Annotated in this window: 50 protein-coding genes and 8 tRNA genes (1 of these 58 cut by a window edge); 30 read left to right on the top strand and 28 right to left on the bottom strand. The window is 61.8% G+C overall.

Annotated elements, in window-relative coordinates:
• Positions 1-1049: the 5' portion of a bifunctional UDP-N-acetylglucosamine diphosphorylase/glucosamine-1-phosphate N-acetyltransferase GlmU gene (gene glmU, locus IB279_RS08640; RefSeq protein WP_192339146.1), read on the bottom strand. It extends 322 nt beyond the left edge of the window; 1049 of the gene's 1371 nt are visible here — the first part of the coding sequence; the start codon lies at positions 1047-1049; its stop codon lies off the left edge, out of view.
• Between the two features lie 243 nt (positions 1050-1292).
• On the opposite strand from glmU, the gene IB279_RS08635 reads away from it, so the two are divergent.
• The gene (locus IB279_RS08635) at positions 1293-3053 is read left to right on the top strand and encodes a hypothetical protein (RefSeq protein ID WP_192339145.1); all 1761 of its coding nucleotides are present in this window, start codon (positions 1293-1295) and stop codon (positions 3051-3053) included.
• 12 nt (positions 3054-3065) lie between these two features.
• Here IB279_RS08635 and IB279_RS08630 read toward each other — a convergent pair whose 3' ends face one another.
• On the bottom strand, positions 3066-4712 hold the full coding sequence (locus IB279_RS08630) for a Na/Pi cotransporter family protein (protein WP_034791009.1): 1647 nt from the start codon (positions 4710-4712) through the stop codon (positions 3066-3068).
• Positions 4713-5062: 350 nt separating this feature from the next.
• Between IB279_RS08630 and IB279_RS08625 the strand changes: the two genes are divergently transcribed.
• From IB279_RS08625 to glp, 5 genes are read left to right on the top strand one after another with little or no spacing between them, the layout of a single operon-like run.
• On the top strand, positions 5063-6952 hold the full coding sequence (locus tag IB279_RS08625; RefSeq protein WP_192339144.1) for a SurA N-terminal domain-containing protein: 1890 nt from the start codon (positions 5063-5065) through the stop codon (positions 6950-6952).
• A gap of 17 nt (positions 6953-6969) precedes the next feature.
• Complete coding sequence (gene trpD, locus IB279_RS08620) at positions 6970-7983, top strand: anthranilate phosphoribosyltransferase (RefSeq protein WP_060517064.1); 1014 nt, start codon at positions 6970-6972, stop codon at positions 7981-7983.
• 14 nt (positions 7984-7997) lie between these two features.
• The gene (gene trpC, locus IB279_RS08615; RefSeq protein WP_192339143.1) at positions 7998-8813 is read left to right on the top strand and encodes an indole-3-glycerol phosphate synthase TrpC; all 816 of its coding nucleotides are present in this window, start codon (positions 7998-8000) and stop codon (positions 8811-8813) included.
• On the top strand, positions 8813-9301 hold the full coding sequence (gene moaC / locus IB279_RS08610) for a cyclic pyranopterin monophosphate synthase MoaC (RefSeq protein WP_113188661.1): 489 nt from the start codon (positions 8813-8815) through the stop codon (positions 9299-9301). Before trpC ends, moaC begins: the two co-directional genes overlap by 1 nt.
• Before the next feature lie 4 nt (positions 9302-9305).
• Complete coding sequence (glp, locus tag IB279_RS08605; RefSeq protein WP_113188660.1) at positions 9306-10517, top strand: gephyrin-like molybdotransferase Glp; 1212 nt, start codon at positions 9306-9308, stop codon at positions 10515-10517.
• A 274-nt stretch (positions 10518-10791) separates the two neighbouring features.
• Here glp and IB279_RS08600 read toward each other — a convergent pair whose 3' ends face one another.
• The 8 genes from IB279_RS08600 to pcsA form a co-directional block, all read right to left on the bottom strand.
• A complete protein-coding gene (locus IB279_RS08600; RefSeq protein WP_034790998.1) occupies positions 10792-12084 on the bottom strand; it encodes a hemolysin family protein in 1293 nt (430 codons plus the stop codon).
• Between the two features lie 166 nt (positions 12085-12250).
• The gene (locus IB279_RS08595; RefSeq protein ID WP_051659212.1) at positions 12251-13030 is read right to left on the bottom strand and encodes a FadR/GntR family transcriptional regulator; all 780 of its coding nucleotides are present in this window, start codon (positions 13028-13030) and stop codon (positions 12251-12253) included.
• A gap of 219 nt (positions 13031-13249) precedes the next feature.
• Complete coding sequence (locus IB279_RS08590; RefSeq protein ID WP_034791380.1) at positions 13250-14320, bottom strand: BMP family ABC transporter substrate-binding protein; 1071 nt, start codon at positions 14318-14320, stop codon at positions 13250-13252.
• A gap of 49 nt (positions 14321-14369) precedes the next feature.
• On the bottom strand, positions 14370-15290 hold the full coding sequence (locus IB279_RS08585) for an ABC transporter permease (protein ID WP_043620304.1): 921 nt from the start codon (positions 15288-15290) through the stop codon (positions 14370-14372).
• Complete coding sequence (locus IB279_RS08580; RefSeq protein WP_060517054.1) at positions 15290-16384, bottom strand: ABC transporter permease; 1095 nt, start codon at positions 16382-16384, stop codon at positions 15290-15292. Before IB279_RS08580 ends, IB279_RS08585 begins: the two co-directional genes overlap by 1 nt.
• A complete protein-coding gene (locus IB279_RS08575) occupies positions 16374-17948 on the bottom strand; it encodes an ABC transporter ATP-binding protein (protein WP_113188659.1) in 1575 nt (524 codons plus the stop codon). Before IB279_RS08575 ends, IB279_RS08580 begins: the two co-directional genes overlap by 11 nt.
• A gap of 48 nt (positions 17949-17996) precedes the next feature.
• On the bottom strand, positions 17997-18968 hold the full coding sequence (locus tag IB279_RS08570) for a quinone oxidoreductase (RefSeq protein WP_060517050.1): 972 nt from the start codon (positions 18966-18968) through the stop codon (positions 17997-17999).
• A gap of 9 nt (positions 18969-18977) precedes the next feature.
• Positions 18978-19703: a phosphatidylcholine synthase gene (pcsA, locus tag IB279_RS08565; protein ID WP_034790952.1), complete on the bottom strand. Its 726-nt coding sequence runs from the start codon at positions 19701-19703 to the stop codon at positions 18978-18980.
• 273 nt (positions 19704-19976) lie between these two features.
• Here pcsA and IB279_RS08560 point away from each other — a divergent pair, with 273 nt between their 5' ends.
• On the top strand, positions 19977-21188 hold the full coding sequence (locus IB279_RS08560; RefSeq protein ID WP_113188658.1) for a UbiH/UbiF family hydroxylase: 1212 nt from the start codon (positions 19977-19979) through the stop codon (positions 21186-21188).
• Here IB279_RS08560 and IB279_RS08555 read toward each other — a convergent pair.
• Positions 21156-22118, bottom strand: a complete 963-nt coding sequence (locus IB279_RS08555; RefSeq protein WP_113188736.1) for an AEC family transporter — start codon at positions 22116-22118, stop codon at positions 21156-21158. The genes IB279_RS08560 and IB279_RS08555 overlap by 33 nt on opposite strands.
• A gap of 116 nt (positions 22119-22234) precedes the next feature.
• The gene (locus IB279_RS08550; protein ID WP_060582205.1) at positions 22235-22981 is read right to left on the bottom strand and encodes a cytochrome c biogenesis CcdA family protein; all 747 of its coding nucleotides are present in this window, start codon (positions 22979-22981) and stop codon (positions 22235-22237) included.
• Between the two features lie 191 nt (positions 22982-23172).
• On the opposite strand from IB279_RS08550, the gene IB279_RS08545 reads away from it, so the two are divergent.
• The 3 genes from IB279_RS08545 (at position 23173) to IB279_RS08535 (ending at position 24145) form a co-directional block, all read left to right on the top strand.
• Positions 23173-23248: transfer RNA gene (locus tag IB279_RS08545), tRNA-Lys, on the top strand.
• A gap of 223 nt (positions 23249-23471) precedes the next feature.
• Complete coding sequence (locus IB279_RS08540) at positions 23472-23726, top strand: YMGG-like glycine zipper-containing protein (protein WP_034790944.1); 255 nt, start codon at positions 23472-23474, stop codon at positions 23724-23726.
• Positions 23727-23881: 155 nt separating this feature from the next.
• Positions 23882-24145 carry a hypothetical protein gene (locus IB279_RS08535; RefSeq protein ID WP_043623603.1) on the top strand — a complete coding sequence of 88 codons (264 nt, stop codon included), beginning with the start codon at positions 23882-23884 and terminating at the stop codon, positions 24143-24145.
• A 217-nt stretch (positions 24146-24362) separates the two neighbouring features.
• On the opposite strand, the gene IB279_RS08530 is transcribed toward IB279_RS08535, so the two are convergent.
• Positions 24363-25343, bottom strand: a complete 981-nt coding sequence (locus IB279_RS08530; protein ID WP_113188657.1) for a GlxA family transcriptional regulator — start codon at positions 25341-25343, stop codon at positions 24363-24365.
• Between IB279_RS08530 and IB279_RS08525 the strand changes: the two genes are divergently transcribed.
• From IB279_RS08525 to IB279_RS08510, 4 genes are all read left to right on the top strand, one after another.
• Positions 25273-25539 carry a hypothetical protein gene (locus IB279_RS08525; RefSeq protein ID WP_192339170.1) on the top strand — a complete coding sequence of 89 codons (267 nt, stop codon included), beginning with the start codon at positions 25273-25275 and terminating at the stop codon, positions 25537-25539. The genes IB279_RS08530 and IB279_RS08525 overlap by 71 nt on opposite strands.
• A gap of 192 nt (positions 25540-25731) precedes the next feature.
• Positions 25732-26436 (top strand): hypothetical protein, encoded by a 705-nt coding sequence (locus IB279_RS08520; RefSeq protein ID WP_064816993.1) that lies wholly within the window; start codon positions 25732-25734, stop codon positions 26434-26436.
• A 64-nt stretch (positions 26437-26500) separates the two neighbouring features.
• On the top strand, positions 26501-27250 hold the full coding sequence (locus IB279_RS08515; protein WP_034790938.1) for an FkbM family methyltransferase: 750 nt from the start codon (positions 26501-26503) through the stop codon (positions 27248-27250).
• A 75-nt stretch (positions 27251-27325) separates the two neighbouring features.
• On the top strand, positions 27326-28186 hold the full coding sequence (locus IB279_RS08510) for a glycosyltransferase family 2 protein (RefSeq protein ID WP_113188656.1): 861 nt from the start codon (positions 27326-27328) through the stop codon (positions 28184-28186).
• Between the two features lie 223 nt (positions 28187-28409).
• Here IB279_RS08510 and IB279_RS08505 read toward each other — a convergent pair.
• A tRNA-Arg gene (locus IB279_RS08505) sits at positions 28410-28486 on the bottom strand.
• Between the two features lie 37 nt (positions 28487-28523).
• Positions 28524-28829 carry an ETC complex I subunit gene (locus tag IB279_RS08500; protein WP_034791376.1) on the bottom strand — a complete coding sequence of 102 codons (306 nt, stop codon included), beginning with the start codon at positions 28827-28829 and terminating at the stop codon, positions 28524-28526.
• 225 nt (positions 28830-29054) lie between these two features.
• Between IB279_RS08500 and IB279_RS08495 the strand changes: the two genes are divergently transcribed.
• From IB279_RS08495 to IB279_RS08485, 3 genes are all read left to right on the top strand, one after another.
• Positions 29055-29131 (top strand) — tRNA-Pro (locus IB279_RS08495).
• A gap of 236 nt (positions 29132-29367) precedes the next feature.
• Positions 29368-30549 carry a GGDEF domain-containing protein gene (locus tag IB279_RS08490; RefSeq protein WP_113188655.1) on the top strand — a complete coding sequence of 394 codons (1182 nt, stop codon included), beginning with the start codon at positions 29368-29370 and terminating at the stop codon, positions 30547-30549.
• 500 nt (positions 30550-31049) lie between these two features.
• Positions 31050-31679, top strand: a complete 630-nt coding sequence (locus IB279_RS08485) for a DUF1062 domain-containing protein (protein WP_113188654.1) — start codon at positions 31050-31052, stop codon at positions 31677-31679.
• A 65-nt stretch (positions 31680-31744) separates the two neighbouring features.
• Here the strand turns inward: IB279_RS08485 and IB279_RS08480 are convergent, their stop codons facing one another.
• From IB279_RS08480 to IB279_RS08470, 3 genes are all read right to left on the bottom strand, one after another.
• Entirely contained in the window at positions 31745-32398 is a 654-nt protein-coding gene (locus IB279_RS08480; protein ID WP_112984192.1) for an outer membrane protein, read from the bottom strand.
• A gap of 163 nt (positions 32399-32561) precedes the next feature.
• Positions 32562-33047, bottom strand: coding sequence for a DUF192 domain-containing protein (locus IB279_RS08475; RefSeq protein WP_034790906.1), 486 nt, complete (start codon positions 33045-33047; stop codon positions 32562-32564).
• Positions 33047-33625: a cold-shock protein gene (locus IB279_RS08470; protein ID WP_034790903.1), complete on the bottom strand. Its 579-nt coding sequence runs from the start codon at positions 33623-33625 to the stop codon at positions 33047-33049. Before IB279_RS08470 ends, IB279_RS08475 begins: the two co-directional genes overlap by 1 nt.
• A gap of 196 nt (positions 33626-33821) precedes the next feature.
• Between IB279_RS08470 and IB279_RS08465 the strand changes: the two genes are divergently transcribed.
• The 7 genes from IB279_RS08465 (at position 33822) to IB279_RS08435 (ending at position 37980) form a co-directional block, all read left to right on the top strand.
• Complete coding sequence (locus IB279_RS08465) at positions 33822-34262, top strand: VOC family protein (RefSeq protein ID WP_034790901.1); 441 nt, start codon at positions 33822-33824, stop codon at positions 34260-34262.
• 398 nt (positions 34263-34660) lie between these two features.
• A complete protein-coding gene (locus IB279_RS08460; protein WP_192339142.1) occupies positions 34661-36004 on the top strand; it encodes a YcbK family protein in 1344 nt (447 codons plus the stop codon).
• Between the two features lie 136 nt (positions 36005-36140).
• Positions 36141-36215, top strand: a tRNA-Glu gene (locus tag IB279_RS08455).
• A 200-nt stretch (positions 36216-36415) separates the two neighbouring features.
• A tRNA-Glu gene (locus tag IB279_RS08450) sits at positions 36416-36490 on the top strand.
• Between the two features lie 199 nt (positions 36491-36689).
• Positions 36690-36764: transfer RNA gene (locus IB279_RS08445), tRNA-Glu, on the top strand.
• A 179-nt stretch (positions 36765-36943) separates the two neighbouring features.
• A tRNA-Glu gene (locus IB279_RS08440) sits at positions 36944-37018 on the top strand.
• A 314-nt stretch (positions 37019-37332) separates the two neighbouring features.
• Positions 37333-37980 (top strand): hypothetical protein, encoded by a 648-nt coding sequence (locus IB279_RS08435; protein ID WP_162741101.1) that lies wholly within the window; start codon positions 37333-37335, stop codon positions 37978-37980.
• 43 nt (positions 37981-38023) lie between these two features.
• On the opposite strand, the gene recJ is transcribed toward IB279_RS08435, so the two are convergent.
• The 4 genes from recJ to IB279_RS08415 all read right to left on the bottom strand — a co-directional run bounded on the left by recJ (position 38024) and on the right by IB279_RS08415 (position 43123).
• Positions 38024-39826, bottom strand: coding sequence for a single-stranded-DNA-specific exonuclease RecJ (gene recJ, locus IB279_RS08430; RefSeq protein WP_060583201.1), 1803 nt, complete (start codon positions 39824-39826; stop codon positions 38024-38026).
• Between the two features lie 233 nt (positions 39827-40059).
• Positions 40060-41382 carry a homoserine dehydrogenase gene (locus IB279_RS08425; protein WP_034796566.1) on the bottom strand — a complete coding sequence of 441 codons (1323 nt, stop codon included), beginning with the start codon at positions 41380-41382 and terminating at the stop codon, positions 40060-40062.
• 88 nt (positions 41383-41470) lie between these two features.
• Positions 41471-42688: an LL-diaminopimelate aminotransferase gene (locus IB279_RS08420; protein ID WP_034796568.1), complete on the bottom strand. Its 1218-nt coding sequence runs from the start codon at positions 42686-42688 to the stop codon at positions 41471-41473.
• 126 nt (positions 42689-42814) lie between these two features.
• Positions 42815-43123: a hypothetical protein gene (locus IB279_RS08415; protein ID WP_060583200.1), complete on the bottom strand. Its 309-nt coding sequence runs from the start codon at positions 43121-43123 to the stop codon at positions 42815-42817.
• A 109-nt stretch (positions 43124-43232) separates the two neighbouring features.
• Between IB279_RS08415 and phaC the strand changes: the two genes are divergently transcribed.
• From phaC to radC, 4 genes are read left to right on the top strand one after another with little or no spacing between them, the layout of a single operon-like run.
• Positions 43233-45071, top strand: a complete 1839-nt coding sequence (gene phaC, locus IB279_RS08410) for a poly(3-hydroxyalkanoate) polymerase subunit PhaC (protein ID WP_060517017.1) — start codon at positions 43233-43235, stop codon at positions 45069-45071.
• Between the two features lie 19 nt (positions 45072-45090).
• Positions 45091-45810 carry a DNA/RNA nuclease SfsA gene (gene sfsA / locus IB279_RS08405; protein WP_113186989.1) on the top strand — a complete coding sequence of 240 codons (720 nt, stop codon included), beginning with the start codon at positions 45091-45093 and terminating at the stop codon, positions 45808-45810.
• A gap of 30 nt (positions 45811-45840) precedes the next feature.
• The gene (gene map / locus IB279_RS08400) at positions 45841-46680 is read left to right on the top strand and encodes a type I methionyl aminopeptidase (RefSeq protein ID WP_113186988.1); all 840 of its coding nucleotides are present in this window, start codon (positions 45841-45843) and stop codon (positions 46678-46680) included.
• A complete protein-coding gene (gene radC / locus IB279_RS08395; protein ID WP_113186987.1) occupies positions 46677-47465 on the top strand; it encodes a DNA repair protein RadC in 789 nt (262 codons plus the stop codon). The genes map and radC overlap by 4 nt, the downstream gene beginning before the upstream one ends.
• An 84-nt stretch (positions 47466-47549) precedes the next feature.
• On the opposite strand, the gene IB279_RS08390 is transcribed toward radC, so the two are convergent.
• Positions 47550-48728, bottom strand: a complete 1179-nt coding sequence (locus tag IB279_RS08390; protein WP_192339141.1) for a putative zinc-binding metallopeptidase — start codon at positions 48726-48728, stop codon at positions 47550-47552.
• 51 nt (positions 48729-48779) lie between these two features.
• On the bottom strand, positions 48780-49769 hold the full coding sequence (locus tag IB279_RS08385) for a magnesium and cobalt transport protein CorA (RefSeq protein WP_244546742.1): 990 nt from the start codon (positions 49767-49769) through the stop codon (positions 48780-48782).
• A 257-nt stretch (positions 49770-50026) separates the two neighbouring features.
• Here IB279_RS08385 and sthA point away from each other — a divergent pair, with 257 nt between their 5' ends.
• Positions 50027-51442, top strand: a complete 1416-nt coding sequence (gene sthA, locus IB279_RS08380; RefSeq protein ID WP_034796590.1) for a Si-specific NAD(P)(+) transhydrogenase — start codon at positions 50027-50029, stop codon at positions 51440-51442.
• A 190-nt stretch (positions 51443-51632) separates the two neighbouring features.
• On the top strand, positions 51633-52436 hold the full coding sequence (locus IB279_RS08375) for an endonuclease/exonuclease/phosphatase family protein (RefSeq protein ID WP_060607525.1): 804 nt from the start codon (positions 51633-51635) through the stop codon (positions 52434-52436).
• 177 nt (positions 52437-52613) lie between these two features.
• Here the strand turns inward: IB279_RS08375 and tig are convergent, their stop codons facing one another.
• From tig to IB279_RS08355, 4 genes are all read right to left on the bottom strand, one after another.
• Positions 52614-54092: a trigger factor gene (gene tig, locus IB279_RS08370; protein WP_034796594.1), complete on the bottom strand. Its 1479-nt coding sequence runs from the start codon at positions 54090-54092 to the stop codon at positions 52614-52616.
• Positions 54093-54271: 179 nt separating this feature from the next.
• Positions 54272-54356 (bottom strand) — tRNA-Leu (locus IB279_RS08365).
• A gap of 183 nt (positions 54357-54539) precedes the next feature.
• Positions 54540-55121, bottom strand: coding sequence for a GDYXXLXY domain-containing protein (locus IB279_RS08360; RefSeq protein ID WP_192339140.1), 582 nt, complete (start codon positions 55119-55121; stop codon positions 54540-54542).
• Positions 55118-56227, bottom strand: coding sequence for a DUF2157 domain-containing protein (locus IB279_RS08355; RefSeq protein WP_113186984.1), 1110 nt, complete (start codon positions 56225-56227; stop codon positions 55118-55120). The genes IB279_RS08360 and IB279_RS08355 overlap by 4 nt, the downstream gene beginning before the upstream one ends.
• Positions 56228-56731: the final 504 nt, after the last annotated feature.

The raw sequence follows: 56731 nt of genomic DNA, 5'->3' as shown, positions 1-56731 counted from the left end.
GTCAGGTGATTGACCTTGGCGCCGGCGCCAATCTCAGCCTTCTTGACTTCGCAGAAATTGCCGACCTTGGAGTTTTCGCCGAGATCGGCACCCGGGCGCAGGCGTGCGTACGGACCGACCGTCGCGCCGGCGCGCACCGTCGCACCCTCGACATGCGAGAAGGCATGAATGATCGCGCCGCTTTCGACGCGCACGCCCGGGCCGAAGACGACATTCGGCTCGACCAGGACATCCTGCTCCAGCGCGGTATCCCAGGCGAGAAACACGGTTTCCGGCGCGATCATCGATACGCCCGACAGCATCAGCTCGTGGCGGCGGCGCTGCTGCCAAAGCCGCTCGATGAAGGCGAGCTCGGCGCGCGTGTTGCAGCCAGTCAGTTCTTCTTCGGGGGCCTCGACGGCAATCGCCTGCCCACCGATCTCGCGCACGATCTCCACGAGGTCCGTCAGGTAGTACTCGCCCTTGACGTTGGCGTTGCCGATGCGACCGAGAAGATCGAGCGCCTTGCGACCGTCGATCGCCATCAGGCCGCCGTTGCAATAGGTGATGCGGCGCTCTTCTTCCGTTGCGTCCTTGTGCTCGCGAATGGCGACCAGCGCGCCGTCCTTGACGATCAGGCGGCCGTAGCCCGACGGGTCTGCCGCCTCGAAGCCGATCACCACCACATCGTTGCCGGCCGCAAGTCCCTCGCGAGCGGCCCGAAGTGGTTCAGGCTGGATCAGCGGCGTATCGCCAAAAACGACGAGAATGTCGTCGAAACCCTTTGCGATGGCATCGCGGGCCGCAAGCACCGCGTGACCGGTGCCGAGCCGTTCCTTCTGCAAATAGGAGGAAACCGACACGCCGCCGATGTCGGCGGCGGCCGAGACTGCGTCGGCGTCGCGGCCGACGACGAGAGCGATATCGGAGATGGAAGCATTTGCGAGCGCCTCGACGACGTGGGCGATCATCGGCCGGCCGGCCACCGGATGCAGCACCTTCGACATGGACGATTTCATCCGCGTGCTTTCACCCGCAGCCAAAACGAGGGCCAGGCACGTCCGTTCCATATATCTCTCCTTGGTCTCTTCCAGGCTCACGCCCTCTGCACAATTCCTTAGATTGGAATCGGCTCAAGTACAAAATCGCCGTTCGATTCGGCGCGGTGCTAGCAGCAACATATTGCGAGAAGCATAATTCTCACAATCACGTCGCATTAACCGGCTTAAAACCGGATGATGGCATAAGAAGGCGCGGAGCCTGTGTCAGCAAAGCCGTGCGGGTGCATCGCTCCTTCGGGGGATCAAGCCGCAATGCACAGCCGCACTGACATCGACACACCGGCAAAGTCTACCGGCGCGGTCATTCCTCTCGCGCGATCTCCGCTTCTGTTACTTGCCCTTGTGCTCGGTGTGCTCGCGGTTCTGCTCAGCTTCACGATCCCGCAGCCGATCGGTCCGATGTTCTGGGACCACTATCTCTATCTCGATGCCGCCAATCGTATCCGCGACGGCCAGATCCCGTCGGTCGATTTCTTCACCCCCGTCGGCGCCCTCGGCTACTATCTCTTCGCCGCCCTGCAGGGCATCTTTCCGAATGGCCAGCCGCTGCTCTTGGCGAGCTGGTGCCTGCTTCTCGTCAGTGGGCCGCTGATCGCGCTGGTGGTCACCGATGTCCAGAAGCGTTCGACGGCAGTCGCCTATGCGATCCTGCTGCCGTTCCTGGTGTTTTCGGTGCTGCCGTTCAACACCGGCGACTTCTACCCCTACCCCGGCTCCGACGGTTTCGGCATCTACAACCGCCAGGTCTGCCAGCTTCTCTATGTACTCGCAGCCGCACTTGTCCACGTGCGCGATCGTCGGCTGCTCGTCGCGACGGTCGCCGGCGCCATGGCGGCACTGTTCTTCGTCAAGATCACCGGCGCGGTTGCCGGCACGCTCATGTGCCTCATGGCCTTTGCTGCGGGGCGCCTGCCGTTCCGCTCGGCTATCGTGGCGGGGCTCGTGGTCATCGCCATCCTTGCGAGCGTCGAACTCGCCCTCGGCGGCGTCTCTGCCTATCTTGCCGATATCCTGGCGCTGCTTTCCGTCAATGACGGCAGCTTGCTGCCGCGGCTGCTGCAGGCCGCCTCCCTCAATGCCGGTCTGCTGATCCCGGCGGGATTGCTGTGCCTGGTGCTCCTCGGCACGCAGCTTGCGCCCTTCGCCCAGTCGCTGCGCCAGCTTGGAAAAGGCCCGTCAATGGCGGCTCTCTGCCGAAGTTTCGACCAGCCGTTTTTCTGGCTGGCGGCCTTCGTTGTTGCTGGCATCGTCTTTGAAAGCCAGAATACCGGCAGTCAGGCGTTCATCTTCCTGCTGCCGCTGCTCCTCAAGCTCGCGATCGATGAAGTCGCAGCCGCCAAAACACGGCCTGTCGCAGTTGCCGTCGCTGTTCTCGCCCTCGCGGCAGCCCTGCCGCCGGCCACGGCCGTCGTGCAAAAAAGCGCCCGCGCGTGGATCGGGGCTGTCAACAACGTGCCGCTGGAAAGCCGCAACCTCAAAACGATGGGCGCCGTCAATGTACGGCCCATCCTGGCACTGCGCGCCGAGCGTCTGCGCATCCTCTACGCGACCGAGCGTCCCGCATTCGACGCCTTCGCCATGGCCGGCGAGTTGCCGTCGTTCCTGCTCTACAGCGACTTCGATTTTCAGACGGGATGGCTGATGAATGTCGACAAAGCGATCGACGCGTTGAGGGCCTACGAGGCTTCGAACGGCGTACGCTTCCGGACGATCTTCAACGTCGACTTCACCAATCCCTTTCCGTGGCTGATGGACCGCAGTGCCCCGCTGCATGTCGCGATCGGCGCAGATCCCTTCCGCGCCATTCCGCCGCCGGATGAAAATGTTCGCGCCGCCCTCGAAGCGGTCGACGTCGCGCTGGTGCCGACCTGCCCGGTGACCAACGTCAACCAGACGCTGCTGTCGCTTTATCTGCCGAGCCTTGAAACGGCTCACAGCCGGATCACGCTGACAAGCTGCTACGACGCCTTTATCCGAAACAGCCTGAAGCCCGCTGTCAACACCGGCGGCTGATCGACGCGACGGCTAGGCGCCCGGCCGCAAGCGGCTCTCGCTCAACAGGCCATTTTCCTCAAGGATGGGATAGGCGACGGAAGCGATATGCGCGTTGACGCGCTTCAGATCCCGGAGCATGTCGAGATGCAGCGAGCTCGTCTGCAGGCTCTGGACCAGCCCGTCGCGCAACCGCTCGATATGGCGCTCCGCCGAGCGTTTCTCCATGTGACGGACGTTGACCTTCACCTCGATGAGCTGCTTGGCGAGATCGGCATTGCGGGTGACGAAGATAGTCTGGGCGACTCGCAGATTGTCGATCGTCAGGTTGAAGAGGCTCTTGAGCTCCTGATAGCCCTCCTCCGAGAACTTCAGGCCGTTGCTGACCTTCTTGGTGATCTGCTCGCACAGCCCCTTCTCGATGATGTCGCCCATATGCTCGAGATTGATGGCATAGTCGATGATGACGATCGAGCGGCGGCCGTCTTCGGCGCTCAGGCCATCGCGGCCCAAGCGCGACAGGAAGATCTTGACCTCCTGCTGCAGCTGATCGACCTGTTTTTCGAACTTGCCGATATCGCGAATATCCGAGAGGTCGTTGTTGTTGAAGGCGTTCGCGGCACGCATCAGCATCGCCTCGACCAGATCGCCGACGCGCAAGACCTCGCGGGTGGCTCCCGAAAGCGCCATGACCGGCGTATTCAGCGTTGTCTCATCGAGATAACGCGGGCCAGTCTCCTCGGCCTCTCCATCCGGAATGAACCGGGCCATCAGCTGCGACAGCAAACCGGCAAAGGGCCAGGCAAGAATGGCGACCGCGAGGTTGAAGGCCAGATGAATGTCGACCGGCAGGTTCTGGCGCGGCAGCGGCAGGCTCTGTAGAAACTCCACGCTCATGCCTGTCAGCGGAAGCGCGATCAGGCAGCCAATGGCGCGAACGACAAGGTTGCCGATGGTGACGCGGCGCGCCGACGGAGCGGAACCGAGCGTCGCCATGACAGGCGGAACGGCGCCACCGAGATTGGCGCCAAGCACGAGTGCCACCGTCAACCCGACGCTGAGGATGCCCGTCGTCGAGAGTGACAGCACCAGCATCACCACAGCCAGACTGGACGACGACGCAAAGGCAAGTCCCGCGGCAATGAGAAGCGCTACGGGCCAGGCGCTGTCGAGCATCGAGAGGAAGGCCCCAAGGGCCGGACTGTCACGCATCGGCTCCGTCGCCGCGCCCAAAAGATGCAGCGACAGGAGCATGAGGCCGATGCCAACGAAGGCAGCACCCAGACCCTGGCGCGCGTTCGACCGGCTGGCGCGGTGCAAGACCACGCCGATGAGAATGACGAGCGGCGACAGCCATTCTATTCCGGTCGCCACGATCCAGGCCGTCATCGCCGTGCCGAGATTGGCGCCAAGCAGCACGATCTGCGCCATGCGCGAGCGGATGAGCCCCTTTTCCACGAAGGATGCGGTCATCAATGCGGTGGCCGTGGAACTTTGCAGCGCAAGCGTCGCGACAAGTCCGGTCACGAAGGAGCGGAGAGAGCCGTCGGTTCCCTGGGCGAGGCCGGCGCGCAGCCGAGCCCCGAAGGCACGGGTCACCCCGTCCTTGACGAGGGACAGGCCGAAGAGAAGCAGTGCCACTGCTCCAAACAGGTTTACCATCACGATTGTCGACTGCATGGAATCTTTCCCGCGGAAGCTCCAAAGAATCGCTCCGCCCCTGCAACAGAACCACAGAACCGCGGCATGTTCGAGCCAATGTGACAGATAATTTTCGGTTGCCGGCTAACGAATCCGACATCGAGTTGGTCACCCGCGCCGGTCCGATCGACGGACGCCGCCCGCCTCATCGAGGCAGCTCGCGCAGCTGTCGCGGCAGCCATTGAAAACCAGACGGTTGCTCCGGGCGGCCGATCCCGTTGCATGGGCGCAATTTGCGGCAAACAACCCTTCATTTCCTGTTTCGTTTGTTTTAAGGAACGAATTCGTTTGGCCGATGGCCACCGCATTGCAACGAGGTTTCTGCCCCCATGCTCGAATTTCTGAGAAGCGCCGCCCAGACCTGGGTCGTCAAAGGCCTGCTAATCGTTCTCGTTCTGTCGTTCATGGTGTGGGGCGGCTCATCGTTGACGATGACGAACCAGTCGGATGCGGTGGTGGTCGTCGGTGACGTCAAGGTCAAGCCACCGGAATTCCGGCTCGCCTACGAGACCATGCTGGCACAGGCTTCCCGCCAGCTCGGCACGCGGCTGACGCCGCAGCAGGCGCGCGCCTTCGGCATCGAGCAGCGGGTCTACTCGCAGATCGTCGCCGGCGCGGCTCTCGACCAGCTCGCCAACGACATGAATCTCGGCCTGTCGCAGGATCGGCTCGCAAAACTGATCGCCGACGATCCGGCATTCCACAGCGTCAACGGCCAGTTCGACCGACTGACGTTCTCGAGCGTGCTGCGCAATGCGGGCCTGCGCGAACAGGATTACATCAACAGCCAGAGTCAGACGGCGATCCGCTCGCAGATCGTCGACGCGCTGTCTGATGGCTATGTCGCTCCGAAGGTTCTCACCGACGCAATCGGCGCCTACCGGCACGAGAAGCGCACGATCGATTACCTGCTGCTCTCGAACGCCAATATCGATCCGGTCAAGGTGCCGGGCGACGACGTGCTTTCTCCCTGGTACGACAGCCGCAAGGCAAACTACCGTGCGCCGGAATATCGCAAGGTCACCTACGTGAAGCTCGAGCCGACTGACGTTGCCGACCCGACCGTTGTCACCGACGACGAGATCCGCGCCGAATACGAGCGCCGCAAGGAAAGCTTCCGCAGCGCTGCCGCGCGGACAATCGAACAGCTCTCCTTCACGTCACGTGAAGCGGCTGACGCTGCGTCGGCAAAGCTTGCTGCTGGCACCAGCTTCGACGATCTCGTAAAGTCCGAAGGCAAGTCTTCTGCCGACGTACTTCTCGGCGAGTTCACGAGGGATCGCGTTCCCGACGCCAAGATCGGCGAAGCAGCTTTCGCACTTCAGGCCGACGGCGTGACGCCGGTTGTCGACGGTGCCTTCGGGCCGGTCATCCTGCGCGTGACGAACATCCGCCCGGAAACCGTCCGCAGCCTCGACGAAGTGAAGGAAGAACTGCGCAAGGACATCGCCCTTTCCACAGCGGGCGAAGAAGTCATGCGCCTGCATGACAAGATCGAAGACGAGCGCGCTTCCGGCGCGCCGATCAAGGAAGTCGCCGACCAGCTCAAGCTGAAGCTCGTAACCGTCGATGCGGTGGACGCGACCGGCAAGGACAAGAACGGCGATGACGTCGCCGGCCTGCCGGAACAGGCAGCCCTTCTCCAGGAAGTCTTCAAGGCCGACGTCGGTGCTGAAACCCTGCCGGTGAATGTCGGCCGCGAAGGCTATGTCTGGTTCGACCTCGATGAAGTCATCCCGGCGCGCGATCGCACGCTGGACGAAGCCCGCGACGAAATCGGCGCCGACTGGATGGCCGAGCAGCAGCGCGCAGCACTTGCCACGAAGGCCGGCGAACTGAAGCAGCGCGTCGAGCAGGGCGCAAAGCTTGCCGACGTTGCGACCGAACTCGGCCTCGTCGTCGAAACCAAGGCGGGCCTGACGCGCGCGACCGCAGATCCCGCCCTTAGCCCGGCAGCCGTCGCCGCCGCCTTCTCCGGCGCGAACGGCCACGTCACCAACGCTCCCGGAATCGGCGGCGAAGGGCAGATCCTCCTGCAGGTCACCTCGGTTGACACCGCCGGCCCGGCAGACGTGCTGCAGGACGACAGCCGCCAGATCGAGGCCCTCGCCCGTGTCAGCGGCGAGGACATCCTGGACCAGATGGTCGCCACGCTGCAGGCCGCCTACGGCGTTTCGATCAACCAGACGCTCGCTGAAACCGCCATTGCGCAACGATAGGCCCAAGGAAACCATCGATGAGTGATCTGAAGCCATTCGTCGCCAAGGTCGCCGCCCGCGAGGCGCTGAACCGCGAAGACGCACGTGCCGCCTTCGAAATCATCATGTCGGGTGCCGCAACGCCGTCGCAGATCGGCGGCTTCCTGATGGCATTGCGGGTGCGCGGCGAAACCGTCGATGAAATCGTCGGCGCGGTGGGCGCGATGCGTGCCCGCATGCTGCCGGTCGATGCGCCAGCGGATGCGGTCGATATCGTTGGAACCGGTGGCGACGGCGCCGGCACCTACAACATCTCGACTCTTGCCTCGCTGATCGTCGCCGGCGCGGGCGTGCCTGTTGCCAAGCACGGCAACCGCGCGCTGAGCTCGAAGTCAGGCACGGCCGACGCGCTCTCCTGCCTCGGCGTCAAGCTCGACATCGGTCCGGACGCCATATCGAAATGCATCCGCGAGGCCGGTGTCGGCTTCATGTTCGCCCAGCAGCACCATTCGGCCATGCGCCATGTCGGCCCGACGCGGGTGGAGCTCGGAACGCGCACGATCTTCAACCTGCTCGGCCCGCTTTCCAACCCGGCAGGCGTCAAGCGCCAGCTCGTCGGCGTCTACGCGCCGCAATGGGTGCAGCCGCTGGCCGAAGTGCTGCGTGATCTCGGCTCGGACAATGTCTGGGTCGTTCACGGCGATGGCCTCGACGAGATCACGACGACCGGCACGACCGAGGTCGCAGCACTCAAGGACGGTAAGATTTCCACCTTCACCCTGACGCCCGCCGATTTCGGCCTTCAGACGGTGACGATCGATGCGCTCAAGGGCGGCGACGGCGCGTACAATGCGGTCGCGCTCCAGGCAGTGCTCGATGGTGCCGAGAACCCCTACCGGGACATTTCCCTTGCCAATGCGGCCGCATCGCTGATGATAGCCGGACGGGCAAAGGACCTCACCGAAGGCATGGCGCTTGGGCGCCAGTCGCTTTCAAGCGGCGGCGCCAAGACCGCGCTGCAGCGCCTGATCAGCGTATCGAACGCGGCCTGAGGAAGGATCAGCACATGACGGATATCCTGCGCAAGATCGAAGCCTACAAGCGCGACGAGATCGCGGCTGCCAAGTCGAACGTTTCGCTCGACGAACTCAAGGCGCGTATCGCTGATCAGGCCACCCCGCGCGGCTTTCATGCGGCGCTCGCCGCACGCAAGGCCGCCGGCACGTTCGGACTGATCGCCGAAATCAAGAAGGCAAGCCCGTCGAAGGGACTGATCCGCCCGGATTTCGATCCGCCGGCGCTCGCCAAGGCCTATGAAGCCGGTGGAGCGGCCTGTCTGTCGGTGCTGACGGACGCCCCGAGCTTTCAGGGTGCGCCTGCCTTTCTCGAAGCGGCGCGTGCGGCCTGCGCCCTGCCGGCGCTGCGCAAGGACTTCATGTTCGACACCTACCAGGTGTTCGAGGCGCGCGCCTGGGGCGCCGACAGCATCCTTCTCATCATGGCTTCGCTCAGCGACGACGACGCCCGCCGCCTCGAAGACGCATCCCTCGAGCTTGGCATGGACGTGCTGATCGAGGTGCACGACGCCGAAGAGATGGAACGGGCACTGAAGCTCACCTCGCCGCTCGTCGGCATCAACAACCGCAACCTCAGGACCTTCGAGGTTGATCTCGCGGTTTCCGAGCAGCTTGCGGGAATGGTGCCTGCCGACCGTCTGCTCGTCGGCGAAAGCGGCATCTTCACGCATGCGGATTGCCAGCGGCTGGAAAAGAGCGGCATCACCACCTTCCTCGTCGGCGAGAGCCTGATGCGCAAGAGCGACGTCGAATCGGCAACGCGCACGCTCCTGACCGGCGCTACGACCACGCTGGCGGCCGAGTGATGAGCAAGCCGACGCTCACGCATATCGGTGGCAGCGGCGAAGCGAACATGGTGGATGTCGGCGACAAGGCCGAGACGGTACGCATCGCCGTCGCCGAAGGCCATGTGCGCATGAAGGCTGAAACGCTGACACTCATTCTCGAAGGCGACGCCAAGAAGGGCGATGTCATCGGTACGGCGCGGCTTGCCGGCATCATGGCCGCCAAGCAGACGGCCAACCTCATTCCACTCTGCCACCCGTTGATGCTGACCAAGGTAACCGTCGATATCACGCCGGAGCCGACGCTTCCTGGCCTCCGGGTCGAGGCGCTTGCCAAGCTGACGGGACGCACCGGCGTCGAGATGGAGGCGCTGACGGCCGTGAGCGTCGCCTGCCTTACAATCTACGACATGGCGAAGGCGGCCGATCGCGAGATGGAAATCGGCGGCATCCAGCTGGTCAGCAAGTCCGGCGGGCGATCCGGCGACTATCGACGCGAAGGGAACTGAGGCCATGGCGTTGCTGTCCGTCGAAGACGCGCTCGAGCGGATCCTACACGGCGCCACGCCACCGCAATTGACTGAGCTCGTCGGTCTCCATGACGGGCTCGCCCGTGTGCTGTCTCAGGATATCCCGGCGCGCGTCACCCATCCGGCCTTCGACAATTCGGCGATGGATGGCTACGCCGTGCGCCACCGGGACATTGAGACCGTCGGCGCCGAGCTGACCGTGGTCGGCCAATCGGCTGCGGGCCACGGCTTCAAGGGGGAGATGAAAGCGGGCGAAGCCGTGCGCATCTTCACCGGTGCGCCGGTGCCATTGGGCGCCGATACGGTGATCATCCAGGAGGATACCGAGCGGTTGCCGGGCAACCGGATCCGCACCAAATTCGTGCCCGGCAAGGGGCGGCATATTCGAATGGCCGGCCAGGATTTTATCGCCGGCGAAGCGGCACTTTCGGCGGGCGACGTGCTCGACGCCGGACGTTTGACGCTCGCTGCGGGGATGAACCATGCGAGCCTGCCGGTCTTCAAGCGTCCGCGGATCGCAATCCTCGCCACGGGCGACGAGCTGGTGGCTCCGGGCAACAAGCCGGGCGACGATCAGATCATCGCCTCGAACAGCTTCGGCGTCGCGGCGATCGCGCGCGACAACGGCGCCGAGGTCATCGATCTCGGCATCGTCTACGACGATCGGGACGCCATCAGTGCCGAGGTCAGGCGGGCGCAGGACGCCGATGTCGACGTGATCGTCACGCTCGGCGGCGCTTCGGTCGGTGACCATGACCTGGTGCAGTCGACGCTCATTGCCTGCGGCATGACGCTCGACTTCTGGCGCATCGCCATGCGGCCGGGAAAGCCGCTCATGGTGGGCCAGCTCGGAACGGCGACGGTGCTGGGCCTGCCGGGCAATCCGGTCTCCAGCCTCGTCTGCGCCCTGCTCTTCCTCGAGCCGCTGACCCGTAAGCTCGCCCGCTTGCCATTGCGCGACCGCATAACGACCGCGCGGCTTGCAAGCCCGCTTCCGGGCAACGACGTCAGGCAGGACTATGTGCGTGCGCGCCTTACGAGGGACAGCGACGGCACGTTGGTCGCCCATCCCTTCTCGCGGCAGGACTCGTCGATGATGAAGGTTTTCGCGCAATCGGATTGCCTGATCGTGCGCCCGCCGCACGCCTCCGAAGCGCCTGCGGGCACAACCTGCGACATTCTCAGGCTTCGCTGAGCAAACCAAGCGCGAGCCACCTCTGGGAGCGCAAAAACAAAAGACCGGGCAGAACCCGACCTTTTTCCCGTTCGTGGCGGGTCCTCTCGATCATCCGTAGTCGGGCGACCTCAGCGATGATCACGTGGCCTCGTCATAGAGTGCCACCAATTCGGCGCCGTGACACGGACCCTCACGTTTTGTGACGAAGCACTTTGTGACGATGTAAGCGGCCGCATGGGGCAGTCACCGCTCTTGCCGCATCAGGCCGGGGGTGCCCCCGGCCGCGCATGGATCAGTTGCCCGTCTCGTCGGAACGGCTGACCAGGATCTTGTCGATGCGGCGCGCATCCATGTCGACCACTTCGAAGCGGTAGCCATGGGCAATCGCGACATCGCCCTCCTCCGGCGTCTTGCGCAACTGCTGCACCAGGAAGCCGGCGATGGTCTCGAAGTTGCCGTCGGCGTCGATTCCCTCGATGCCGATCGTCAGGTGGATTTCGTCGATCGGCGTGCGGCCGTCGACAAGGTAGCTTCCGTCTTCGCGCTGGCGGATCAACGCATGCTCGATGTCGTCGTAGTTCGACGGCAGCACGCCGACGATCGCCTCGAGAATGTCGGCGATGGTGATAATGCCCTCAGTGCTTCCATATTCGTCGACGATCATCGCCATGTTGATGCTTGACGACTTGAAGGCTTCCAGTGCCTTTAGGCACGACGCCGTCTCCGGCAAGGTGTGGATTTCCTTGATGTATCTACGCACATCGAACGGACCTGAGGTCGGCGCGTTCAGGATTTCCTTGGCGAGAACCGCGCCGAGAACATCGCCGCTCGGGCCATCAACCACCGGATAACGGGAATGGCCGAACTGATCGATCTTACGACCGACCGTTTCCAGGCTGTCGTTGACGTCGATGAAGCTCACCTCGGTCCGGTGGGTCATGATCGACTTCACGTTGCGGTCGCCGAGGCGGATGATTCGCCTGAGCATCTCGTGCTCGGACTTTTCGATGGCGCCGCTTTCGACGCCTTCGGCCATGATCGCGTGGACTTCCTCTTCCGTCACATGATCAGGATCGTCAGGACGGATGCCGAGGAGACGCATGGCAAGCGACGCTGCGGTCTCGAAGAGATAGACGACCGGCGCGGTGATCCGCGACAAGAAGTGCATCGGGCGCGCGACGAACATGGCCAGCGCCTCGGAATTTTTCAGCGCCAGCTGCTTCGGAATGAGCTCGCCGATAACCACGGACAGGAAGGTGATGAGGGTAACGACGAGTACGAGGGCAACCGTGTTGCCGTAAGGATTGATCCAAGCGACCTCATCGAGCAGCGGCGCAAATTTCGCCGCGATTGTCGCGCCACCATACGCGCCGGCTAAGGTGCCGACGAGCGTGATGCCGACCTGTACGGTGGAAAGAAACTTGCCGGGATCTTCAGCGAGCCTCAGCGCCACTTCGGCGCGGGCATTTCCCTGTTTTGCCATCTGGCGAAGCATTGGCTTGCTTGCCGAGACGATTGCCATTTCCGAGAGAGCAAAAAATGCATTGATCAAAAGCAGGACGAAAATGACAAAAAACTCGGACATGGTCTCCAGATCACCGTTGACGAAAGCCGCTCCACAAGGAGCGAGCCCTCACCAAATAAGGCCAGCGCGCGATCCGAGCAAGCACAAGCAATGAAATCGCTGCAATCTTCTGAACATTGGAAGGGCCGAGCGCTGTTTTGTTGAACAATCTCGACCGGTGGCAGCCTCAACTGCGACTTTGCAGCGCGCTGCGAACGCGCTCGCGCCCGATCTTGATCACGTTTTCCATGGCAAGCCGTGCGCCGACCTCGTCACGCCTGCCGATCTCCTCAACGATACGGATGTGGTTGCGGGCAACCTCGTCTATGCCGCCCTTTTCGGCGACCGGAGAGCTCAGCTTGAAGACACCGACCAACGCCGCTTCGATCAGCCCACCGACCGTGCGCATGAATGGGTTGCCGGAGGCCTCGGCGACAGCCAGGTGAAACTTCAGGTCGGCGCTTGCGAGGCTCTCGGCGCTATGGCCCTCCTCGCCCATCGCAACCGCGAGCCGCATCATGCGGCTGATTTCGGCCTCCGACGCGTTTCGCGCCGCAAGTGCTGCCGCATGCGGCTCGAAGGCCAGGCGCACTTCGCTGAGGTGATAGAGGAAGTCCTCGTCGACACCGCATTCGAAGTGCCAGGTCAGGATGTCGTTGTCGAACAGGTTCCAGTCGTTGCGCGGCGTCACGCGGGTGCCGATGCGGGCACGCGGCACGACCAGCCCCTTGGCGGCCAGCGTCTTCATGGCTTCGCGCAGAACAGTTCGGGATACCTTGAAGCGTGCCGCAAGTTCCGGATCACCCGGAAGAATGGAGCCGACCGGAAATTCGCCGGATATGATTGCCTTGCCGAGTTGATCGACAACATGTGCGTGGCTCGTGCGCTTGCGCGAGCCGGACACGACGGTTTCCAGCAAACTCCTGTTCAATCCATCTCCTCCAGGCACTCCCCTGCCTGATTTCATACGGCGCGACGCGCCACAAGGCCTTCGTGCGGAGCACGGGCGGGGCCCCTAAACCTGCGCAAATGAATGTAGTTTGAACAGTCGATTCCGGAAAGCCCCAGGGTGGCCGCAAAACCGTAAACCGCGCACCGCCGAACGATGAAACAACCCTTACGCGTTTTCCAAACGACAAACCCCGCCGAAATGGCGGGGTTTGCATTCTGTTTCGTAGGCTCTTGCTTACTTCGGCAGCTGATCGTCGACGCCTTCGACGTAGAAGTTCATGCCAAGCAGCGTGCCGTCGTCAGACGTCGCCCCTGCAGCAAGCCACTCGCTGCCGTCCTGCTTCTTCAGCGGGCCGGTGAAGGGCTTCAGTTCGCCCGACTTGATCTTGGCTTCGGCGTCCTCAGCGAGCTTCTTCACGTCGTCAGGCATGTTGGTGTAGGGCGCCATCGTCAAGATGCCGTCCTTCAGGCCGTCCCAGCTCGACGTCGTTTCCCACTTGCCATCGAGGAAGGCCTGCGTGCGCTTGATGTAGTAGGCGCCCCAGGTATCGACGATCGCCGTCAGCTGCGTTTCCGGGCCGGCCTTGATCATGTCGGAGGCCTGGCCGAAGGCCTTGATGCCGCGCTCGGCGGCAACCTGCATCGGTGCCGTCGTGTCGGTGTGCTGCGTCAGGATATCGACGCCCTGGTCGACCAATGCCTTGGCAGCATCGGCTTCCTTGCCGGGGTCGAACCAGGTGTTTGCCCATACGACCTTGATCTTGAAGTCCGGGTTGACCGAGCGCGCGCCGATGATGAAGGAGTTGATGCCCATCACAACTTCCGGGATCGGGAAGGAGGCGATGTAGCCGGCGACGCCCTTTTGCGACATCTTGGCGGCGATCACGCCCTGGATGTAGCGGCCTTCATAGAAGCGGCTGTTGTAGGTCGCGACGTTCGGCGCGGTCTTGTAGCCGGTCGCATGCTCGAACTTCACGTCCGGGAACTTCTGCGCGATCTTGATCGTCGCGTCCATGAAGCCGAAGGATGTCGTGAAGATCAGGCCGCAGCCCGAGCGTGCGAGACGCTCGATCGCGCGCTCGGCATCCGGGCCTTCCGGCACGCTTTCGAGATACTGCGTCTCGATCTTGTCGCCGAGCGCCTTTTCCAGCTCCTGGCGGCCGATGTCGTGCGCCTGGGTCCAGCCGCCGTCGGTCTTGGCACCGACGTAGACGAAGCAGACCTTGGCCTTCTCCTGGGCGCTTGCACCGGTGGCAAAGCCGATCGCTGCCGCGGAGCTTGCGAGAACGAGCAGTAGTTTTTTCATTTTCTTGACCTCTGTCGGTTTGAGAAACGTCAGTATGAAATGCTTGCAATCATCGGTCCGGCACAAACGGTTTGCCGAGCGATGCCGGCGTATTGATCAGGGTCATGCGCCGGTTATGCGAAATGAGAATGAGGACGACGATCGTCGCGACATAGGGGAGCGACGAAAGGAGCTGCGAGGGAATGCCGAGACCGAAGGCCTGCGCATGCAACTGGCTGATCGATACGGCACCGAAGAGATAGCCACCGGCCACCAGCCGCCAGGGGCGCCAGGACGAAAAGACCACCAGCGCCAGTGCGATCCAGCCGCGACCGGCCGACATGTTTTCCACCCATTGCGGCGTGTAGACCAGCGACAGCTGCGCGCCGGCAAGCCCGGCACAGGCGCCGCCGAACATGACGGCCAGATAGCGGGTGCGAATGACGTTGACGCCAAGCGCGTGCGCGGAGGCGTGGCTATCGCCGACGGCGCGAAGCTTGAGGCCAGCACGGCTCTTGAACAGGAACCAATGCACGCCCGCGACGATCGCGATCGAAAGATAGAAAATGATATCCTGCCGAAAGAGCAGCGGCCCGATATAGGGGATATCCGCGAGAAGCGGTATCGCGATCGGCTGCAGCTTGACGCCCTGCATGCCGAGGAAACTCTCGCCCATCATGCCGGAGACGCCGATCCCGAGCAGGGTCAAGGCCAGGCCCGTCGCCACCTGGTTTGCCACCAGGCTCAGCGTGAGGAAGGCAAAGAGCTGCGAGAACAGTGCGCCGCAGGCGATGCCGGCAAGCATGCCCAGATAGGGCGAACCGGTAATCTGGGTAATCGCGAAGGCGGAGACCGCCCCCATGATCATCATGCCCTCGACGCCGAGGTTCAGCACGCCGGACCGTTCGGTCACGAGTTCGCCGATCGCGGCCAACACCAGGGGTGTTGCGGCAGTGATGACGCTCAGAAGGATCGCTTCGACGATACCCATCAGCGGCTCCCCTCGCTATTGGTCGCGGTCAATCGGTCGAAGACCAGCTTGATGCGATAGTGGATGAGCGTGTCACAGGAGAGCACGAAGAAGAGCAGGAGACCCTGGAAGACGCGCGTCACCTTCTCGGAAACGCCGATCGACAGCTGCGCCGCCTCACCGCCGAGATAGGTGAGCGCCAGCACCAGGCCGGCGGCGACGATGCCAAGCGGATTGAGGCGGCCAAGGAACGCAACGATAATGGCGGTGAAGCCGTAGCCGGGCGAGATGACCGGGCGCAGCTGCTGGATCGCGCCACTGACTTCGGAGATGCCGGCCAGACCGGCAAAGGCGCCCGAAAGCAGCATCGAGAACCAGATCATCTTGCGCGAGGAGAAACCGGCAAAGCGCCCTGCCCGCTCCGATTGGCCAAGCACGGAAATCTCGAAGCCCTTCAGCGTGTAACGCATCATGAACCAGACGAGGATCGCCGCTATGATGGCGAAGGCGAAGCCCCAGTGGGTGCGCCCGGAAGCAAGCATTTCCGGCAGGATCGCATCGACGGCGAAGGTGCGCGTCTCCGGAAAATTCATGCCGCCCGGATTGCGCCAGGGTCCACGCACCAGCCAGTCGAGGAAGAGCTGGGCGACATAGACCAGCATCAGGCTCGTCAGGATCTCGTTGGTGTTCATATGCGCCTTTAGGAAGGCGGGGATGGCGGCAAACAGCGCACCACCGAGCATGCCCATCAGCATCATTAGCGGCAGCACCAGCGGCGACTGCCAGTCATAAAAGACCACCGGCAGGATCGAGCCGGCAATCGCGCCCATGATGAACTGGCCCTCGGCGCCGATGTTCCAGTTGTTGGAGCGGAAACAGACCGAAAGCCCGACGGCAATCAGGATCAGGGGCGCTGCCTTGATTGCCAGCTCGTGCAGCGACCAGACCTCACTCAAGGGCTCGACGAAAAAGCTGTAGAGCGCCATGACCGGATTCTTGCCGAGAAGCGCGAACATGATACCGCCGAAGACGATCGTCAGCAGGAAGGCGATGAACGGCGACAGGATCGAAAACAGCGTCGAGACCTTGGCGCGCTTTTCCAGTTCAATGCGCATGTGCGGCCTCCGTGCCTTCCGTCTTGCCGTACATGCCGCCCATCAGCAGGCCAATCTTTTCGCGCGAAAGCTCTTTTGCCGGATAGGGATCGGATAGCTTTCCGTCGCTGATGACGGCGATCTCCGTCGCCACTTCGAAGATTTCGTCAAGGTCCTGGCTGATGACGAGCACGGCAGAGCCGGCCTTGGCGAGATCGACGAGCGCCTGGCGGATGCGGCTCGAAGCACCCGCATCGACGCCCCAGGTGGGCTGATTGACGACGAGCACGCTCGGCTGACGGTCGAGCTCACGCCCGACGATGAACTTCTGCAGGTTGCCGCCGGAAAGCGAGCCGGCCGGTGGATCCTCACCACTCTTGCGCACGTCCATCGCCTCGGAGATGCGCTTCGTGGCGCTCGTCACCGCATCGCGACGGATGATCTTGAGGAAGCCGCCGCCGAGAAACGCCTTGGCGTCCGAACGGCTGCGGGCAAGCACGAGATTGTCCGAAAGCGGCAACGCCGATACCGCGGCATGGCCGTGGCGTTCCTCGGGAACGAAGCCCGCGCCCATCAGGCGGCGCGCATTGATGTTGCGGTTGCCGACCGGCTTCTGGCGGATCTGCACCGCATTATCGTCGGCAACCGGGTACTCGCCCGAGAGCGCATCGAACAGTTCGCCCTGGCCATTGCCGGCAACACCGGCAATCGCCAGCACCTCGCCGGCATGCACCTTGAGACAGATGTTCTTCAGCGAAACGGCAAAGGGCGTGCGAGCCGGCACGGTCAAGTGCCGCGCTTCCAGATGCACCTGCCCCTTGGCGCTGGTGCCTTCGGCCGTCACCGCCGCGACGTCACCGCCAACCATCATGCGCGCCAACGACGACGGGGTCTCCGCCTTCGGATCACAGGCTCCCGTTACCTTGCCGTGACGCAACACCGTGGCGCGGTCGCAGATGCGCTGCACCTCTTCGAGCCGGTGGCTGATATAGAGAACCGAGCGCCCCTCCGCCTTCAACTTGTAGAGCGTTTCGAACAGGCGATCGGCTTCCTGCGGCGTCAACACCGAGGTCGGCTCGTCGAGGATGATGAGGCGCGGGTTCTGCAAGAGCGCGCGCACGATCTCGATGCGCTGGCGCTCGCCGACCGAGAGATCTGCCACATGCGCCTTGGGGTCGAGCGGCAGTCCGTAGGCATGCGACAGGCGCGACGCCTCTTCCGCCACCCTCGCCAGCGAGATGTTCGCATCCATGGAAAGCGCGATGTTCTCGGCGACCGTCAGCGCCTCGAACAGCGAAAAATGCTGGAAAACCATACCGATGCCGAGCCTGCGCGCAGCCGCGGGATTGGCGATGCGCACGCTCTGGCCCTGCCAGAGGATCTCGCCGGCCGTCGGCGCCAATACGCCGAACAGCATCTTCACCAAGGTCGATTTTCCGGCGCCGTTTTCGCCGAGAAGGGCGTGAATTTCGCCCGGTTCAATCTGCAGATTGATCCCATTGCAGGCCGCGAAGCTGCCAAACAATTTCGTCAGGTTGCTCACAGCCAATAGATGACCGTTCGCCGCTACTCCCTCAACAGGCACGCTGCCCTCTTTCCCCTCTGTTGATCCGCGTCCGCCTTAAGGCTTCGATCACGGAATCAGCAGTGTTGTTCCACTTGTTTTTCTTGTCTCGAGATCCGTATGCGCTCGTCCCGCATCGGCGAGCGGATAAGTCTGATTTATATTGATACGCACTTTGTTGCTTTGCACAATATCAAACAGGGAATTTGCACACGCTTCCAGCGCAGGCCGCGTGGCAACGTAACCAAAGAGTGTCGGACGCGTCGCAAAAAGCGACCCCTTCTGCGCCAGGATGCCGATGCTAAAAGCCTCCACTGGACCGGACGAATTGCCGAAGCTGACCCAGAGGCCGCGCGGCTTGATGCAATCCAGCGACGCCGGATAGGTGTCGCGCCCGACGGAATCGTAGACGACATCAACGCCCCGGCCGTCGGTCAATTCCTTGACCCGCGCGACGAAATTGTCGGTGCGGTAGTTGATCACGTGGTCGTAGCCATGCGCCAGCGCCAGATCGATCTTGTCCTGTGAGCCCGCTGTGCCAATAACGGTCGCGCCAAGCGCCTTCGCCCATTGGCCGGCAATCAGCCCGACGCCGCCGGCTGCGGCATGGAAGAGAATCGTCGTGCCCGGACCGACCTGATAGGTCTGGTTGAGCAAGTATTGTGCCGTCATGCCTTTCAGCATCATCGCAGCCGCAGTCTCGAGGCTGATGCCGTCGGGCACCTTCACCAACTGCGCAGCATCGACGTTGCGCTCGCTCGCATAGGCACCATCGGCCGAGGCATAGGCGACGCGATCGCCGACGGAAAACAGGCTGACTCCGTCGCCAACCGCAGTGACGATGCCGGCACCTTCCTTGCCCGGCACGAAAGGCAAAGCCGACTTGTAGAGGCCGGTGCGGAAGTAGACGTCGATGAAATTGAGGCCGACGGCCACCTGCCGGATCTGTACCTCACCCGGCCCCGGCGGCGAGAGTGTCACGCCTTCGAGCTTCAGGACCTCTGGTCCTCCGAGTTCGCGTACCACAATCGCCTGTGCCATTGCCTGCTCCTATTTCCGGCCGAGACTTGGGAAAATCTGCAGCACGAAGCCAATCACGTAGAGATAGATGCCTGTGACGACGAAGCCGGTCACGACCCATGCCGGCGTCGCAAAATGCAGGAGCAGCGCATAGATGCCGAGCGCCGACCACAAGAGGAAGATGCCGAGGTTCAGCGGTCGCAAGCGCTGGACGCGAACCGGATGAAGGAAGTTGATCGGCAGAAAGGTCAAGACCACCGACACGAAAACGACGATCGACGCGGTCAGCTCGCTCGCCTGAATGACGAACAATGTGAAGACGACCATGTTCCAGACGACGGGGAAACCGGAGAAAAAGTATTCGTCCGTCTTCATGCCCATATCGGCATAGTAGATCGCGCTTGAAACCACGATCGCGCCGGCCGCCACGAAGGACCAGGGCTCGCCGATCATGCCGCTCTGGTAGAGCGCAAAGGCAGGCAACAGCACATAGGTCACATAGTCGATGACGTTGTCGAGCGTATCGCCCGACCAGTTGGGCAGCACTTCCTTGACGCGCACCTTGCGCGCGATCGGCCCGTCGATGCCGTCGACGAGCAGCGCCAGCCCCAGCCACCAGAACATGTCGACGAAGCGATGCTCGGCCGCAGCCACGACACCCAGGAAGGCGAGAAACGACCCCGAGGCGGTCAAGATATGCACGGAAAAGGCGCGAATCTCGGCGTAGGGAACTCGTCTATAGTTAAAGAACTTCATCTGCGGACGCCGCCCACCCCTGCTGTTTTCCCCGTGCGGGCCTTGACCCGCCTCGACCGCTGTGCGGCGCGTTGCCCGTAATATGCACCCTTTGCAACGCATCGCCACTAAAATTCAAGTATTACAGCCTCCCCTCGCCCCATTGTCCTGTGGACACCTGCAAATTGCTTCTGCCCTGATTCTACCCATTTATTTCGCATGCGCCGGCGACTAGAGGTATGATCGAGGCTGGGCCAAGACGCCTCACAGCTTGCGCGAAAGGGCTTTTGCATCATGGACCACTTCGACATCGCCATTATCGGTGCGGGCCTTGCCGGATCGCTTGCGGCCATTGCGCTTGCCGATGCGGGCTACCGCGTGGCCTTGATCGGACCGGAGCCGGCGGTTGCCGACGGACGCACCACCGCGCTGATGGACCAATCGATCGAGTATCTGAAGACGCTCAACCTTTGGGAAAAGGTCGAGCCGCTGACGGCTCCGCTTTCGACCATGCGTATCCTCGACGGCACCAACCGGTTGCTGCGGGCGCCACCGGTCAACTTCCGTGCCTCGGAAGTCGGGCTCGACGCCTTCGGCTACAATATCCCCAATGCGCCCTTCATCGATATTCTCTGCCACCGCGCCGAAGAGAGCCCAACACTGACACGCATCACCACGTCGGCGATCGGCTTTGAACTTTCGGACGCTGTCGCAACGATCGAGCTTGCAAACGGCAGCCAATGCAGCGCCTATCTCCTCGTCGGCGCCGATGGTCGTCGGTCGCCGGTGCGCGAAGCGGCGAAGATCTCCGTCAGCACCTGGTCCTATCCGCAGACGGCGGTCGTCTTGAACTTTGCGCACGAGCTGCCGCACCAGAACATCTCGACCGAATTCCACACCGAAAGCGGTCCCTTCACGCAAGTGCCCCTGCCGGGCAGCCGCTCCAGCCTGGTCTGGGTCCGCAAACCCGAGGATGCCGCACAAACGCTGACGCTGGATCTTGCGGCACTCTCCCGCGCCGTCGAAGACCGGATGCAATCAATCCTCGGCAAGGTAACCGTCGAGGGCACGCCGCAATCCTTCCCGCTCTCGGGCATGACCGCCCAGCGCTTCGGCAAGGGCCGCGTCGTGCTTCTTGGCGAAGCAGCGCATGCCTTCCCGCCGATCGGCGCTCAGGGGCTCAACCTTAGCCTTCGCGATGTGATGACGCTCGTCGATATCATCGGCGTATCCAGCGGCGAGCCGCTTGCCGGCGATATCGGTGACCGCTTCGACAGCCGCCGCCGGCCGGACATCATCAGCCGCACGGCAAGTGTGGATCTGCTCAACCGCTCGCTGCTCTCCGGCTTCCTGCCAGTGCAGGCGCTGCGCGCGCTGGGGCTGCACGTGCTTTCCGCCGTTGGGCCGCTCCGCAGCCTGCTGATGCGCGAAGGCGTGCACCCCGGCAGCGCGCTCAATGCCTTCAAGGAAGGCTTAAGGGAAAAGATCGGGCGGAAGAGCGCCTGAACGGATCAGGTAAAGCAGGCCGGTCACCGTTGCGACCGACAGTGTCGTCGTGATGAGGATCGTGGCCGAGGCTCGCTCCTGCCACACACCATACTGATGGCCGATAACGAAAACGTTCGTCGCCGTCGGAAGCGCTGCGAGCAGTACCGCCGTCTGCACCCAGACCGGATCATAATTCCCCGTCAGGCTCATTGCCGTGAACATGACGAGCGGGTGCAACAGCAGCTTCGCCGGGACGATGTAGCCGATCTCGACGGGAATGCGCTTGATTGGGCGTAGCGCCAGCGTCACCCCCATGGCAAAGAGCGCGCAGGGCGCCGCACACTGGGCGAGATAATCGATCAGCCGCTGAACCGGAACTGGCGGCTGCACGGCGAAGAAGGCGGCGACCACACCGGCAAGTGTGGCCAGGATGAACGGGTGCAGAATGATCTTGCGCGCGACGCTGGCTGCAAGCGCCAGCGGCTTTTCCTGCCGGCCGCCTGATATCGCCATCATCGCCGGTGCGACCGCGAAATGCGCGGCGTTTTCGAAGCTGAAGATCAGCGCCACCGGTACGGCAGCGGCATCGCCCAACGCCAGGAGCGCAAGGCCAGGCCCCATGTAGCCGATATTGCCATAAGCAGCGCCAAAACCCTGGATCGTCGCCTCGGCAATGGAGTTGCGCCTGACATAGACCCCGATGAGGAAGACCAGCGAAAAGACGATGTAGGTCGCACCGACGGTGGTCAGGATGAAGTCGGCACGCGCCAGCTGTTCAATCGGCGTGCGCGAGACGAGCTTGAAGAACAGCGCCGGCAGCGCGAGGTAGATGATGAAGGTGTTCAGCCACCCCATCGCCTCGCCCGGATGGTGGACGAAGCGCGCCGTCAGATAACCGAGGAAGATCAGGCCGAAGAACGGCAGCACCAGGCCCGCGATTTCCGTCATCTTGTCCCTCGCATCCTTCACCTTCCCGCGCCGACGCCCGCACGCCTAGCGCACGAACCGGCCTGACGATTAGGCCGGTTAAGCCGAAAAGTGATTCTAAAATACGAGGGTATGCCCTAGCCGATTTTCATCAGGATCGGGAAGGTCGTCTGGAACCAGATGGCGACGGAACTGATGAAGCCGAAGAGAAAAGCCAGGCCCGCCAGCACCAGAAGGCCGCCCATCAGCTTTTCGATCAGACCGAGATGGCGACGGAAGCGGAAGAGGAAGCGCATGAAGGAGCCGGAAAACGCAGCCGCGATCCAGAACGGCACGGCAAGGCCCAGTGAATAGATCGCCAGCAGCATTGCGCCGTCGGACACGGTGTCACGTGCGGCAGCAACGCCGAGGATCGTGCCGAGTACCGGGCCGATGCAGGGCGTCCAGCCGAAGGCAAAGGCAAGACCCATAATGTAGGCGCCCGAGAGCGTCGCCGGCTTGCCGCCGCCCTGGAATCGCGCTTCCCGCGCGAGCAGCCCGATCTTGAACACGCCAAGGAAATGCAGGCCCATGATGATGATGATCACGCCGCCGACGCGCGACAGCAGGTCCATATGCTGCCGAAGCAGCATGCCGATCGACGAGGCCCCCGCCCCGAGCGCCACGAAGACGGTGGCAAAACCGAGCGTGAACAACAGGGCTGCCGGCAAGACAGCGCGTCTCGTGCTGCCGATGGTCGCCGCATCACCGCTGCGGAACTGATCGACCGAGACGCCCGCCATATAGCAGAGATAGGGCGGTACGAGCGGCAGAACGCAGGGAGAAAGGAACGAAAGGGCGCCGGCAAGGACGGCGGTCCAGATGGAAATATCGGCGATCGACAACGGCAAGAACTCCGGCACGCGGCATTTGGGCCATTCCTTAGCCGCAGGATCATGATGATACCAATCACCTTTTGGCGATCATTGCGCCATGCACCGTTTCTTCACAAAACCCGCAATTTTTCGGTTGACCGGGGGGAAACACGCGTGCATATGTCCGGCCACTTCCGCCGGGCTTCACCGCCGCGGCCAGGGAGCGCGTAGCTCAGCCGGTAGAGCAACTGACTTTTAATCAGTAGGTCCAGGGTTCGAATCCCTGCGCGCTCACCACGCAAACCCCATTGAAATCAATCGCTTGCTGGTGTCCTTGGACATCAAAATGCATCGCCATGCGAGCTCATTCTCTACACTTTTTGGAGCGAACCCCGCAGTATCTTCGCCTGTTGCATTCCGTGCTATCGACAATTCGACGCGTTGAGTAGATGCTGAGGCTCACGCTGAGGATGCAAGGCGGTGAACTGCCCAGTTTGGTATCGAGCAAAGGGGTGAAGGCATGAGAAAGCTTGTCATTGCGGTTTTGATGATTGGTACGCTTGCTTCCTGCACGCAGACCGAGAAAGGCACGGCGATCGGCGCCGGCACCGGTGCGATCATTGGTGGCGCGGTCAGCGACAGCTGGGGCGGCGCGGCAATCGGCGCGGTCGCCGGTGGCGTTATCGGCAACCTGATCGGACGCTCCCAGGAGCGCCAGGGCTATTGCATCTATCGCGACCGCTATGGCCGCCGCTACGAAGCCCGCTGCCGGTAACAGCAAGACCATTCGCCAAGGTGACAGGCGCATCCCCGGTCCAAACCTTCGTGGAGGCCGGCGAATGCGCCTGTGTGCCCGGCTGAAGCTGCGAGCAATATCGTCGAGGCCGAACATGGCAGGACGTCCTCAAGCAAGCGTGTTACACTTCAGACATGACTGACGAAGAACAGAACTACGAGTTTTCGGAATTTTCCGGCCAATTCAGTGACGATGGCGTCGTCGTGGAATTGCGGATCTACCGGGAGGCGGGCACGAATCGCGACTGGACCCTCGAGGTCATCGACGAGGAGGGCTTCTCTACGACATGGGAGGAGCCCTTCCCGACCGACAGGGAAGCTTTCGAGGAGTTTATCGCAACGGTCCAGCGCGACGGCATCCAAGCCTTTACCGACGAGCCGCCACAAACGGTTCATTAGCGCATAATCACCCCGCGACTGCACCCGGCCGGATGCGGCCCGGCGACGCCGGGCGTGCGGAACGACGTCGCACTCCATCCATGATGGGGACGCATCAGCGGGTGCCGTCGGCGCGGCTGCCTCAAAACACGCGAACAATCCGGATCGGCGGTGCCGTGAGCAATTCGCGCGCCCCTCACCCCGGCCTTCCCAATAGTCGCGTGCCTGACGGCGCTGCCTATGCTTCCGCTCCTCTGCGGGCCAGTCGCATCTTCAGCGGGCTCATTCCATACTCGCGGCTATAGGCGCGCGAAAATGCAGACAGGCTGTCGAAACCGCATCGAAGGGCAATCTCGCGGATCGGGCTAGCGGAGTCGCGCACCAGCCGATGGGCGAACTGAAGACGCAGGCGTAGGTAATAGGCGCCGGGACTCGTCGATAGTCCGCGCGCAAACAGCAACTCCAGCTTGCGCTGCGAGATCGAAAGCCGCTTCGTCAACGCGGCGATCGTCAAGGGACGCTCCAGCGTGCGTTCCATCAGGCGGATGGCCTCGGCGAGCTTCGGGTCGCGCGTCTCGATCCTCCCGAGCGAAACATAGGGCTGCACGTCGGCTGCACTATGCGTCTGGTCGTAGACGAAGATGCTGGCGACATCGAGCGCCAGTGCAGACCCCAGCCGCTGGGTGATCCAGTGCAGCATCATGTCGAAGGTCGGCGAAGCGCCGCCCGAGGTCCAGAACTTGCCGTCGATGACGAACCGGTCGCCAAGCACCGTCAACTCCGGAAAGGCCTGGCTGAAATCCTCAAGCTCCTCCCAATGCGCTGTCGCCTTGCGGCCATTGAGCAGACCGCTGCGGCCGAGCAGCCAGCAGCCCGATTCGATGCCGGCGACGATATCGAAATGGCGCGAGCACTCCTGCAATGCACCGATGAATTTCTTGCCGGCGTGACGATCAAGGTTGAAGCCGCCGATCACCAGCAGCGCGTCGCCGGCAAGCGGCGGGCGAAGTGTGCCCTCGACCGCAATCGGCACGCCGCAGGTCAGGACCACCGGCTTGCCATCGGCCGAGAGCAGCCGCCAGCGAAACACCTCGCGCCCCGAGATACGGTTTGCGGCGCGCATCGGGTCCAGCACTGAGGCAAGCGACATGATCGACGACTCCGGCAGGATAACGACGGAAACTTCGATCACAGATTGTAGACGTCCATTGGAAGGCATGCGGGAAATGTCAAATTTCAAGCGGGAAATGTCAATTCCAATGCTGCCTTTCGGGCATTATCAGACCGTATCGATCTCCCTACGCGCGGCGCTGCAGCCCCGCGCAGAGACGTTCCCCTTTCCGCCTTTTGCCGGAACGGGCCGGTCGGAAACCATCCGCCGGCCCGTTTTTTTATGTGATCTTGCGGAATCGTAGCGCCACTGCCCCGGCGTCTAGCGCCTCGGCAAGTCGACGAAGGGACGCGTTGCTCGGGAGGAAACGGCGTTACACCTGCAGTTCAGGCTGTGCGCCTGCCGGACTTCGACGCTCGCCGGATCCGCGTTTCAACCGCTTGCGCTAACAAAACATATAAGCCATTAAGCATGTCCGCAACTGAGGGAGACTATGATGCTGGGCGCGATGAAGAACTTCGTAAAAGCGACAAAGCTCATCGGCCGCATTCCAAAGATCGAGCAGAAACTCGACCTGCTTCTTTGGGAGACTCCGGATATCCCGCGCGACTTCTTCCCGAAGTTCGTCGAAAGCGCGAGGCAGATGGGCTGGTTGGAGAGTGCAAAACAGCACAAGCCGATGACCGCCGACGGAGAACCATGCCCCTGGTACACCTACCCGATGTTGCATTTTCTCGGCACCCGGCAACTGACTGACTTACGCGTTTTCGAGTATGGCAGCGGCAACTCCACGCTTTGGTGGAGCCGCAAGGCGAAGTCGGTGGTCAGCGTCGAACATGACCGCGACTGGTTCGAGCTGATCTCCAAGCAATCGCCGGCCAATGTAACTTACAACTATCGCGAATTGGTAGAGGGGGGCGACTACTCCACCGAGGTGACGCGCCACCAGGACACCGCGTTCGACGTTGTTGTCATAGACGGCCGCGATCGCGTGAATTGTGCCAAGGCGACGATGAACCTGAAGCAGAGGCCGTCCGCAATCATCTGGGACAACAGCGAACGCGAGAGGTACCAGGAGGGATACGACCTGCTGATCAACAACGGCTATCGCCGCCTCGACTTCGACGGCTTCGGACCGGTGAACGGCCGGCCATGGCGGACGTCCGTGTTCTACATGCCGGACAACTGCCTCAAAATCTAAGCCAGTACGACATCAACTTGGCCAGGCGTTTCGTCTGGAGAAAATTGCAATTGCCGAGGGGACTATGACCAAGGGAAAGCTGTTCAATCGGGTGCTTCGCTCAGCCGCCTCGATGCTAACGCGACAAGGTTTCCATGTTTCCGAGGAGCGTTACTCTGCTGCATACCTGAAGCGCTACGGGTTCGATATCAATACATTCATCGACGTCGGCGTTTATCAAGGCAGCCCGGTGTTCTACGAACTGTTCAAGGACAAAAAGTTCGTCCTGGTCGATCCGCAGCCAGATACGATGGAGAAGGCCGCAGACAGCGTAAAGGGCCTGAATTTTGACTACATTCAATCGGGCGCAGGCTCTGCCAAGGGCGTAGCAACCCTTTCCCTGGAAGGCCCCTCCTCAAGCCTGATGAAACGCAGGGACTGGAAGCGGCAGCCGGAAAAGACGGTCGAGATACAGATTTCACCCCTCGACGAACTTCTGGAAAACAAGGGCTACAAAGGCCCATTCGGATTGAAGGTGGACACCGAAGGCTTTGACCTTGATGTTCTGAAGGGAGCCGAGAAAACGCTTCGGGAGACGCAGTTCGTCTTCACAGAGGCAAGCCTTCGTCGCCGGTTTGAAGGTAGCTATCGGTTTTCGGAACTTGTCGCATACATGGCAGAGCAAGGCTTCGAAGTCGCCGATGTCATCCCCCATCGATCGCACAATCGCCTTGTCGACGTGCTCTTCGTGCGCTCAGACAGTTCATATCTGGAACCGAATGCCGTTCCTGTCCGCATGGTCGGTTCGTCGGGCAAAACAAACAATCAGAGTTAGCCTTCATCCGGAAACATGCCGGCGATGACGGGACTGCCGCTGAACCAGCACAGATCGCAATAGGAACAGGCATCGATGCGCGTAACACTTGCGATATGTTGCTACAACGCCGAAGAGACGATCGAGCGGACGCTCTTATCCGCCAGGCAACTGGACTGGGATGACCTGGAGATCCTGGTCTGTGACGACGTCTCCACCGATCGCTCCGCTGCCATCGTGCAGACCGTCAGCCAGCAGGATTCGCGGGTAAGACTGGTTAGCCATAGTAACAACAAGGGCAACGCTGGCGCGCGCAATACACTCGCACGCGAAGCAACCGGCGAAATCCTGGCGTTCCTCGATTCGGACGACGAAAATGCACCAGAGCGTCTGAAGGTCCAGATCGCAAAGCTGCTTGCGGCGGAAGAACGGCATGCGGCTCCTATCTCGGTCTATTGCAGGAGGCGCGTGATCTCCGACGGCAAGACGAGGAGCCTCAGCGCCATGGGCACCGCGCAGCCAGTGGGTGGCGACGCGGTCGCGCTCCATCTCCTCTGCGACGATCCCCTCCCCGGCGACGGAAGGGTCGGTACCTGCACCATGCTCACCCGCGTGTCGACCTTGCGCAAGTTCGCCTTCGACGAGGATTTCCGCAGGGCCGTCGATCGCGAATGGGCTATTCGCTTTGCCTTGGAAGGCGGACTGATCGTTGGTTGCGAAGAAAGCCTGGTCACGCAACATCTCAGTCTCACGGACGCAAAGCGGGCTCGACAGAACGATGCACGACGTCAAGTGGTGCAGAAATTCCGGTCCTACCTGCAAGGAAAACGCTCGTATCTCTACGCACTGACGATCCATCGTCCGGGCCGCATGTTCACCAAGGGCCACAGGCTCTTGTTCAAGCCTGTTACCGCGCTTCTTTCCTGCTTCCGGAAACGAGCGCGTAGCTTTCCTTGAGTGGTACGGCGCGAACCGCCAGACTTATCCGCCGCGTGGTGGCGTACCGGAGATCTGCCGCTCACGTCGGACGAACAAATCTACCGGGAGACAACGGGCCAGCGACAGTGCCGTTTCGCGGATGAGAGATCACCAGGCCGACGCATTCGGCTATCGGCAATGGGAAGCTGTAAACGAGCTTCTTTCGAATTCCCGAAAACAGCTTCTAAGTTCTTGAAATTATTGGCGACCCCTGCAGGATTCGAACCTGCGACAACCTGCTTAGAAGGCAGGTGCTCTATCCAACTGAGCTAAGGGGCCGTCCCGGGCTGTGCCCGTCGAATGCGGCTGAAGGACCTTAGTGGGTCCAGGGCTGCATCCGGTTGAAACGGAAGTTGTCCGGATAGGACACGCTCTTGCGGGTCGCTTCCTTCGGCGCGATGACGCGGTATTCGATGCCGTTTCGCTCGGCGTATGCGATCGCCTGCTCGGCGTTTTCGAAGGTGAGCCGCAGCTGCTGCTTCATGTCGCCCGAGCTGGTGTAGCCCATGATCGGGTCGATGGTGCGTGGCTTTTCCTGATCGAACTCCAGCACCCACAGATTCGTCTTGGCCTTGCCAGACTGCATGGCGGTCTTTGCTGGACGATAGATCTTTGCGGACATGGTTTCGAACGGCTCCATACTTTCGCTGGCAACATTCACGGGCGCCAGCATTCCGTCTTCCCATAACGCAGAATGATTTAAAACGGAATGACTTTTGGCCGGATAAATTTGGCTTTCAGTAGGAGATGAGCGAACTTGTGGGTTTGTCCCAGTCTAAGATGAGGCATTGGGAAATTTTGCTGTTGCAGCCCTGCTGCGAAGCGTGTATCTCCGGCGCCGTTGGCACGGAGTGTAGCGCAGTCTGGTAGCGCATCTGGTTTGGGACCAGAGGGTCGGGAGTTCGAATCTCTCCACTCCGACCATTCATTGAGGCGGAAGCGTCATTCTCCTTTTTTTTCAATCTGTTCGTGATCGCAGATCTGCAGGCTAACATCGCCGTAGAGCACTCGATTGCGTTGGCAAACGATGGAATCGTCCCGAGTTGGGACAAGAATGCCTATTTGTCATACGAATTTAGGAATCGCTAAATCCATTGTGGATAGAGCGAACCGGCGCGCTTTCGTGCCCTGCGCGCCCCCAAGCCCGCCCGAGCGATCCAATGACTGCCCAACTCGACCTTGCCACCGTTCTGTTGCTTCACAAGTCGTCGTTCCTGATCGGCGCCTTCTGCTTCCTCTATGCGCGCTGGCAATCGCCGCGGGACGAAGGGCTTGGTATCCTGGCGAGCGGCTTCCTCTTCCTGGCGCTCGCCTCGACGCTCGCGGGCTATGGCGAGCAAAAGCTGTTACCGCCCACTCTGTGGAGGCTTTCCAGCTTCACGCTCGGGATCGGCGGATACGCCCTGTTCTGGATCGGCGTGCGCCGCCTCAGCGGCGGCCGGCGCCGTCTGGCGGACTGGCTGGCGCTACTTGTGCCGCTTGCCGGCGCGCTCATCGGACTCGCCACGGATTTCCATGTCGTCAACGTCGTCAGGGCCAGCGTCTTCAACGCCGCCGCCTTTCTTTTCCTCGCGGCTTCGGCTGTCGCCGTCATCGCCGATCGCTCGAACGAGTCGCTGCCGGCACGCGCCATGCTGGCGGCCGCCATGGCCGTCGGGGCCGGCCTTTGCCTTGCGGTGGTCATTGGCCTCCTCAAGCCCGGCATCGTGCCGATCACCACGACCTACGCCTTCTTTCTCTCGATCATCTGCCATTTCGCCATCGCGCTCTTCGCCCTCGTGCTCGTCAAGGAGCGGGCGGAAGCGGAGCTGCGCCGGTCTGCCGATACCGATGCGCTGACCGGCGTCGGCAACCGGCGCTGGTTTCTGGCGCAACTGCCTCAGGCGAGCTGGCAGGGCGATTGCCTCCTCGTCATGGACCTGGACCATTTCAAGCGTATCAACGACCGCTACGGTCATCATACGGGTGATCAGGTGCTCGTCGCCTTCGCCGATCTGGTCAGGAAGAACCTGCGCAGGGGCGACAGCTTCGCGCGTCTCGGAGGCGAGGAATTCGGGCTCTATCTCCCGCGGACAAGCGAGACACAGGCGTTTGCAATCGCCGAAAGGCTACGCCGCGCCGTGGAAGAACTGCGGGTCGTGAGCAACGGGCAAAGCGTAGCAGTCAGCATCAGCATCGGGGTTGCCACCGCCAGCGGCACGGAGCGTTCCTGGGAGGAATTGTTCAATAGGGCAGATGCGGCGCTCTACGCGGCCAAACGAGGCGGGCGTAACCGTGTCGCGTCCGATGCGGAGCTTGCGGATTCGAAGCCGCTTGCGGCGAGCCTTCACCGCGCCGGCTAATCAGGCGATGCTTCGCCGCAGACCACCTTCAAAAAAGAGAAGCGGATCCAAGCATTTCCGATCCGCTTCAGATTGGAGGTGTAAGGCGTATTTTACCGCAATGCGCCGAATTCGCTTGTGGCCAAATTTCGCCTAGCGCGCCATCGCACGCCACCTTGGCGCGAGCCTGTGGCATCGTTGCACTTTTCGCCATCCGCGCAAGCGTGTAGGACGTTCAGGCAGCCACGATTGCGCTGTCTCTCCTGGAGTTTCGCTTTGCCTTTGTAAAATCCGGTCTCGCTAGTTTCACCCCGTACGCCCGATAGCACTCCAGCTGTCGGATAGAATTTTCATGCGTTCGTTGAGGTGGCGGTTCGAGACCGGAATGGCATTGCCGATCTCAAGCCCGACGTAACTTCGTCAGGCGGAACCATCACGTCCAACAACTGCCAGGCCGCGTCCCCGGAACGGGTACTCAAACCGTCGTCTCGATGGACTTCCAATTGGAAGGACCAGACGACATGTCTCATACATTGACGGTCCAGTGGACCATCGAACCCCAATCCGCCCCCCGCCCCTGGCTTGTCTGCAGCCGCTGCGGCGGCCACCGCCCCTTCGTATGCAGCGGCAAGACACGGTTGAACGCCAACGGGCGGCGGCTCGACGCCTGGCTGATCTATCGCTGCGCCATCTGCGAAGACACCTGGAACCGTCCGATCTTCGAGCGGCGGAATGTCGCCAGCGTCGCCCCGGATGCGCTCGCAGCGCTTCAAAGCAACGATCCCGTCTGGGTCCGCCAGGCGGCGTTCGACATCGAAGGTCTTCGCCAATGCACGGACCGGATCGAGGATTTGGCCGATTCTAACGTGGAACGGCACGTATTGGGTGGGGGTGCGGGTTGCGCACGACTTGAGATTGTCCTTGTCGTGCGCCAGGCAAGCAGCCTGCGCGTCGACCGCCTGCTATCGGCGGAACTCGCGCTTTCACGCGCCAGACTGAGCAAGCTCGAAACCAAAGGGCGACTCACGCTTCTGCCCGAGTCGCGGAAGGCCCTGCACCGCCCGATCAGAGACGGCAGCCGCATCGTCCTCGATCTTACGGCGGAAGATGACCGTGCCGAGATTGCCCGGCGTGCCCGCGGCGGCCCGTAGTTGAAAGGATACCGCGGAGCGTCCGGCAGCATGCCGGCGCGCTCCGCGATGCCAATGGTTGCTGGTCAGAACTTTACGCCGACACCAACGGTGAACTGGTGCTGGTCGAGATCGACATTGACGCCGCCGAAGTCCTTGTCGCCGTAGTCGTTGTAGCGGTACTCGGCGCGGCCGAAGACGCTGTCGGTGAACGAATAGTCGACACCGGCACCGATCGTCCAACCGTTGAAGGTTTCCTTTTCCTTCGATGCGCCGGGCACATCGACGAAGCCGCGGGTCACCGCCCAGCCGCCGGCGCCATAGAGCAGCGCCTTGTCATTCAACAGGTAGCCGACCCGGCCGCGTATTGCGCCGGAAACGTCGGTACCAACTTCGGTCGAGGTTCCGCCGACGTCGAACGTCTTGTCGTTCCAATTGTAGTTGACGTCACCCTCGATGCCGTAAACCCAGTCGCCCTGCTGAAAGTTGAAACCGGCAAAGGCGCCGAGCAATCCGCCATTGAAGTCTTCTGAAGCGCTGCCGCCAGGCGCGCTGAAATCGCCATTGAGCCATCCGCCGCCGCCCTGGAGGCCGACATAGCCGCCGGTCCAGACGAATCCCGGCGATGGTTGCACGACCGGTGCCGGCGGCTGGCTCAGATCGGCTGCCAAGTCCGCTGCCATCGCCGTTTGCGCAACGGCGCAGGCCGCTACCATTGCAACAAGCACACTCCGGATCATCACGGCTGCCTCCTGTTGTCGCCAGAAGAATATTAGCAACTCGTTAACGCGCAGTCTGCCCGAAAGGCTCCATGATCTCAACCATGAAACCCGTGGGGTTCAGACACATAATTTAGGAAATGATCGGGCAAGGACAAGGCGGACCGCGAAGTGGCCCCGGCGTCTACGGCTTCGAAGACGGCATGCGGGCACCTTCCAGCCGGTCTCCGGGCCGGATATTCAGCCGCTTGACCGCGCCGGCATTGAGCTCAAGCACGAAAGCCACCGGTTCTTTCGAATCAATGATCGCTTCCGAAAAAGGCACGGCGCCTTCATGGATCGTGCGCACAACGCCCTTGTTGTCGATGAACAGCATATCGAGCGACAAATGGGTGTTCTTCATCCACATCATCACGCGGCGTGTCTCGCCAAAATCGAACAGCATGCCGTGATCCGGCGCCATGGAGGTACGAAACATCAGGCCCTGCTCACGCTGGGCCGGATCGAGGGCCAGTTCGACCGTCAGTTCGTGCACAGCCTTGTCCGCGGTGACCAGGCGCATCTTGTCCGTTGTGAACTGAACGTCGGCGAAAGACGATACCGTCAGGGCAAGCAACAAAAAAAGCGCCAGGAAGGCGCTTTTTCCGACAAGGTTTCGAGCCGCGACCATCAGTGCGCCCGGCTCGTCGGCGACGGTCCATCCGGATGTATCTCAGCGGCCATCAGGCCCTTTTCGCCATCGCCGAACCGGACGAGCACCACCTGGCCTGGCCGCAGTTCCGTCAGGCCGAAACGCCTGAGCGTTTCCATATGGACGAAGATATCTTCGGTTCCCTCGCCGCGGGTCAGGAAGCCGAAGCCCTTGGTGCGGTTAAACCACTTGACGAGAACGCGCTCAAGGCCGCTGGTCGGCGTTACCTGCACGTGGGTTCGGACCGGCGGCAGCTGCGACGGATGCACCGCCGTGGATTGGTCCATCGATAGGATACGGAACGCCTGGTAACCGCGGTCCCGCTTCTGGATGAGAGCAACGACCCGCGCACCCTCAAGAACCGTCTGGTAGCCGTCGCGGCGCAGGCAGGTCACGTGCACCAGCACATCCTGCATGCCGTTGTCGGGAACGATGAAGCCGAAGCCCTTGGCGACGTCGAACCACTTGATCACGCCGGTGATTTCGATGAGGTCGAGAGCGTCGCTGCCAAAGTCGTCACCATGCATGACGTCTTTTGAAGATGTCCTATCCGCCATTCTCTCCCAGCCCCTCGTTTACGCGCGACTACCGATACGGTTAACTGATTCTTATTGACCAGAATAACATCGTCCCGCCGCGGATACGCAAGACCCTCGGCATATTTTGGCCGAGAACTAATATGGGGACGCAGCCTTGCCTCTGGCTTGCTGACGGACCAGTATACGCCATCTTCTGCAAAACAGGGACATTGCAATGCGCTATCTGCACACGATGGTTCGCGTCAAGAATCTGGACGAGGCCTTGAACTTCTACGGCAAGATTTTCGGCCTGACGGAGATCCGCCGCTACGAAAATGAAAAGGGCCGGTTCACGCTGGTGTTTCTGGCCGCTCCCGGCGACATCGATCGCGCCCGCGGCGAACTCTCTCCCTGCCTCGAGCTCACCTACAACTGGGATACGGAAGATTATACGGGCGGGCGTAACTTCGGGCACCTCGCCTACGAAGTCGACGACATCTACGGTTTCTGCCAGCACCTGATGGAGAACGGCGTGACCATCAACCGGCCGCCGCGCGACGGCCACATGGCGTTCGTGCGCTCTCCCGACGGCATTTCGATCGAGATCCTGCAGAAAGGCGAAAACCGGCCGCCGCAGGAACCTTGGGCGTCGATGGCCAATACGGGCGTCTGGTAAGCTCCGCACAATTCTCGCGAACGAAGATGGCCCCGTGCTGTCGGTGAAATCCGGCGGGCATGGCCGAGCCGTCGATCAGCAGCAGCTATGAATGATCCAGGGCCCGGTCTATCCGGGCCTTTGCATGTTGGAAACATGCGGGCTCAAGGTTAGCGCCGGTTTACAAATCGCGTATCGTTGAGTACTTTTTCGCGCGAAACGTTGATGCCGGGTCCTATCCGCGATGTCTCGTGGCGGCGACCCCCTTTTGTACTTGGCCTGATCTTTTCCCGTGGCGCTCATTCCGATCGCCGCGAGAAGCATGAGCTTGTTTGTTCTGAGCGATGTTTCGGAACTGAGACTTAATGCATGACAAGGCGAGGCTTCGTCGGTCATGCACGGAGAGCGGGGATAGGACGTTGCAACATCCGGACACGAAGGGCGCGGTGCTCGTCACCATAGCGCGGGCGGCAGCGTTATCCGTATCGCTGCTGGCCTTGAGCGGCTGCATGTCGGCGGTCGGCGAAAACGATGCCGCGACCGCGCTGAAGGCCGAGGGGCAGGCAGCCCCTGTGCAAACCGCCGAATCGGAAGCCACAGTCCAGGATGGACAGGTGGTCGCGCTCGGCAGCAATCCGCAGGCGCAACAGGCAGCCGGCAATGCCACAGTTCCCCACGATGGCGGACAGCCGCAATCGCTGACGATGCAGGGCACCGGCCTGCGCGCCGCCTCCTCAAGCATCTATGGCCAGGCACCTGCCGCACAGGCAACGACGACCGTCCAGCCGCAGACGACGGGAACTGTTCCGCTCCCCGCCGGCCAGCCCGGCATGAACGCAACCAACAACAGTCTTTTCAGCGGCACCCAGCGACAGCCGCTGCCGGTAATAGCGCCGCAACAGGGGGCCGCCAACACGGCCAACGACGTCGTGACGGACGCCGCTGTCGCCGCCTATGCTCCCTCTCCCGCGCAGGACGCCACCCTTCCTGTTGCCGTTCCGGCGCCGCTGAGCGCCGAGGCTGCCGCCAGCGGCCAGACCTCTTCGACGCCACAGGCGGTGGCCAATGCCGACGCCACACCAGCAGCGACCGAGGTCGCCGCCGCGCAGCAGGCAGCACCAGAAGCCACGCCAGCAGACGATAACAAGGACACGTCCAAAACCTGGACGCTCGCGGCCCTTTTTGCCGGCAAGCGCAAGGAGAAGCCGCAGCAGGCGGCACTTCGCTCGGCTCCGCCGGCGGAAAAGAAGACGATTACCACCAGCAATGCGAGCCAGCCGCAAACGGCCTCCCTCGCCTACACGCTTCCGGGCGTCAAACTGAACTCGCTCTACAACTACGAGCACGAAGAGCACCTCGGCGATGACGACGACGGCGCACCGGTTCAGGTCGCCTCGCTCTCGGGGCTCGCTCGACTGGCGCCGAGCGGGCTCATTCTGCAGACCGAGAAAGTCGATGCCGGCTGTTTCAAGCCCGAGCTCATGCAGATGCTGAAGAAGGTGGAAACGCATTACGGCAAGCAGGTCATGGTGACCTCGGGCCTCAGGCCGATCAAGGTCAACCGCGCCAAGCAATCGCTGCATACACGCTGCGAGGCGGCTGACATTCAGGTTCAGGGCGTCAGCAAGTGGGATCTCGCCGAATTCCTGCGTAGCGTCCCCGGCCGCGGCGGCGTCGGCACCTATTGCCACACGGAGTCGGTCCATATCGATATCGGCGCACAGCGGGACTGGAACTGGCGCTGCCGGCGCGCCAAGGGCTGAAGGCAAGCATTTGTTTCCATGGAGGATTCGACGAGAAGCCTCCTTTGCTTCCGGCCTGTGGAATTTTTACAGAAATATGAAAATTGCCGCTTGCGGTTCTGAAATCCTCTGGCTATAAGGCGCCCACACAGCGAGTGCGCCCTTCGTCTATCGGTTAGGACACCAGATTTTCATTCTGGGAAGAGGGGTTCGACTCCCCTAGGGCGTGCCACTGTGTTGATCTCCTTCTCCCGAAAAATCGACGTTTCCAGCATCTGAAGCAGCAACTCGCTGCGTCGCACGCATCTCCGATTCCTGCTCTTCGGCCGCCGAATTTTTCTCACCGATTTTAACAGGGAAAGCACGAAAAAAACTGAGATTGGCGCTTGCGGTATCCAGAGTCGCTGGCTATAAGGCGCCCACACAGCGAGTGCGCCCTTCGTCTATCGGTTAGGACACCAGATTTTCATTCTGGGAAGAGGGGTTCGACTCCCCTAGGGCGTGCCACTGTGTTGATCTTCTCCCCAAATGAAAATCGATTTTCTGTTGTTGGAACAGCGATTTACCGCGCGTTTCGACACCTAAATTTCCGCCTCGTGCCGCCATGAATCTTTCCTGGTATTTTGAACAGGAAAATCACAACATTCCTGAGATTGGCGCTTGCTCTATTCAGAGTCGCTGGCTATAAGGCGCCCACACAGCGAGTGCGCCCTTCGTCTATCGGTTAGGACACCAGATTTTCATTCTGGGAAGAGGGGTTCGACTCCCCTAGGGCGTGCCACTGTGTTGATCTTCTCCCCGACATTCCAAGCTTTATCAACACCGCCAGTTTGGGCGCGTGACCGAACGGTCCCGTTTCAAGCGCCCTACCCGGCGTCAGAGAAAGCCTATCGTCGATTTCGCGGAAAAGGCTTAGTATGCGGCATGCGCCGCAATTGTCAGCGCGAAGCGAGCCTAAAGGCGCCCATCGTCTAGCGGTCAGGACGCCGCCCTCTCACGGCGGTAACACGGGTTCGAGTCCCGTTGGGCGTGCCAAGGCCGGCTCGGAAAATTCTCCCGACGGCGGCGAACGCGTGGACGGCTACGCTTGCACCTAGTCCCTCGTGCCATTTGACCGGCAACCGCGGATTTGTAAGGTCCTGCAGCGCCCTAGCCACCCCGAGTCGGTCACAAGTAGGCGACGGCACCAACAATCTTTCGAAACAGGGGAATCTATTTTCGTTTCGCGTCATTGCTGCGGGGCTCGCCGCAATCATAATTTCGCCTATCCCGGATCGCCTGCGGCCGCTCGTTCCAACGTGATTTCTGGCGAGCAGACGCTGACGCCTGCAGACTTGGTACCGAGTCCGGTGTTCAAGCTGGGGATGCCAATTGAAGAGTTAGAAACGTTGCTCGCGCGGGATTTCAAAGACTGGGAACGCTCCGAAACGACGCGAAGCCTGAACAATCGCAAAGACCCGAAGCTCCCAGCTTATGCCAAAGCACCCTATCTGCAGCGCATACACATTACCCGACTGGACCAGCAGCAGGGTTTCCGTCGTACCTACTCGCTCACACTGAATTCACCACTCAGCGGCAGTCGCCTCTACTCCGTGGTTTACAATGTTGAAGCCTTGCGACCGTTCAATGATCTCGGATCTTTGAGCGCTGTGGCTCAGTACCTAAGTGCCATGTGGGGCAGCGCCCATCGCGGCTCGCACAAGGGAGAGTTCGCACGCCTCAGCTATCTCTTCGATCGACAAGGAGAACTTGTTCGCGACGGCGGTGCAAGTTGCGCCCCCCTTTATCCTGCACTTGTCAGGCTGGACGAAAAGACGCCCGACGAGGTCGAAAGAGTTATCGCGATGATCGACGCAACGAACTGTGGCGGCAACAAGAGCGTGCATTTTCGCCTGCGAGCCGATGGCGACACCATCGTCGAAACGACGTTCTTCAACACCATCCTTGCTGTGCATCCTCGAGATGTTTTGAAGCGTGTGCGGTACGGTCAGCCATAACACGGCCCAGCGAAGTATCTGTCAGCACACTTCGCGACGGGTGCTACAGCGCCTTTGCCGCGTCCGTGACGCGCAGCTGTACCCGTCGCTGGCCCTGCCACAGATCGGCGGACACCGATCCCGCGACGTGGATGGATGTTCCGCGGCTCGACAGCAGGAAGTCGCCGAGCGGTGTCTCGGTCGCCCGGAAAGCAATACCGTCAAGGCGGCTGCCGTCCTGCCCCTCCAGCGTCACCTTGATGTGGTTGGCGCCGACCTGCCTGCTGTCGCGCAGGCGATGCTGCGGGAAGGCGAAGACCGGCTGCGGGTGGGCCGAGCCGTAGGGGCCGGCCTGCTCCAGGAGATCGATGAGTTCCAGGGTCGCGCCGGAGGCTGCAAGCGCGCCGTCGACCTTGAGCGTCTGGATGGCGACGAGTTCGCGCACCGCCGCTTCCGCACGTCCCTCGAAAAACTGCCTGAGCTTGCCGAGCTTCGCGCGTTCGACGGTGAGACCGGCAGCCATGGCATGGCCGCCACCCTTTACTAGCAGGCCACCATCGACGGCGGCCCGAACCATCTTGCCCATGTCGAAACCGTTGATCGAGCGGCCGGAGCCGGTGCCGCGGCCGTTCGGGTCGAAAGCGATGGCAAAAGTCGGTCGGCGGAATTTTTCCTTGATGCGGGCGGCGAGCAGTCCGACGATGCCCGGGTGCCAGTTTTCGCGCGCGGTAACGATCACCGAAGCGCCCTCGCCCGTGCCGTATTCGGCCAGAACCTCAGCTTCCGCCTCGGCCAACATGACGGCTTCCATCGCCTGCCGCTCGCGGTTGAGCTCATCGAGCTGCGCGGCGATCTTCTCCGCCTCGGCCGCATCCTCCATCGCCAGCAGGCGGCTGCCGAGCGCCGCATCGCCAATGCGTCCGCCGGCATTGATTCTCGGGCCGACGAGAAAGCCCAGGTGATAGGGCGTGACGGGACCGCCGATCGCAGCTTTCCGCAGCAGTGCCGAAAGCCCGACATTGCCCATGTGACGCGCCGCGATCAGTCCCTTGACGACGTAGGCGCGGTTGAGCCCTTTGAGCGGCACCACGTCACAGACGGTCGCCAGAGCCACCAGATCGAGTTGGGCCAGCAGGTCGAACGAAGAAACGCGGCTGTCGCCGGCGTTGCGCAAAACGCGCAAGGTATTGACCAGAACCAGATAAACGACGCCGGCGGCGCAAAGATGCCCCTGCCCCGAGAGATCGTCTTCGCGGTTCGGGTTGACGAGCGCATGGCAGGGCGGCAGCGCCGAGCCGACCTGATGGTGGTCGATGACGACGACATCGACGCCGCGTTTATCGGCAACGGCGAGCGCCTCATGGCTGGTCGAGCCGCAGTCGACGGTGACGATGAGATCGGCGCCCTTGTCGATCAGCTGCTCGATTGCCGTCGGGTTCGGGCCATAGCCCTCGAAGATCCGATCGGGAATGTAGATTTCCGCGTCGACGCCGAAATGGCGCAGGAAACGCGCCATCAAAGCCGAAGACGCGGCACCGTCGACGTCATAGTCACCGAAGATCACCGTCTTTTCACGGCGCTTGATGGCGGCCGCCAGACGCTCTGCAGCCTTGCGGCAATCGGTAAGCGTGTCCGGGTCCGGCATAAGCGAGCGAAGCGTCGGATCAAGGAAGCTTGCGGCATCGTCGAGTACGACGCCGCGGCCGGCAAGGACGCGACCGAGCAGATCGGAGTAGCCGTGAACCTGGCTAATGGCGAGCGCGCGGTTCTGGCCCGCCTGGTCGAGGCGCGACACCCATCGCTGGCCGCTGACCGACTGCTCGACATTCAGAAAGGCCCGCTGTACCGGATCCACCAATTCTTCCATGCTCGTCCATCCGCTTGGCGCTTCATTCCTCTTAGCGCATAACCCTGGAAATCGTGACCGTTTTTGGAACGGCATACACAGAGATCCACGTTTCGTAGGGGGTTGGGCCGCCGCAGGCGCCCAATTCCCAAAAAAGAAGCCTCGCCGGCTTGCTTGCGCGGCGAGGCTTCTAATTTGTTGGCCACAAACGGCACTGCGCACCGTCATGCCGAACGGCCCGAGGTCGTTCGCCGTCAGTTTGCCTTCGGGCGTTCGATGCGAATGACCTGCGGCTCGCCGACGAGGTAGCCCTCGCCCTTGATCGCCTTGATCGCATCGCGAACGGAGTGCTCCGATGTCGCGTGCGTGACCAAGATGATCGTCTGCGGCTCGCCCGTGTCCATCAGATGCTTCGAATGCTGCATGATCGATTCCAGCGAGATGCCGTTGTCGGCCATGCGGGTCGCGATGCTGGCGAAGACGCCGGTGCGGTCAACGACCTTCAGGCGGATGAAGTAGCCGCCCTCGTGGCTCTGGATCTGCGCGCGCTTATAGGGCAGCAGCGCATTGGTCGGACGGCCGAAGGCCGGAACGTGCTGGGCGCCCGGGCGGCTCTTGGCAATGTCGGCGATATCGCCGAGCACGGCCGACGCCGTCGCGTTGCCGCCGGCACCCGGGCCGACCATCAGGAGCTCGCCGAGAATGTCGGATTCGATCGCAACGGCATTGGTCACGCCATCGACCTGGGCGATGACGGAATCGTAAGGCACCATCGTCGGATGGACGCGCTGCTCGATGCCGCTTTCGGTGCGCTGGGCGACACCGAGGAGCTTGATGCGGTAACCGAGATCGGCGGCTGCATGAATGTCGTCGATCGAGATATTGGTGATGCCTTCGAGGTAGATGTCGTCGGCAGCGATCGCCGTACCGAATGCAAGGCTCGTCAGGATCGACAGCTTGTGCGCCGTGTCGTTGCCCTCAATGTCGAAGGCCGGATCGGCTTCGGCATAGCCGAGGCGCTGCGCCTCCTTGAGGCAGGCTTCGAAGGAAAGCTGTTCCTTCTCCATCTTCGTCAGGATGTAGTTGCAGGTGCCGTTCATGATCCCATAGACGCGCGAGATCGTATTGCCGGTCATGGATTCGCGCAGCGCCTTGATGACGGGGATCCCGCCGGCAACAGCCGCTTCGTAGTTGAGCAGCGCGCCCTTCTCCTCGGCGATCTTGGCAAGTTCGATGCCATGGGCAGCCAGCAGCGCCTTGTTGGCGGTCACCACATGAATGCCGCGCTGCAGCGCCGCCTTGACGGCCGAATAGGCCGGATCGCCGGCACCGCCCATCAGTTCGACGAAAACGTCGATATCGGCGTCACGCGCAAGCGAAATGGCATCGTCGAACCAGGCGGTCTTCGAAAGATCGACGCCGCGGTCCCTGTTGCGGTCGCGCGCCGTTACGGCCGTGGTCTCGATTGCCCGTCCGCACGTTGTCGCAAGCATCTCGTGACGATCCTGGAGGATTCGCACGAGCGAGGCACCGACGGTACCCAAGCCCGCAATGCCGATTTTGAGGGCATCTGCCATAGCCATTTCCTAACATGTAGAGGGCGCGCCGCGAGAACAGCGGGGCCAGTGTGGAAGGAGGCGCGCGTCAAGCACGCCTCCCGACTTCTTACCTATGAGCGTTGAGCGAGATGACGTTGTGCATCGTCTCGTCGGCGGTCGACAGGAACTTCTTGATGTTGCGCGCCGCCTGGCGGATGCGGTGCTCGTTCTCGACGAGAGCGAGGCGCACGTAGTCGTCGCCCTGTTCGCCGAAGCCGATGCCCGGGGCCACAGCGACATCCGCCTTCTCGACGAGGAGCTTCGAGAATTCGAGCGAGCCCAGATGACGGAACTTCTCCGGGATCTTTGCCCAGGCAAACATCGTCGCTGCCGGCGGCGGTACTTCGAAGCCGGCCTTGCCGAAGCTGTCGACCATCACGTCGCGGCGGCGCTTGTAGATGTTGCGCACTTCGGCGATGTCGCTGCCGTCGCCGTTCAGCGCCTGGGTGGCGGCCACCTGGATCGGCGTGAAGGCGCCATAGTCGAGGTAGGATTTCACGCGTGTCAGTGCTGCGATCAGCCGCTCGTTGCCGACGGCAAAGCCCATGCGCCAGCCCGGCATCGAGAAGGTCTTCGACATCGAGGTGAACTCGACCGTGCAGTCGATCGCGCCCGGAACTTCCAGCACCGACGGCGGCGGCGCGTCGTTGAAGTAGATCTCCGAATAGGCAAGGTCCGAAAGCACGATGATGTCGTGCTTTTTCGCAAAGGCGATCACGTCCTTATAGAAGTCGAGCGTCGCAACCTGCGCCGTCGGGTTCGACGGATAGTTGAGGATCAGCGCCAGTGGCTTGGGGATCGAGTGGCGCACTGCGCGTTCCAGCGGCCCGAAGAAGGTTTCGTCCGGCTCGACCGAGATCGAGCGGATGACGCCGCCTGCCATCAGGAAGCCGAAGGCGTGGATCGGATAGGTGGGGTTCGGGCACAGAATGACGTCGCCAGGTGCGGTGATCGCCTGCGCCATGTTGGCGAAGCCTTCCTTCGAGCCAAGGGTAGCGACGACCTGGGTATCCGGGTTGAGCTTGACGCCGAAGCGGCGGGCGTAATAGGCGGCCTGGGCACGACGCAGCCCGGGAATGCCCTTCGACGACGAATAACGATGCGTGCGCGGGTCCTGAACGGCCTCGCAGAGCTTGTCGACAATCGACTGTGGTGTGGGTAGATCCGGATTGCCCATGCCGAGGTCGATGATGTCAGCACCGGCCGCTCGCGCGCTTGCTTTCAAACGGTTGACCTGTTCGAAAACATAGGGCGGCAAACGCCGGACTTTGTGAAACTCTTCCATCTCCAAACCTCGTTTGGCGCACGCTCCCGCCAGCGGCTCAAGCCTTTGCGAAACCGTGCGCTGTGGTGAACGGCCGTCCATGCGGCCATTGAACGCTTTGCGTCCAAATCACCGGAAAGGCAAGCGCTAATTCTGGATCTCTTTCAGCGTGTCGGCGCCGTGCTGTTCGGCCAGCGCGCGCATTTCTTTCAGGCGACGCTGATACTCGGCTTCGGAGATCGCGCCGGACTTGCGTGCAGCGCCGAGAGAGCTCAGGCGCGCCTGCATGCTTGCCGCTTCATCGTTGGTCATCTGCGACGTTGCGGCCGGCTTCTGGCCGTAAACCGACGGATAGTTCTCGAAGTTGGTCCCCTGGCTGTTGCAGCCTGCAAGCGTGCCGAGCAGAACGATCCCGGCAACCCAGGTGATGGAACGCTGTTTTCCGACGGCAAGCATACTGGAGACGACCTCTATTTTGATGGCGCGACGATGCGCTAGCCCTTGTAATCATTTTCGGGCAGAATGTAAAAATACAAAACAAACAAGATGCTGTGGAGGACGCCGGGTGACAGCAGAGAGGAATGCGGAAGGCAAGGACGGCTACGCAGGCTTCGATCCCAAATCCGTCGAACCTTATATCGTCAAGGATCCGGAAAGCCTCGCAGTCAACCTCGCCCGCGCCATGGAACAGCTTGGCAAAGCGGCTTCCGCCTGGCTGGCGCCGCGGGAATCGGGCCAGAAGTCCGATACCTTCGCCGAACCCGTCACCGACATGGTCAAGACGCTGTCCAAGGTCTCGGAGTACTGGCTTTCCGATCCGCGCCGCACGCTCGAAGCGCAGACTCACTTGATGGGCAGCTTCTTCGAGATCTGGTCGCGCACGCTGCACCGCATGTCCGGCGAAGAGACGGCGGAGCCGGCCGGCCTCCAGCGCAACGACAAGAGATTTACCGACGAGGACTGGGTGAAGAACCCGTTCTTCGACTTCATTCGCCAGGCCTATTTCGTAACGTCGGACTGGGCCGAGCGCATGGTCGAAGACGCCGAGGGGCTCGACGACCACACGAAACACAAGGCTGCTTTCTACGTTCGCCAGGTTTCGAGCGCGCTGTCTCCGACCAACTTCGTCACCACCAATCCGCAGCTCTACCGCGAGACGGTTGCCTCAAGCGGCGCCAATCTGGTCAAGGGCATGCAGATGTTTGCCGAGGACATCGCCGCCGGTCGCGGCGACCTCAAGCTCCGGCAAACCGACACCAGCAAGTTTGCGATCGGCGAGAATATCGCGATGACGCCGGGCAAGGTCATCGCCCAGAGCGACGTCTGCCAGGTGCTGCAATATGAGGCGACGACGGAAACCGTGCTGAAGCGGCCGTTGCTGATCTGCCCGCCCTGGATCAACAAATTCTACGTGCTCGATCTCAACCCGCAGAAATCCTTCATCAAATGGGCGGTCGATCAGGGACACACGGTCTTCGTCATCTCCTGGGTGAACCCGGACGAACGGCACGCGACCAAGGACTGGGAAGCCTATGCCCGCGAAGGCATCGGCTTTGCGCTCGATATCGTCGAGCAGGCCACCGGTGAGCGGGAAGTCAACGCCATCGGCTATTGCGTCGGCGGCACCCTGCTTGCCGCGACGCTCGCATTGCATGCTGCCGAGGGCGACGATCGCATCCGCTCGGCGACACTGTTCACGACGCAGGTCGATTTCACTCACGCTGGCGACCTCAAGGTCTTCGTCGACGAGGACCAGATAAGCCAGATCGAACAGAACATGAGCGTGACCGGCTATCTCGACGGCTCGAAGATGGCGACCGCCTTCAACATGCTGCGCGCCTCGGAGTTGATCTGGCCCTACTTCGTCAACAACTACCTCAAGGGCCAGGAACCCCTGCCCTTCGACCTGCTCTACTGGAACTCCGATTCGACGCGGATGCCGGCCGCCAACCATTCCTTCTATCTGCGCAACTGCTACCTCGATAACAAGCTTTCGAAGGGCGAGATGGTTCTTGCCGGCAAGCAGGTATCGCTCGGCGACGTGAAGATCCCGATCTACAATCTCGCGACCAAGGAAGACCACATCGCCCCGCCGCGCTCTGTATTTCTCGGCAGCGCTTCGTTCGGCGGCAAGGTCACCTATGTTCTCTCGGGTTCGGGCCACATTGCCGGCGTCGTCAATCCGCCGGACAAGGGCAAGTATCAGTTCTGGACCGGAGGCGCGCCCACGGGTGACTTCGACGATTGGTTCAAGGCCGCCAAGGAAACACCGGGATCCTGGTGGCCGCATTGGCACCAATGGATCGAGAAACTCGACAAGCGACGCGTTGCGCCCCGCAAGCCGGGCGGTCCGCTGAACTCGCTCGAGGAAGCGCCGGGCTCCTACGTACGCGCCCGCGCCTGAATCATTCGCAGGACCTGCCTTGATCTTCGATCCTCCGCTGACGACCGCAATCCTTGTGCAGCGCTACAAGCGCTTTCTCTTCGATGCCCTGTTGCCTGATGGCACGGCCATGACCGGATCCTGCCCCAATACGGGATCGATGCGCGGGCTGACGACACCCGGTTCACGCATCTGGATGTCGGAACACGACAGCCCGACGCGGAAGTACCGCCACATGCTGGAAATCGTTGAAGCCGACGGAACCATGGTCGGCATCAACACCGGCCTGCCCAACCGGCTTGCGGAAGAAGCCATCCGGTTGGGGCTCGTTTCCGACCTGCATACCTATGAGCATAGTGCACGCGAGCAGAAATACGGACGCAACTCGCGCATCGACATTCTCCTCAGCGATCCCGAGCGCGGCCGTGCCTATGTCGAAGTCAAGAACGTGCATTTCAGCCGCTCGCCCGGTCTTTCCGAATTTCCTGACAGTCCGACGACGCGGGGGGCGAAACATCTCGACGAACTCGGTGATATGGTTGAGGCCGGTCACCGCGCGGTGATGATCTATCTCGTGCAGCGCGACGATTGTGACCGGTTGAGGATCTGCCGCGAGTTCGATCCCGCCTATGCGCGCGCATTCGACCGCGCGATGTCACGTGGGGTTGAGGCCTATGCGGTCAAATGTCAGGTTTCGCCAACGCAAATCCACCCAACCGGATTGATGACAGTGGACGAAGCGGCCCTCGCTGCTCTATGAAATCCGACTGGAACAACTGAAAGCTTTGGAATGGTGACTTACATCGAGGCAGGGTCTGCGCCCTACAAGAACACCGGCGTAATCCGGCTCTATGGACCGGAAGGTTTCGAGGGCATGCGAAGGGCCTGCCAGGTGACTGCGCGTTGTCTGGACGAGCTCGTCTCGCGGGTACAGCCGGGCGTCACCACCGACGAGATCGACCGGTTCGTCTTCGAGTTCGGCATGGACAATGGCGCGCTGCCGGCGACGCTCAACTATCGCGGCTACACGAAATCGTCCTGCACCTCGATCAACCACGTCGTCTGCCACGGCATCCCGAACGACAAGCCGCTGCGCGAGGGCGATATCGTCAACATCGACGTCACCTACGTCGTCGATGGCTGGCATGGCGATTCGAGCCGGATGTATCCGGTCGGCGAGATCAAGCGTGCGGCCGAGCGACTGCTCGACGTCACCCACGAGAGCCTGATGCGCGGCATTGCCGCCGTGCGCCCTGGCGTCCGCACCGGCGCCATCGGTGAAGCGATCCAGGTCTATGCCGAAGCGGAGCGCTGCTCCGTCGTGCGCGATTTCTGCGGCCACGGCGTCGGCAAGCTCTTCCACGACGCACCGAACATCCTGCACTACGGCCGCGCCAATGAAGGCCCGGAACTGCGCGAGGGCATGATCTTCACCATCGAGCCGATGATCAATCTCGGCCGCCCGCATGTGAAGGTGCTCTCGGACGGCTGGACCGCCGTGACCCGCGACCGGTCGCTGTCGGCGCAATACGAGCACACGGTCGGGGTCACCGCCGATGGCTGCGAGATCTTCACGCTTTCGCCCGCCGGCCTGTTCAAGCCCGGCGTCAGCACGCTCGGCGCCGCATGACGAAACGCTCGATCTCCCCTGACGGCGATTTTGTGCCATCGGCGGACGAGAGGACGTTTTTTCCGCAATTGCAGTTAGATAACTCGCCGGCCGCCAAGAAGGCGCCGGCACCCGAGGCGCACTATCACGGTCATCGCGATCGCCTCAGGGCGCGCTACCGCGAAAGCGGCGATGCCGCACTCGCCGACTACGAAATCCTGGAAATGCTGCTGTTTCGGCTGATTCCACGCAAGGATACCAAGCCGATCGCCAAGGCTCTGCTCGCGCGCTTCGGCACGCTCGCCGGTGTCTTCGGCGCCCCGATCGCGCTGTTGCAGGAGGTGAGCGGTATCGGCGAGGCCGTCGCCCTCGACCTCAAGCTGATCTCCACAATTGGTCACCGCACGCTGAAGAGCGAACTTCGCCAGAAGCAGCTTCTCTCGTCCTGGAGCGCCGTCGTCGACTATTGCCACGCGGCGATGGCCTACGAGACGAAGGAACAGTTCCGCATCCTGTTCCTCGACAAGCGCAACACGCTGATTGCCGACGAGGTGCAGCAGAAAGGTACGATCGACCACACGCCGGTCTACCCGCGTGAAGTGGTCAAGCGCGCGCTGGAACTCTCGGCCACCGGGATCATCCTGGTCCACAACCATCCATCCGGCGATCCGACCCCGTCGCGCGCCGATATCGACATGACGAAGCTGATCGTCGAAACGGCGAAACCGCTGGGGATCGCCGTGCACGACCACATCATCATCGGCAAGGACGGCCACGTGAGCCTGAAAGGGCTGCGGCTGTTCTGAGCGCGCTGGCACCCAGCCGTTTCGCGCGGCGGAGGTAGCAGCCCGGTGGTGACGCCGCCCTGCCGCAAATAGTGGCGAAGGCGTTTACCCCAAAAAGCCGGCTTCGACAGACTCCGTCCCCGCCGAGCGTGAAGCCTCGATGACCATATGCACGAACTGCAGTTTCGCCACTGACGGTTTCGACATTACGAAGGGGTAGAAGTCCGGCTGGCCCAAGCTGCGCGCCAGTTCGTTAAGCACCATCGTCATTTCGATCCAGGAGTTCAACAGCGACAGAAACCCGTCGGCGCCGGTGTCGTCGGGCGCATACAAGGCGTCGCGCTCGAATGGCTCGACAATCGCTTCAAGATCCTCTGCATCGAGCCCAAAGCCGAGTGCCGTGCCCAGGCTATCGATCATATGCAGGTAATGCGCCCAAGTTTCGGCCCAGTCTTCCCAGGGATGTGTGGAAGCATAGGAACTGATGTACCGATCGGCCCAGTCTGGGGGTGCGCCATTCTCATAGTTCGCCTTCAATGCCGCCGCGTAATCGGCCCGCTCATCGCCGAACAGCGTGCGAAACGGCTCCAGCCAGGGTCCGTTGAAAACGAGCCGGTTCCAGTAGTAGTGACCGACCTCATGTCGAAGATGGCCCAGCAGCGTCCGATAGGGCTCGTACAATTCGAGCCGCATCTTCTCGCGCTGGACCGAATCCGCCTCCTCGATGTTGACCGTAATCAAACCGTCGGCATGCCCGGTCAGCACGCGCGGCCCGTTCGGTGGCGAACGCAGGAAATCGAACATCAGACCGTGTTTCTCGTCCTCGTCGACCTTGGACTTCACGGGCAAGCCGAGTGCCAGCAACTGCGACACGAGCCGCCGCTTCGCCACCTCAAGCAGACCCCAGTAACGGGCATTGTCCTCGCGATCGAGATTCGGAATTGTCCGGTTCAGCCGGCAGGCGATGCAAAGTTCCCCCGGTTCGCTGGCCATCAGCATCCAGTTGCACTGCGCCGGCGTGTCACGGTTGCCGCAATACTTCAGCAACGGCCGTTCCCCGCCTGCGGCCCAGATACCTGGCTGTGGGCCGGGGTCGAGCGGCAGCAGCGCATCTTCACCTGGCAGATATCCGAGTGGCGCCTGGCAGCTGTTACAAAACATGTTGCCGAAAAACACGTGACTGCCACAGCGACACACAAAGGTGCGCGAGTACCGCTTGGGTACGTCGCGGTGTTTCCAGTTCGTACCGATCAGATCGCCGAGCGTTTGCAGAAGGGTTGCCACCACATCCTCCGAGTTCGGGAATTGGTAAGGTCTGCCGGTCGGTGCTCCGGCCTAAAGCCATTTCGCGCGGCGGAAGAACCGGTAGAGCGTGCCGCAAAGACCGATGATCACTGCAAGGACGACGAAGTAGCCGTAGCGGAACTTCAGTTCCGGCATGTCGTCGAAGTTCATGCCGTAAATGCCGGCGATCGCCGTTGGCACCGCGAGGATCGCGGCCCAGGACGCGAGCTTGCGCGAGATTTCCGTCTGCTCGGATTGACCGACCATCAGGCTCGCCTCGAAGGTGAAGGCAAGAACCTCACGCAAAGCGTCGATATCCTCCTGAACGCGGCGCACGTGGTCCGTGACGTCGCGGAAGAGCGGCTGCAGTGCTGCATCCATGCCCGGTAGATCGATGTGCTCATGCCGTCGGCAGACGTCGACCAGCGGCACGACCGCGTTTCGCAGGCGCAAGAGATTGCGCCGCAGCAGATAGAGGCGTTCGATGTCGCCCTTGACCAGCCGCTCGCGCAGCAGCCGGTCTTCCAGTTCCTCGACCTCTTCGTGGATCGCCTCGATCACCGGCATGTAGTTGTCGACGATGAAATCGAGGATCGAATAGAGGATGTAGTTTTCGCCGTGGGCCAAGGCTGCAGGAGATGCTTCGCAGCGTTGGCGCACGGCCATGTAGGAGGTCGACGCGCCGTGCCGGACCGAGATGACGTAACCGCGCCCAACGAACAGATGCGTCTCGCCGAAGGCGATCTCGTCGCCAACCATATGCGCGGTGCGGGCGACGACGAAGATCGAGTCGCCATAGATCTCCAGTTTCGGCCGCTGGTGCGCCTTGCAGGCGTCCTCGATCGCCAGGTCATGCAGATCGAATTCCTGCTGGATCTGCCGCAACAGTTCCGCATCGGGCTCATGCAGGCCGATCCAGATCACTGTGCCCGGGCGGCCGCGCCACTTGCCTGCGTCTTCGATGCGGATATCGCGGACGCGCACGCCGTTCTCGTAGACCGCGGCCGCTACGACGCCCGGCTGCGGCTGCGAATGCGGCATGACGCCCTCAGCGCCAGACTGTGGCAAAGCCCTGTTCGTCAGCTCCAATCCCATCGTCAGCCTCCCAGGCAAATACGACACCGACGGGCTCCGCATGTCGTAACGAAGCCAAGCATACGCGCACTCCCTTATATATTCTCATCCGACTGTTTCGGCTATGAAAACCACTTCATCAAACCGTGCCATTGACGGTATAGAGGCTTGCGAGCGAGAGTTTTCGCAACGCACAACGATTCCACCTTCTAACGGAAACGCCTATGAACCAGTTCGATCTCATCGTTGTCGGAAGCGGACCTGCCGGCCGCCGCGGCGCCATCCAGGCAGCCAAGCTCGGCAAGAAGGTCCTCGTCATCGAACAGGGAAAACGCGTTGGCGGCGTTTCGGTTCACACCGGTACGATTCCCTCCAAGACGCTGCGCGAAACGGCGCTCAATCTTTCGGGCTGGCGCGAGCGCGGCTTTTACGGGCGCTCCTATCGCGTCAAGCAGGAGATAAGCGCCGATGACCTCCGGCAGCGGCTGATCATCACCCTCAATCATGAAGTCGAGGTTCTCGAACATCAGTTCGCGCGCAATCGCGTGCAGCAGATGCGCGGGAAAGCCAGCTTCGTCAATCCGACCACGCTCGAAGTCGTCAAGGACGACGGCGAGACCATGCTCGTGTCCGGCACCAGCATCATGCTTGCCGTCGGTACCAAGCCCTTCCGCCCGGATTACATGCCGTTCGACGGCAAGACTGTGCTCGACAGCGATGAACTGCTCGATATCGAGACCCTGCCGCGCTCCATGGTGGTGATCGGCGCCGGCGTCGTCGGCATCGAATACGCGACGATCTTCAGCGCGCTCGACACCCAGGTGACGGTTATCGATCCGAAGACGACGATGCTCGATTTCATCGACAAGGAAATCGTCGAAGACTTCATCTACCAGTTGCGTGACCGCAACATGAAGCTGCACCTCGGGCAGAAAGCCGACACGGTGGAGCGGCTCGACGATGGTAAGGTGCTGCTGACGCTCGACAACGGCCGCAAGATCACAACCGACATGGTGCTCTTTGCCGCGGGCCGCATGGGCGCCACCGATACGCTGAACCTGCCCGCAGCCGGGCTCGAAGCCGACAACCGAGGGCGCCTCAAGGTCAATCCCGAGACGTTCCAGACCTCCGTCCCAAACATCTACGCCGCCGGCGACGTCGTCGGCTTCCCGAGCCTCGCCTCAACCTCGATGGAACAGGGGCGCATCGCCGCCCGGGTCGCCATCGGCGCGATCGCGATGGAGCCGCAGAAATACTTCCCCTACGGCATCTACGCCGTGCCTGAGATCTCCACCTGCGGTCTCTCGGAAGAAGAGGTCAAGGAACGCGGCATCCCCTACGAATGCGGCATCGCCCGCTTCCGCGAGACCTCGCGCGGCCACATCATGGGGCTCGATTCCGGCCTGTTGAAGATGATCTTCTCGCTGAAGACCCGCCGCCTGCTCGGCGTGCATATCATCGGCGAAGGCGCGACAGAACTAGTGCATATCGGCCAGGCCGTGCTGAACCTCAAGGGCACGGTCGAGTACTTCGTCGAAAACACCTTCAACTACCCGACGCTGGCCGAGGCCTACAAGATCGCCGGCCTCGACGCCTGGAACCGTATGGGCGAGATCAAGCAGGAAGCGCCGAAAGCGTAAGCATCCAGCGACAGAGCTGACCGCCGTCAACGCTGACGGCGGCGGCCACGTGCCCAGAGGGCAACGATTTTGGTTCCGCGTTGCCGAACTGATCTCTCCGGGTTTGCCATCCCACAGACCGCATCTGAAATGCGCAGGACGCCGGAGAATCGGCTAGCTTCACCTCTCCCGATCAAGAGAGCCGAACACCATGCGCATCCTTTCGCTCAATGCCTGGGGCGGCAAGCTCCATTCGCCCTTGATGAAATATCTCGCCGATGTAGACGCCGATGTCCTGTGCCTGCAGGAGATCGCGCGATCACCGACGACCGAGGCCGAATGGCTGAGCTATCGCGATGCGGATGTGGAACTGCCGCAACGCGCCAACCTCTTCGACGAGATCGCCGCCGTACTACCGGGACATGATGGATTCTTCTGCCCGACCGCGCGAGGGACGCTCTTTGCTGGAGACACGCCCGTGGCATCGGAATTCGGTCTGGCAACATTCGTTCGGCAGGGCTATTCCGTCATCGGCCAGGCCCTCGGTTTCGTGCATGGCAGTTTTTCGCCCAACAGCTGGGGGCCGCATCCGCGTGCGCGCAACGCCCATTGCATTCGCCTGTTCGATCACGACGCCGGCACTCCCATCACCATCGCACAGATGCACGGCCTGCGGGAGGTCGGCGGCAAGAACGACAGTCCGGCACGCCGCGCGCAGGCGGAGGCGCTGGTAGGTCTCGTCCACCAGGTCTGGCCCGGAGACGAGCGGCTTGTCGTGTGCGGTGATTTCAATGTGCTCCCAGACAGCCAAACGTTTCAGACGCTCGGCCAGTTGGGGCTCGTCGACCTCGTTGTCACCCGCGGCCACACGGACACGCGCACATCGCACTATCTAAAGAGCGGCCGCTTTGCCGATTACATGCTGGCGAACGGTGCAGTCAGCGTCGCTCGCTTCGATGTCGTCGCAGAGCCCGAAGTCTCCGACCATCGCGCCCTCCTCCTCGACATCGCTTAGCGCGCCGCGGGTTTCACTGAGCCACGAAGTCGGTTCTGGCTCAATCAGCTGACACTTCCGTGTGTCGCTGAAAGCAGGATGCTCTCGGCCAGCGCTGGACGAAGAGCTCGCCTCCCGCAACGAAAAAGGCCCCGCCGCAAGCTGCAGGGCCTTTCGATTCCTAAGGCTTCGATCCGATTACTCGGCGCTGTCGTCAGCGGCCTTCTTCTTGGCCGGAGCCTTCTTCTTCGGAGCAGCGGCTTCTTCGCCTTCCGTGGCTTCAGCCTTGGCAGCGGCCTTCTTCTTGGCCGGAGCCTTCTTGGCAGCCTTGCCTTCAGTCTCTTCGTCGTCAGCCGTCAGCTCTTCCTTGGAAACCGTCTTGTCGGTTACCGAGATTTCGCCGAGCAGGTGGTCGACGACCTTTTCTTCGAACAGCGGAGCGCGCAGCGAAGCAGCAGCGCCGGGGGTGTTCTTGAAGTAGTCGAGGATCTGCTTCTCCTGGCCCGGGAACTGGCGGAGCTGTTCGAACAGCGAACGCTGCAGTTCGTCGTCGCTGACCTGAACGCCGGCCTTTTCACCGATTTCCGAGAGAACGAGGCCGAGGCGAACGCGACGCTCAGCGAGCTTGCGGTATTCAGCGCGGGCTTCTTCTTCGGTGGTTTCTTCGTCGGCGAAGGTCTTGCCGGCCTGCTGCAGGTCGGTGTTGATCTGGCGCCAGATGTTCTCGAATTCGGCCTCGACGAGGCGCTCCGGCGTTTCGAACTGGTAGAGTTCGTCGAGCTGGTCGAGGATCTGACGCTTGACCTTCTGACGGGTCAGGTTGCCGTACTGGCTTTCGATCTGGCCGCGGACGATTTCCTTCAGCTTGTCAGCCGATTCGAGGCCGAGCTTGGTGGCCAGTTCGTCGTTGATTTCGATGTCCTGGGCGCCAGCCACGTCCTTGACGGTGATGTCGAAGGTGGCTTCCTTGCCAGCAAGGTTTGCAGCCGGGTATTCAGCCGGGAAAGTCACGGTGATGACCTTCTCGTCGCCAGCCTTCAGGCCAACGAGCTGCTCTTCGAAGCCCGGGATGAAACGGTTGGAACCGAGAACCAGCTCAGCGTCTTCGTCCTTGCCGCCGTCGAAGGCGACGCCGTCGACCTTGCCGAGGTAATCGATGGTGACGCGGTCGCCGTTGGCGGCCTTGCCCTTCTTCGATTCGTAGCTGCGGGCGCTTTCGGCGATCTTCAGAATCTGCTCGTTGACTTCGTCTTCAGCGATCTCGACGACTTCGCGGGTCACCTTGATGCCGCTGACGTCCTTGAGTTCGATCGCCGGGATGATTTCGTAGGCAACGGTGAACTCGAGGTCGGCCTGAGCGTTGAGGATCTTGTCGGCTTCGGCCTCGTCCTCGGTCATCGCGATTTCCGGCTGGGTGGCCGACTTTTCGCCACGGCCCGACAGGATCTCGGTCGGCTTGTCGCGAACGATCTCGTTGACCAGGTCAGCCATGATCGACTTGCCGTAGACCTTCTTCAGATGCGCAACCGGCACCTTGCCGGGACGGAAGCCGTTGATCTTCACACGGTCCTTCACTTCGGCCAGACGCTCGTTCATCCGAGCTTCCATGTCCTTGGCCGGGATAACGACCTTGAGTTCGCGCTTCAGCCCTTGAGCGAGCGTTTCGATAACCTGCATGTTCAAACCTTCATTTCACGTTGACTGTGCTCTTCCCCTTCGAAAGGTCTGGCGAGCACGTGAGCCGATCCATTTGCCGGGAGTGGCTTTACGCAGTTCTGCAACCGTTTTGCAAGCAAAATGGCACTCCAGCCCCCCTCATCCTCGCAGAATCCGGACTTTGGGCGCGATCGCTGATCTGGTGCGGGTAGAGAGACTTGAACTCCCACGCCTTACGGCACCAGAACCTAAATCTGGCGTGTCTACCAATTTCACCATACCCGCGTTCAGACAATCGCACCGCCTGACCGTATTCCCGCAAGACCAACCAGCGGAATACCGCGGATAGAATGGGCATGCTGAAAGTTCAGGGCTTTCCCGAGCGCGGCGTCTCTATATCACTCGTTTTCGCGGGATCAAAGGGAAAATGCGGGAATTCCACGACCAAGCCGGTTGGCACGGCGTGCCTCAATAGAGAGGCTCCTCATAGACCGGGCTGCCATTGACCGCGATCTCGCGGATCTGGGCCTTTCCCTTGGCGTCCACGCGGATATTGACGGAGAGCGCCTCGGCGTTGCGCGCCTCCTCCAGCGTCCGTCCCTCGCCTTCCGGCACATAGAAACGCTCGATCCCGTATTCTACATTGACGGACGAGAGCGCAGACGAGGGATAGTAGGTAAATGGCAGAGAGCGAAGGACGACGCAGTCGCCGGCAGGGCTAAGCGGCGCGAAGGACGCTTCGGTCGCCGCCCAGAAGCCGTCAAGCTGCCTTTCCAGCCGAACGTAGACCTCAGCCTCTTCCGACTGCTTCGGCGTATCGCCCTTGAACAATTCCGGCTGGAGCCTTGAAATGTCGTAGCTCAAGATGACGTAGTCGCCCCGAAGCAGATCGCGGGGATCGACAGGCACGGTCTTCAACCGCACGTCACGGCCGCTTCTGAGGATCGAGGCCCTGCTCTCGATCATATAGCCAAGTGCCGCCGTCTGTACGCCCGCAACCAGCAGGGCCGCCAGCAATGGGTTCAACCAACGGGTCTTTGCGGTGGTCATCGTGGCGCCTCCGTCCCGCGCGCATTTGCCAAGTGCCCCTCGATGCGGATGACGAGCCAGGCGATGCCGGCAACCACCAATCCGGAGATCAGGAAGAAGCCGGAGGTGCCGAGCATGGAGCCGAGGGTTTCGAAGGCGAGATAGAGAAGCTCACCGGCAAAGGCGACGTAGCCGAGATAGCGCACGGCGCCGTTCTGCGCCCCGGCAAGCGCGATCCCAAGGAGGGCCACCAGCAGCGTGCCCGCCCCGGTCGCGACCTCCGTTGTCACTCCGACGGCTTCGAATTGAAGGGCGGTAAAACCGAGCAAGGCGAGCGCGAAGGAATAGAAAGCGGGCGCCGAACCGGCATCGACCGCCAGGGCGCGAAGCGGAGAGCCTGGCAGCGTCGCCGCCAGAAAGGCCACGAGGCCGAACGCCGCAAGGCCACCTGCAAAGGCAAGCGACGCGTTGTCGAGGTAAAGCCAGGCCAGCCACGACAGGACCAGCAGATAGGCGAGATGACGGGCCCGGTCGGCGGCCGTGAGGCGCACCAGCAGAACGACGATCACCGCGAGCGCCGGGACGGACCACACGCGCCAGTCCGGCGTGGCGCCGAACCCATTGTCCTGCAGCACCGTTCCGAAATAGAACCAGGCAAGCCCACCCGCAACTGCGGTCATTGCTGCTGAGCGAAATGCCAAGGCAGAGAGGACGGCGCCGGCAAACCACAGCAGCGCGGCATCGGCCGCGTCACCCGACAGGTGATACATCTGCCCGATCAGCGCGATGCCGCCCCCAAAGGCGGCCACCCCCAGAACGAGGGCCGCTGCGGCAAGCGTCGTGCGGCCGGTCTGGGTCAGCCAGGCAGCGGCGAAATGAAAGCCCCAGACCAGAGCGACGATGCCGGCCACCCGCGCAAGGCGTGGCAGCGCCTCCCAGTTGGCGGCGACAAGCAGCAGGATTGAGGCGGACAACAGGAGTGCGGCGAGAATGAGCAGGACGCGCCCTGCCCGGAACGTGGACTCGCGACCGTCATATTCGGCCAGCATTGCGCGTGCTGCATTCTCCTGCAGCAGCCCCTTGTCCATCCAGTGCTTGAAGTCTCGTTCGAGACGCGCGCGGTACATCCTGCCCCCAGCCTAGAATCCGATGCTTGAAATGGTCCGGTTCAGCTCCCAACTAATCACGTATCGGCGCGGAAACACAATCGCTCACTCGCGACTGCGCACCAAACCGATGAGGACGAACGAACGGCTTGCGCAATGCGCATATCTTCCATGCAGATATTGCACTGCACAAATCGATTTAAAGGTCCTATATTCAAATCATCAAAGGCGAACGAAGGCATGAAGCCAGACGGTCGCCAGCGGAAATGGCCAGCCGCCTCAGTTTGCTGAGAAAGGCCCGGGTAAAACCGACGGAATTCGGACGAGCGCACTCCTCCTCCCAGCGCTCTTCCGATCAGATTGGCAACACGCCTCCTCCCAGTTGCCAATCACCCCTAATGACGCTCGCTGGACCTCCTCCCCCAGCGGGCGTTATTCTTTTCAGCCTCCTCTCCACAAAGAAGCCTGCGTCTGCGCACCTGCACAATATTCGTGCATAAATTCGCTGCGCTCGCCCTACGCCAT

It is taken from the genome of Ensifer sp. ENS06, assembly GCF_014852205.1.
GTDB classification, from domain to species: Bacteria; Pseudomonadota; Alphaproteobacteria; order Rhizobiales; family Rhizobiaceae; genus Ensifer; species Ensifer adhaerens.
The sequence above is the reverse complement of the archived record's forward strand: the minus strand, read 5'-3'. Positions and strand labels throughout refer to the sequence as shown.

Coding starts and splice junctions, on each gene's coding strand:
- IB279_RS08635 (WP_192339145.1), top strand. CDS start 1,293: ATGCACAGCCGCACTGACATCGACACACCGGCAAAGTCTACCGGCGCG.
- IB279_RS08630 (WP_034791009.1), bottom strand. CDS start 4,712: ATGCAGTCGACAATCGTGATGGTAAACCTGTTTGGAGCAGTGGCACTG.
- IB279_RS08625 (WP_192339144.1), top strand. CDS start 5,063: ATGCTCGAATTTCTGAGAAGCGCCGCCCAGACCTGGGTCGTCAAAGGC.
- trpD (WP_060517064.1), top strand. CDS start 6,970: ATGAGTGATCTGAAGCCATTCGTCGCCAAGGTCGCCGCCCGCGAGGCG.
- trpC (WP_192339143.1), top strand. CDS start 7,998: ATGACGGATATCCTGCGCAAGATCGAAGCCTACAAGCGCGACGAGATC.
- moaC (WP_113188661.1), top strand. CDS start 8,813: ATGAGCAAGCCGACGCTCACGCATATCGGTGGCAGCGGCGAAGCGAAC.
- glp (WP_113188660.1), top strand. CDS start 9,306: ATGGCGTTGCTGTCCGTCGAAGACGCGCTCGAGCGGATCCTACACGGC.
- IB279_RS08600 (WP_034790998.1), bottom strand. CDS start 12,084: ATGTCCGAGTTTTTTGTCATTTTCGTCCTGCTTTTGATCAATGCATTT.
- IB279_RS08595 (WP_051659212.1), bottom strand. CDS start 13,030: ATGAAATCAGGCAGGGGAGTGCCTGGAGGAGATGGATTGAACAGGAGT.
- IB279_RS08590 (WP_034791380.1), bottom strand. CDS start 14,320: ATGAAAAAACTACTGCTCGTTCTCGCAAGCTCCGCGGCAGCGATCGGC.
- IB279_RS08585 (WP_043620304.1), bottom strand. CDS start 15,290: ATGGGTATCGTCGAAGCGATCCTTCTGAGCGTCATCACTGCCGCAACA.
- IB279_RS08580 (WP_060517054.1), bottom strand. CDS start 16,384: ATGCGCATTGAACTGGAAAAGCGCGCCAAGGTCTCGACGCTGTTTTCG.
- IB279_RS08570 (WP_060517050.1), bottom strand. CDS start 18,968: ATGGCACAGGCGATTGTGGTACGCGAACTCGGAGGACCAGAGGTCCTG.
- pcsA (WP_034790952.1), bottom strand. CDS start 19,703: ATGAAGTTCTTTAACTATAGACGAGTTCCCTACGCCGAGATTCGCGCC.
- IB279_RS08560 (WP_113188658.1), top strand. CDS start 19,977: ATGGACCACTTCGACATCGCCATTATCGGTGCGGGCCTTGCCGGATCG.
- IB279_RS08555 (WP_113188736.1), bottom strand. CDS start 22,118: ATGACGGAAATCGCGGGCCTGGTGCTGCCGTTCTTCGGCCTGATCTTC.
- IB279_RS08540 (WP_034790944.1), top strand. CDS start 23,472: ATGAGAAAGCTTGTCATTGCGGTTTTGATGATTGGTACGCTTGCTTCC.
- IB279_RS08535 (WP_043623603.1), top strand. CDS start 23,882: ATGACTGACGAAGAACAGAACTACGAGTTTTCGGAATTTTCCGGCCAA.
- IB279_RS08525 (WP_192339170.1), top strand. CDS start 25,273: ATGATCGACGACTCCGGCAGGATAACGACGGAAACTTCGATCACAGAT.
- IB279_RS08530 (WP_113188657.1), bottom strand. CDS start 25,343: ATGCCTTCCAATGGACGTCTACAATCTGTGATCGAAGTTTCCGTCGTT.
- IB279_RS08520 (WP_064816993.1), top strand. CDS start 25,732: ATGCTGGGCGCGATGAAGAACTTCGTAAAAGCGACAAAGCTCATCGGC.
- IB279_RS08515 (WP_034790938.1), top strand. CDS start 26,501: ATGACCAAGGGAAAGCTGTTCAATCGGGTGCTTCGCTCAGCCGCCTCG.
- IB279_RS08510 (WP_113188656.1), top strand. CDS start 27,326: ATGCGCGTAACACTTGCGATATGTTGCTACAACGCCGAAGAGACGATC.
- IB279_RS08500 (WP_034791376.1), bottom strand. CDS start 28,829: ATGTCCGCAAAGATCTATCGTCCAGCAAAGACCGCCATGCAGTCTGGC.
- IB279_RS08490 (WP_113188655.1), top strand. CDS start 29,368: ATGACTGCCCAACTCGACCTTGCCACCGTTCTGTTGCTTCACAAGTCG.
- IB279_RS08485 (WP_113188654.1), top strand. CDS start 31,050: ATGTCTCATACATTGACGGTCCAGTGGACCATCGAACCCCAATCCGCC.
- IB279_RS08480 (WP_112984192.1), bottom strand. CDS start 32,398: ATGATCCGGAGTGTGCTTGTTGCAATGGTAGCGGCCTGCGCCGTTGCG.
- IB279_RS08475 (WP_034790906.1), bottom strand. CDS start 33,047: ATGGTCGCGGCTCGAAACCTTGTCGGAAAAAGCGCCTTCCTGGCGCTT.
- IB279_RS08470 (WP_034790903.1), bottom strand. CDS start 33,625: ATGGCGGATAGGACATCTTCAAAAGACGTCATGCATGGTGACGACTTT.
- IB279_RS08465 (WP_034790901.1), top strand. CDS start 33,822: ATGCGCTATCTGCACACGATGGTTCGCGTCAAGAATCTGGACGAGGCC.
- recJ (WP_060583201.1), bottom strand. CDS start 39,826: ATGGAAGAATTGGTGGATCCGGTACAGCGGGCCTTTCTGAATGTCGAG.
- IB279_RS08425 (WP_034796566.1), bottom strand. CDS start 41,382: ATGGCAGATGCCCTCAAAATCGGCATTGCGGGCTTGGGTACCGTCGGT.
- IB279_RS08420 (WP_034796568.1), bottom strand. CDS start 42,688: ATGGAAGAGTTTCACAAAGTCCGGCGTTTGCCGCCCTATGTTTTCGAA.
- IB279_RS08415 (WP_060583200.1), bottom strand. CDS start 43,123: ATGCTTGCCGTCGGAAAACAGCGTTCCATCACCTGGGTTGCCGGGATC.
- map (WP_113186988.1), top strand. CDS start 45,841: ATGGTGACTTACATCGAGGCAGGGTCTGCGCCCTACAAGAACACCGGC.
- radC (WP_113186987.1), top strand. CDS start 46,677: ATGACGAAACGCTCGATCTCCCCTGACGGCGATTTTGTGCCATCGGCG.
- IB279_RS08385 (WP_244546742.1), bottom strand. CDS start 49,769: ATGCCGCATTCGCAGCCGCAGCCGGGCGTCGTAGCGGCCGCGGTCTAC.
- sthA (WP_034796590.1), top strand. CDS start 50,027: ATGAACCAGTTCGATCTCATCGTTGTCGGAAGCGGACCTGCCGGCCGC.
- IB279_RS08375 (WP_060607525.1), top strand. CDS start 51,633: ATGCGCATCCTTTCGCTCAATGCCTGGGGCGGCAAGCTCCATTCGCCC.
- tig (WP_034796594.1), bottom strand. CDS start 54,092: ATGCAGGTTATCGAAACGCTCGCTCAAGGGCTGAAGCGCGAACTCAAG.
- IB279_RS08360 (WP_192339140.1), bottom strand. CDS start 55,121: ATGACCACCGCAAAGACCCGTTGGTTGAACCCATTGCTGGCGGCCCTG.
- IB279_RS08355 (WP_113186984.1), bottom strand. CDS start 56,227: ATGTACCGCGCGCGTCTCGAACGAGACTTCAAGCACTGGATGGACAAG.